The sequence below is a fragment of the Mesorhizobium sp. WSM4807 genome (assembly GCF_055811615.1).
The window spans coordinates 1-57,671 of sequence record NZ_JBVVQY010000027.1 but is presented as its reverse complement, the minus strand read 5'-3'; the positions used below and the strand labels follow the sequence as shown (position 1 = coordinate 57,671).

Genomic DNA, 57,671 nt, shown 5'->3' with positions numbered 1-57,671 from the left:
GGGAACCGGGACGGACGAGAGCATGCCAGGCGACGACGACACAGTGCTGCAGTTTCCGGTCCTGATCGGCGACATTGGCGGCACCAATGCGCGCTTTTCGATCGTGCTCGACGCGAATTCGGAACCAACCGAACCGCAGATCGTCCAGACCGCCAATTTCAACACGATCGACGCAGCGATCCAAGCGGCGGTGCTCGACCGCTCGTCGGTGCGGCCCAACTCCGCCGTGCTGGCGGTGGCCGGCCCGGTCGACAGCGACGAGATCCCGCTCACCAACTGCCCGTGGATCGTCAAGCCGAAAAAAATGTTTGCCAGCCTCGGCCTCGGCGACGTCGTGGTGCTCAATGATTTCGAGGCGCAGGCGCTGGCCGTCGTGGCGCTCGGCGAAGAGCATATGGAAAAGATCGGCGGCGATGCCCCGGAGCCCAATGCCGGGCGCGTGGTGCTCGGTCCCGGGACCGGGCTTGGCGTCGCCGGCCTGGTCCACGCGCTGAACCACTGGATACCGGTGCCCGGCGAGGGCGGTCACATGGATATCGGGCCGCGCTCGCCGCGCGATTTCCAGGTGTTTGCGCATATCGAGAAGCTCGAGGGCAGAATCTCCGGCGAACAGATCCTGTCCGGACGCGGCCTGGTCAATGCCTACCGGGCGGTGGCCAAGGCGGACGGCAAGCCGGCGCCGTTCACCACGCCGGCCGAGGTCACCGCCGCGGCGCTGGCGAAGTCAGATCCGTTGGCCGAGGAAGCACTGTCGCTGTTCGTCACCTGCCTCGGGCGCACCGCCGGCGACCTCGCGCTGGTGTTCATGAGCCGCGGCGGCGTCTTCCTGACCGGCGGCATCGCGCAGAAAATCCTGCCGGCGCTGAAGACGGGCAATTTCCGCGCCGCCTTCGAGGACAAGGCGCCGCACAGCGAGCTGATGCGCGCCATGCCCGTCTATGTGATCACCCATCCGCTGGCAGCGCTTTCCGGCCTTGCCGCCTATGCCAGAAACCCGTCGCTGTTCGGCGTCCAGACCGCGGGGCGGCGCTGGCGGGCCTAGATGACGACCGAAGCCGCGGCGAAGTTTTGCCGGCCTCTGCCATAGGCAAGCCGCCGCCGGGGCGCTAAGAGGATTGCCGAATTGGCCCGGCCGCGGAGCCGAACCGACATCACGGAACGATCCCGACTTGAACCAGTCGCCAAACCACCAAGCCAAAGCCCGGCCCGGCGAGATCGTGGCGGTGATCCGCCGCATCATCGCCGAGAATAGCCGCGACTACCGCTGGTATTATGTTCTGGCGGTCCTGTGCCTGGTGACGGTTGCGGCCACGACTGCCTTCACCGCCTGGATCATGAAGGATGTCGTCGACCGGATCTTCTATGAGCAGCGCGGCGATCTCATCGCGCTGATCTGTCTATCGATCCTGGGCGCCTTCATGCTGCGCGGGCTGGCCACCTACGGCCAGGCGGTGACGCTGGCCAGGATCGGCAACAATCTGGTGGCCCGATACCAACGCCGCATCTTCGCTCACCTGATGAAGCTCGGCATCGGTTTCTTCAACGACACGCGCTCGGGACGGCTGGCCGCCCAGATCAACGAGAACGTCAACGGTATCCGCGACCTGCTGTCGATGACGCTGACATCAGTGGCACGCGACGCCGTATCGCTCATCGCGCTGATCGGCGTCATGATCTGGCAGGATCCGATGCTCTCCTTGATGTCGCTGCTGATCGGGCCGCCGCTGATCTACACCGTCGTCTACCTCACCCGCAGAATAAGGCGCGCCACGCGCGAAGCCGTGCAGATAAACTCGCGGCTGATCGGCGCCATGCAGGAAGCAACGCAAGGCATCGCCATCGTCAAGGCGTTTACGCTGGAGGACGAGCTGTCGCGCCGCGTCAGCGGCCTTGTCGACGGTGCCGAGCAACGGGCAAACCGCATCGCCCGCGTCTCGGAACGATTGACGCCGATCTCCGAAATGCTGGCCGGCTTCGCCGTCGCCGGCGTCATCGCCTATTCAGGCTATCGGGCGGCCGTCGGCGGCCAGCCGCCTGGCGCCGTCTTTGCCTTCATCACCGCATTGCTGCTCGCCTACGACCCGGCCCGGCGGCTGGCGCGCATGCAGGTCGGCATGGAACGGGCGCTGGTCAATGCACGCATGATCTACGAACTGCTCGACCTCGAGCCGCAGCAAGGCGACGCGGCCGGAGCGGCCGAAGCGAAGATCACCAGGGGCGAGGTGCGTTTCAACAATGTGTCGTTCGGCTATGTCGCCGACGCTCCGGTCCTGCAGGATTTGAGCTTCGTCGCCGCCGCCGGCAAGATGACGGCCATCGTCGGCGCCTCGGGCGCCGGCAAGTCGACGCTGGTGGCGCTTCTGCAGCGTTTCCACGATGTCGAGGCGGGCAGCATCGAGGTCGACGGCCAGGACATTTTAGAGGTGACCAAGCAGTCGCTGCGCCGCTCTATCGCCTATGTCTCGCAGCAGCCCCATCTGTTCGAAGGCACCATTCGTGACAATATCCGCTACGGGCGGCTGAGCGCCAGCGACGCCGAGATCGAACTGGCCGCACAACAGGCCGAGGCCGATGGCTTCATCCGCCAGCAGCCGCTAGGCTATGACACCCCTGTCGGTGAAGGCGGCCTGACGCTGTCGGGCGGCCAGCGCCAGCGCCTGTCGATCGCCCGCGCCATCGTGCGGCAGGCGCCGATCCTGCTGCTCGACGAGGCGACCTCGGCGCTCGACAACGAGGCCGAAGCGCGCGTCCAGCAGGCGCTGACCCAGGTTATGAAAGGGCGCACGACCATCGTCATCGCGCACCGGCTGTCGACGGTGGTCAATGCCGACCACATCATCGTGCTGGAACAGGGCCGGCTGGTCGAACAAGGCACGCATGCCTCGCTGATGGCCGACCCGCACAGCGTATATGCCCGGTTCCACGGGGTGCAGGGCAACAAGGGGCTGGGGCTTGTCGACGACGGCAAGCCAATCCAAACTCCGCTGCGGCGCGCGAAAAAAGCGATTGGGAGAAATTTATGAGCGGTACGGCCACAAACGACCCCCCCGTCAATGAAATGGGCCTGGTGGTGGTCGGCGCAGCCGGCCGCATGGGCCAGGCGCTGATCCGCGCCATCCACACAATACCGGGGGCACGCGTCGTCGGCGCGATCGAGCGGCCCGGCTCGCCACATCTCGGCAAGGATGCCGGCGAGCTTGCCGGCATCGGCACTATCGGCGTGGCGATCGGCGACGACCCGCTGCCGGCCTTCGCCAAGGCCGACGGCGTGCTCGATTTCACAGGCCCGGCGGCGACTGTCGAATTCGCCGGCTATGCGGCGCAGGCGCGCATCGCCCACGTCATCGGCACCACCGGCTGCTCGGCGGACGACAATGCCAAGATCGCCGCGGCGGCGCGCCATGCTACGATCGTGAAGTCAGGCAATATGAGCCTCGGCGTCAATCTGCTGGCGGTGCTGGTGGAGCAGGCGGCGCGCTCGCTCGATGCCGACGATTTCGACATCGAAATCCTCGAAATGCATCACCGGCACAAGGTCGATGCGCCCTCGGGAACGGCGCTGCTACTCGGTGAAGCCGCCGCCACTGGGCGTGGCATCGATCTTGACGGGAACAGCGTGCGGTCGCGTGACGGCCACACCGGCGTGCGAAAGGCGGGCTCGATCGGCTTCGCCACGCTGCGGGGCGGCTCGGTGGTCGGCGACCATTCCGTGGTGCTGGCCGGCACCGGCGAGCGCATCACGCTCGCCCATCATGCCGAGGACCGGGCGATCTTCGCCCGCGGCGCGGTCAAGGCCGCACTGTGGGCACGCGGCAGGAAGCCGGGACTGTATTCGATGCGGGACGTGCTCGGACTCGCCTGAGACGATCTGATCCACAAACTGAAGGAGCAAAAATGTCGGGAACTCTCGTGCTCGTGCGCCATGGCCAGAGCGAATGGAACCTGAAGAACCTTTTCACCGGATGGCGCGATGTCGACCTGACCGAATTGGGCCACGCCGAGGCCAAGGAGGCGGGCGCCAAGCTGAAGGCGCGCGGCATGAAGTTCGATATCGCCTTCACGTCGTCGCTGATCAGGGCGCAGAAGACCTGCCAGCATATTCTCGACGCCGTCGGCCAGAGCGATCTCGAGACGATCCGCGACCAGGCGCTGAACGAGCGCGACTATGGCGACCTCTCCGGCCTCAACAAGGACGACGCGCGCCAGAAATGGGGCGAGGAGCAGGTGCATGTCTGGCGCCGCTCCTACGACGTGCCGCCGCCCGGCGGCGAAAGCCTGAAGGACACCGGCGCGCGCGTCTGGCCCTATTATCTGCACGACCTGCAGCCGCATGTGCTGCGCGGCGGCACCGTGCTGGTGGCGGCGCACGGCAATTCGCTGCGCGCGCTGATCATGGCGCTGGACGGCAAGTCGGGTGAGGAGATCGTCAGACTGGAGCTCGGCACCGGCGTGCCGGTCATCTACAAGCTCAACCCCGATTCGACTGTCGCGTCGAAGGAAGTGCTGGAGGGCGCATGACCCCGAACCGCAGGTTCGGAAAGGATCATGCGCAGATTCAAAACTACACTAGCCGGCGCGCGGGCGTGTTTCTTGATTGAGCAAAAAAGCGCGTTGACACTCACCCTTTGCCCGCCTAAAGAGCCCGCACCAGCCCAGATGGCGGAATTGGTAGACGCGCACGGTTCAGGTCCGTGTTCCGCAAGGAGTGGAGGTTCGAGTCCTCTTCTGGGCACCATCATCTTGTAAGTACCTGATTTCATTCAGGTTCTGATTCGCTTTTCCAGTTCGGCCCAGTTGTAACAGTGACTGTTATAGTCGGGGCCCGAATCGGATGGCGAAACTGCCTGAACGGATGATGACGCGCAGCGGCATTTTTTACTGTCGAATTTGGGCGGGCAATAGCCAAGGGCAGCCTGATCCTTCGCTGGGCGATCTTCGTGCGGGCAATTTTCGGCAGGCCGAGAACCCTGACGCGCCTAGCTTGGGCAGTTCCCAGCCGACGGCACCAACCGCCATGCCGATCTCGCTCGACGAACTTTTTGAGCGCTGGGAGGCGGAAACCGATCCGAGTGCCAGCACACTGTCCAACTGGCGCGGCATCATGCGCGACCTGAAATCATTCGTCGGGGACAGGCGGACGACATTACTCGCATCACCGCCGAGGATATCGTTGGCTGGAAAGACAAGCTCGTCAAAGCCGACGCGGCGGCAACCATCTCGCGATGGCTATCTCGGCTGCGCCCGTGCGCTGTTCAGGTTTGCCGTGGCGAACAGGCTCGCGGCGTCCGATCCCTCCCAGGGCATCAAGGTCGCGCGCAAGACGAAGGCGGGCATGAAGATGCTCGGCTACAGCGGCGAGGAGGTGGCTCGTCTGCTGGATTTGGCGAGCGCCGCTCCGGAACCTTGGAAGAAGTGGCTTCCCTGGTTGGCTGCGGCCACGGGTTCACGGATTGGCGAAGTGGCGCAGCTGCACGTCAGCCATGTGTTTGAGGAAGACGGATATCATGTCGTAAAGATCACGCCGGCAATCGATGCGGGTAGCATCAAGAATGCGGAAAGCGAAAGGACAGTGCCCATTCATCCGGCCCTGCTTGCAGCAGGCTTCCTGGAGTTCGTGCGAACGAAAGGCCAAGGCCCACTCTTCTATGGCCGCTCGTCAGGCGATCCAAAGCGAAAGCATGCCTCGAAAGGCGTTGCCAACCGGCTGGCTACATGGATTCGAGCGAACGGGTTTTCCGATCGACGCAAGGCGCCGAATCATGCGCTCAGGCACTGGTTCAAGACCGAAGCGTCAAGGGTTGGCATTTCTGACAGCGTGGCCGACGCCATTCAGGGCCACACCGACAGCAGTTCCTCGGGTGTCTACAGGCATATCGGCTTGGCCCTGATGGCATCAGCGCTCGAGAAGATCGAACTGCCGCCGCGCCGCGGCGTGTCCTTAGACGCTTAGAGCTACACGTCCGCGCTGGAGCAAGCTCGCAACCTCCTGATTGCGCCAAGAGCGGTTATCGCCGAACCACTACTCTCAGACGTCGCATTTGGGGGCCGACAAACGAACCCGCTGCGCGGGATGGGCGCGCGCGGTGAGGGCTCGCGCTCGCCCGCGAACTGCTCGCGGTCGCGAGCCCACCGCCTGTGGCCCGCGGGTTCCTTCCTCGGGGACTTTCGTACGCCTGCCGGCGCCCGAAACTCTTCACGATAGCGGACCGGCAGCTTTCCGGTGTCCGAAAGGACAATAGTGGACGTTCAGATCGGGAGGACCGAGGTCTCAGACCGGCGCGACCTCACCAACTCCTGGTCTCCTGCACCGATAGCCATGAGATCACGGCGAGAAACACCAAACCGCCTGAAGGCGTGCCTAGCCGTCCTAAAGGGGCTATAAAGTACCGAACCATGCTGGCGCGCCGTTACCCGGTCGCATGCGGGCGATCGTGCCGAAGCAGGAACGCCTGGGCGGCTTAGCCGCCATTATCGACGTCGCCGTCTGTTTCCGTAATGCTGAAAAGGACCGCGTCGATCGCGAGCGTCCCGGATTTTGCTCTCGATACCGACGACCCGACCGCGTCGATCCTCGATCACGACGCCGACCTCGTCCTGATCCTTGGTCCGGTAGTGTGAGAAAGACACCCGTCGCTCTGACCACGATGCGAGCTTCAGGAATTCCGACACCACGAAGCTCTCGAGCAAAGCACCGAACCGCGATCGGTCCTACGTCCTTCATCTACGGCCGGTCACAAGATTGTCAACAATCTTTAAAAGTTTTGTTGACAGGTGATTGATTTGAGCCTTCACTCGCAAAAGTCCGCGTATCGGTCGAGTTCTGTCGCAACAATGCGCGGCCTCCAAGGGGAAGAACAATGATCAACAGACGTTCAATAATCACATTCGCCGCGCTCGGCGCCGTCTCCGCGCTGGCAATCATGGCCGGCGGCACAATCACGGTGCACGCCGCCAACAAGGAACTCAAGATCGGCTTTGTCGGCGTGACGAGTGGCGCGGCCGCTGCGTGGGGCACATCCAACGTCCGCTCGATGCAGACACGCGCCGCTTGGATCAACGAAACCGGCGGTGTGAAGATTGGTGACGAGACCTATGACATCAAAATCGTCACCTTCGACGACCAGAAGGACCCGAAGCGGGCGATCGCCGGCATGGAGAAGATGGCCCAGGAGGGCATCCACTATGTCGTCGGTCCGAATGTCGACGACGGCGCGGCGGCGGTGCGTCCCGTGGCAGAATCCAAGGGCATCATCTATTTTCCCTACGCATTCCCGAAGGAACTCTACACCCCGCCGGCGTCCAACGCCGTGCTCGGCATGATCGCCAACTACCAGTCGGCTCCGGCGATCTACAAATATCTCATGGAAAACAGGGGCGTTAAGAAAGTTGCCTTTGTCGCCGCCAACGAATCCGATCCGCTGAGCCAGCGGGATGGCGGTGTTGCCGCGGCAAAGGCGCTCGGGCTCGAGGTTGTGGCTGCCACGGATGTCTACCAAAACGATACCCGCGATTTCACGCCGGTACTGACGCCGATCGTTTTGCAAAAACCGGACCTGCTGGTGCTTTCGGGTGTCGCGCCCGGCAATGCGCCGCTGCTGATCCGCGCCGCGCGCGAGCTCGGCTACGAAGGTCTGATCTCCACCGAAACGGCGCAGGATGCCAAGGTGCTGGAAGAGGGCGCGGGCGAGTTGGCCAACGGCTTCATCTCAGTCGGCGGCGCATCGACGCCCGAAATCGCGTCCGACACGATGAAGGAGTTCGTCGACCGCTATACGAAAATGTTCGGCGAATACAATGACGAGTCCAACACCAAGGTCTACGCGCTCGAATACATCGTCGAGACGCTGAAGGCGAACCCGGCCGCGATCGACAATGTCGAGGAGTTCAAGAAGACAATCGACACTTTCTCGGCACCCAATCCCTACCTGAAGGACGATGCCAAGCTGACCTATGTCGGAATGACGTCGTTCGGCCAGAAGCGCCAGCTTTCGGTCCCGATGGTGGTCACGGAATACCGCGACGGCAAGTTCGAGACGCTCTTCGTCGCTGAAGTCGATTGACGCAACTGCACCGAAGCGGATTGCCGCGGAGGCTCGAGCATTCGTCTTCAGCCTCTGAACGGCCGGAACCATCCTGATGGAACAAGTCATCGCCAACGGGCTCTATCTTGGCGCGCAATACGCCTTGATCGCGCTCGGTCTGACCCTGATCTTCGCGCTGATGAACGTGCTGAACTTTGCCCATGGGCAGATGTACGTTCTCGGCGGCTTCGTCACCTACACCGTCTATGGCCAGCTCGGCATGCCTTTCGTCGTCGCGCTCGTCGCGTCCGGGATCACGCTGCTGGTCATTGGAGCGCTGGTCGAGAAATTCCTTTTCAGAACGGTGATCAAGCGAAGCGTGCGGGAGGAAAGTACGATGCTTCTCGCGGCGGCGGTCGCATTCTTCCTCGACGCCGTAATCCTCCTCCTGTTCGGTGAAAAGCAGCGCGGCGTGCCGAAGATCGTCAACGGCGTCTTCGTCTCCGACAGCCTCATAATGCCTTACGACCGGCTGCTGGTCGGCGCTCTCGCCATACTGTTCATCGCATCCTTCGTGCTTTTCATGCAGTACAGCAAGCCGGGACGCGCCATGCGGGCGCTGGCGCAGGACCGGGTCGCGGCGCAGCTTATGGGCGTCGAGGTCGACCGCTATTCGATGATCGGCTTTGCGCTTGGCGCCATGCTTGCCGGCATAGTCGGCGGGCTGCTGGTCGCCATCACCGGCGTCAATTCGGGCATCGGCGGGCCGATCTCGATCAAGGCGTTCTTGATGGTGATGATCGGCGGGGCCGGCGTGGTCAGCGGAGCGATCGCCGGCGGCTTCATCCTCGGCATGATGGAATCGGTCGGCCTGACGGTGCTACGCCAATATGGCGACGTCACCTATCTCGTCATCTTCGCCGCGCTGATGGTGTTCCTGAGCATCCGCCCGAACGGGCTCATGGGCAAGCCGTGGGGGTGATGGACATGAAGCGTACACGCAACATCCTCGCCGTCGCTGTCTTCCTGCTGGTCGTACTCATCGGCGTGCCCTGGCTGATCGAGGCGACCGGTCGGCTCGACCTCTACTACACGCTGACCTCGGTCGCGCTGCTCAGCATCGCCAGCGCCGGGGTGTGGGTGACTTTCTACATCGGCCGCATCAATATCGGCCAGGGCGCCTTCGCGCTTATGGGCGGCTATGTTTCGGCCATTCTTGTCGTCCAGTACGGTGTGTCGTTCTGGCTGACACTGCCGCTGGCTGGGCTATTCTGCGCCGCTGCAAGCGTGCTGATCGGACTGCCCATCCTCAGGCTTCGCGGCGTCTATTTCGCCATGGTCACGCTGGTTTTGACCGAAGTGGCGCGGCTGCTCGCGCTGGCACTGCCGATCACCAACGGCGCCAAGGGCATGGTCAGCATTCCGCTCCCCGGCGGCATCTCGATCTTCGGGCTGACCATCCTTCCCGATTTCGCGACGCTCGCCAATCCGCGTCCCGCCTTCTATCTGGTGTCGGTTGTGATGATGGTGCTGTGCTTTGCGGCGCTCTACCGCCTAGTCCATTCGCGCATCGGCAAACTCTGCCAGTCGTTGCAGCAGAACGAGGAACTGGCCTCCTCGATCGGCGTCAACATCGCCTATCTGCGCGTTATCGCCTACGCCATCTCCTCATTCCTCGGCGGTATCGGCGGTGCGATGTTCGTCGCCATCTCGCAGTCGATCTATCCGTCGAGCTTTACCGTCACCGACTCGGTGAACTTCATGCTGAACTGCTTCCTCGGCGGGCTCGGCCACGTCTTCGGGCCGATGATCGGCACCTTCGTGCTCTATTTCGGCTGGGATTTCCTGTTCGAGACCGGCGAGTTCCAGTTGCTGATCTTCTCTTCGGTGCTGATCGCGCTGATGCTGTTCCTTCCCAACGGCCTGCTCAGCCTCAGGCTGTTCGGCAAGAAGCAGGGCTAGGACCATGACTGAGCTTCTCCAGATCAAGGCAGTGACCAAACGCTTCGGCGGGCTGGTCGCGGTCAACAATGTTTCCTTCGCGGTCCGCGAACGCGAAATCCTCTCCGTCATCGGCCCCAACGGCGCCGGCAAGTCGACGCTGTTCAAGCTGATTTCCTCTTTCCTCAATCCGACCTCGGGCGAAGTGCTGTTCCGGGGAGAGCGGATTTCAGGCCTGGCGCCGCATATCGTCGCCCGGAAGGGCGTGGTGCGCACGTTCCAGGAGACGACGATCTTCAAGGGCATGACGGTGCGCGACAATGTCATCATCGCGCATCACCTGCGTTCCAATGCCAGCCTTGCCGGCTTCTATCTCGGCACGAATACCGCACGGCGCGACGAGGATGAATTCGGCCGCTCGGCCGACGAGATCATCGACTTCCTCAATCTCGGCGCGCAACGGCATGAGATCGCCAGCACGCTGCCTCACGGCCATCTGCGCGCGCTCGGTATTGCCATCGGGCTCGCCACGAACCCGACCGTGCTTCTGCTCGACGAGCCCTTCGCCGGCATGAACCATGACGAAACCGTGCGCGCGGTGGAGATGGTGCGCGGCGTGCGGAAGCGCGGCGTGACTGTCCTGCTGGTCGAGCACGATATGCCCGCCGTCATGAACATTTCCGACCGCATCGTCGTCCTGAACTTCGGTGTGAAAATCGCCGAGGGAACGCCGAAGGAAATCCAGGAGAACGAAAAGGTCATCGAGGCCTATCTCGGCGCCGAAGATGAGACGATCGGATTTTAGCCATGGGCGAACTGCTGAAAGTCTCCGACGTCGAACTCTACTACGACCATGTCTATGCACTGAAGGGCGTGTCGCTCAACGTCAACGAGGGCGAGACCGTCGCGCTGATCGGCGCGAACGGCGCGGGCAAATCCTCGATCCTGCGCGCCATCACCGGCCTGAAGAAGGTCCGCAGCGGCGAGATTCATTTCCACGGCCACCGCATCGACGGAACGCGCCCGGACGAGCTGGTCAGGATGGGCATCGCCATGGTGCCGGAGGGTCGGCGCGTCTTTTCCTACATGACGGTGCGCGACAATCTGATGATGGGTGCCTTCACCCGCACCGACAAGGCCGAAATCGCCAGGACGCTGGACATGGTGCTCGGGCGATTTCCGCGCCTGAAGGAACGCTATTCCCAGACGGCGGGCACGATGAGCGGCGGCGAACAGCAGATGCTGGTGATCGGGCGGGCGCTGATGGCCAAACCGAAGCTTCTGCTGCTCGATGAACCCTCGCTCGGCGTCGCGCCGAAGCTCGTCCAGGACATCGCCCGCTCCATCGTGGCGATCAATCGCGACGAAAAGGTCAGCGTTCTCTTGGTCGAGCAGAATTCGCGCATGGCGCTGCGCATCTCGCAGCGCGCCTACGCACTGACGACCGGAAAGATCGCGCTGGCCGGACATTCGGCTGAGCTGCTTGGCGACGACCGAGTCAAGAAACTCTATCTCGGCGGCGAAATATGAAAGCGCAAATGGACATACTCGTCGTCAATCCCAACACCACCGCGTCCATGACCGAAAAGATCGGCGAGGCGGCGCGCGGCGCGGCTTCGGCCGGCACCAGGATCATCGCCGTCAATCCGAAGGACGGGCCGCCGAGCGTCGAAGGCTATTTCGACGAGGTCTTCGCCATCCCGGGAATGATCGGCGAGATCCAGAGACATCCGGCGGCGAGCGCCTGCGTCATCGCCTGCTTCGACGACACCGGCCTCGACGCAGTACGCTGCGTTGGCGAGATGCCGGTGGTCGGCATCGGCGAAGCGGCGTTTCACATGGCGAGCCTGATTGCCGGCAAGTTCAGCGTGGTGACGACGCTGTCGCGTTCGGTGCCGGCGATTGAGCACAATCTGGTGCGCTACGGCCTCGCCAGCCGCTGCGCCAGGGTGCGGGCAAGCGACGTTCCCGTTCTGGATCTCGAAGTGCCCGACTCCAACGCCCGCCATCGAATTTCGGAGGAGATCGAGCGCGCCATCCGCGACGACCGGGCCGAAGCGATTGTGCTGGGATGCGCCGGAATGGCCGACCTCGCCGCCGCGCTCAGCCGCGAACATGGCCTTCCCGTGCTCGACGGCGTCGCCTGCGCGGTAAAACTCTGCGAGAGCCTCGTCGGCCTTGGCCTGTCGACCTCGAAGCGCGGCGGCTACCAGGTTCCACTCGAAAAATCCTTCGCCGGAATCTTTGCCCCCTTTTCGCCCTCCGGCCGTGTATCCTGATGCGTGCAAAATTGTTGACATTCCCACACAGGATGTTCGATGTCCGGCCGGAAACGCGGTGTTCGCGCCGCTATGCGATCCGGCCGCCGGGACAATGAGACGATGGACCTGCTTGGACCAAAGACACGGGATGGCGACAAGCCGACGATGCGCTGGTTTCCGGTCTATGCCGGCCTGCGCGACGCCATCGTCAGCCACCGCCTCGCACCGGGCACAAAGCTGCCCGAGGACGAACTCGCCTCGATTTATTCGGTGAGCCGCGCGGTGATACGCGCGGCGCTGCAGGCGCTGTCGCATGACCGCTTGGCTCGGCTCGAGCCGAACCGCGGCGCGTTCGTCGCCCAGCCGACCAAGCAGGAAGCGCGCGAGGTGTTCGAAGCGCGGGCGCTGATCGAGCCCAAGGTCGCGGCGCTTGCCGCCGAAGTGGCAAAGCCGGCCGAGATCGCGCAACTGCGGCTTCATCTCGAAAAAGAGCACGAGGCTCTGCATGCCGGCCGCGACAGCGACGCCATAATGCTGTCGGCAAAATTCCATGTCGGCATCGCCGAAATCGCCGGCCATTCGATCCTGACCGGCTTCGTCAAAGACCTGTTGTCGCGGTCGTCGCTGATCATCGCGCTCTACTGGCGCCGCCGCGACACCACCTGCGAAAGCCACGCCCATCACGCCCTCGTCGATGCCATCGAAAAGCACGACGCAAAAAACGCGTCCGACCTGATGCGAAGTCATCTCATCGACCTTCTGTCGGGCCTTGATCTGTCGCTTGGCGAGAAGAAGCCCGAGAGCCTGTCGGATATCTTGCGCTGATCTCCGCCGTCAAACTCTTCGCCGGAGTTCGCCTATGTCCGCACCATGCTGGGCGTGCATAGCATGCATCGGCCCATGAGGACTGCTTCTTCGTTCCTGCTGTCATAACAGTAGCGCTCGTTGAGTCCGCGGCGCTGCCCTCCAGCTGCAGCTACTCCTGCTGGGCCGTAGAGTCCCTCCCGCACAACGGTCGGGCAACGCGCCCGATCAGAGCTTGACGCAGCGCAGTCGCAGCAAGGATTGGGCAAACTGCCGGTTTTTCTTATGGCCTTTAGATACGACTTGATGCGATCGGTCGATGGCCCTCGCGAGAGGCCAGTTCCACACTGCAATCTTATGCAACTTTGCGCGAACAAACGTCGAACAACGTCATACCGACTTCGCTCACATGCTGCGGATCCGCTGTTCGTGATGGGCTCAGTTGCGCCAAGAGCGACCTTCCGAGCCGAGAACCAAAACTGTCGCATTTGGCGCCGAGAGAGGACCGGCAGCCTCAGGTTTCATAACGAAGATATCAGACGTTCAACCTGCTGGGGCCAGGGTCGCGAACTGACCCTAAGCTGCCGTTTCACGGAACCACCTTGGAACTCCGGCTCGGCGGGAAAGCGGACGTTCAGCCATATCCACGTCAGACCTTACACAGGGAAAATGACAAAAGCCCCGGAAGCGGTCGATCCGGGGTCGACCATGTCCTTGTCTGATCAGGGATTATGATGACATCGCTGCGTCGGCCGCCTCGGCGGCGCGCCGTCTCAGCAGGTCATGTTCCCGCCTGTTGCCCGCCAGCGTCGCGGCCGCTTCGAACGCGGCGCGCGCCTCCTCGTAACGGCCGAGCTTGTGGAGTAGGTCGCCGCGAACGCTCGGCAGCAGGTGATAGCCTTTGAGCGCCGGCTCGCGCGCAAGGCGGTCCACGATCACCAGCGCCACTTCTGGGCCCTCGGCCATGCCGACGGCAACCGCGCGGTTGAGGTCGATGATTGGCGAGCGCACGACAGCCGCCAGCTCCGCATAAAGTCCGGCGATGCGCGACCAGTCGGTATCGCCCGCCGTCCTCGCCTGGGCGTGGCAGGCGATAATCGTCGCCTGGAGGACGTAAATGCCGCCGGCTCCGCCTAATTCGCGTGCTCGCCCGAGCGCCTGCATCCCGCGCCGGATCTGGAGCTGGTCCCAGAGTGCGCGGTTCTGGTCCAGCATGAGGATTGGCTCGCCCCCTGCATCAGTACGCGCCGCCGTGCGCGAGGCGTTCAGCTCCATCAGAGCGAGCAGTCCATGGGCTTCGGGCTCGTGCGGCACGATGGAGGTGAGCACGCGGCCCATGCGAAGCGCTTCATTGCAGAGCTGGGGGCGCAGCCAGTCCTCGCCGCTCGCCGCGGTGTAGCCTTCGTTGAAGATGAGGTAGACGACCTCCAGCACCGAGGAGAGCCGCTTTGAGAGCTCCTCGCCGCTTGGGGTCTCGTAGGCCAGCCCCGATTCCGAAAGAGTCCGCTTCGCGCGCACGATGCGCTGGGCGATCGTCGCCTCCGGCAGCAGGAAGGCCCTGGCGATCTCCTGGGTTGTCAGGCCGCAGATCATCCGCAGTGCCAGCGCCGCGCGCGCCTCGCGCGAAAGGTGCGGGTGACAGGCGGTGAAGATGAGCCGAAGCAGTTCATCGCCTATGCCGTCGTCCAGGGCCGAGTCGAGGTCGGGCATGGCCAGCTGCTCCTCCTCCATGTCCCAGGCGATAATGTCGTGCTTGCGCTCAAGCATCCGGCTGCGGCGCAGATGATCCAGGGCCCGGCGCTTGGCGGTCGCCATCAGCCAGGCGCCGGGTTTTTCCGGAACGCCTGTGGCGGGCCACCGCTCAAGGGCGGCCAGCAGGGCTTCCTGCGTCAAATCCTCGGCCAGGGGCACATCGCGCAGCATCCTCGCCAGACTGGTGATCAGCCGAGGCTGCTCGATCCGCCACACGGCGAGGATCGTGCGATGGGCGTCGGCGACCGTCATGGCCGCCGACCGCGTCTGCAGGAACGTCGCCTCAAGGGACGGCAAACGCGCGGACCTCGCACGTACCCTCCCAATCCGGCATGAAATCCTTGTGGAGCTGCATGAACTCGACCGCCGATGCCACAGCCTCTTCCTTGTTCCGGAACTCCATGATCGCGTAGCCGCCGATGACCTCCTTCGCCTCGACGAACGGGCCATCGATGACGCTGAGCTTCCCATCGGCGATGCGCACCTGCGCGCCCATCGCGACCGGCGTGAGCCCGCCCATGTCGACCATGCGGCCGGCCTTGATTTCCCGGTCGGCGAGCTTGTTCATCGCCTCGATGAGTTCCGCCGTTGGCGGTCCGGCGTGGGCGGAAGTGACGAACGACATGAAGCGCATTTGAGAACTCCTCCTGAGGCGAGCCGCGGACGTGATGGCCGCTGAACAGTCTCGCTAATAAGTCGACGAACCAGCCCCCGGCGGATCGACATGCGCTTTGAATAAAATCACGCCCGGGCTCTAAAGACGATGGGCGAGTGAACAGGTCCGATTGACCAACCCCATCTAACCCCGACAACTCGTCCAGCGTCGTGAGTTGCGTTGCCGTGTCAATTTTGGCGGCTAGGAGGCTGCTTGAAACTGGCCGGCGTGATGGAATGAAACGCGAGACGGCCGAGCTAGCTCGCAGGGCGAGTGTCCGGCCAAGTCCTGGGTGAGTTCTCGGATTGTCGTGAAATGAGCGTGGGAAAGGCGCACTGGCCGGCAGTGGCGGCAAACGCGGCGGAAGCCGGCCGCAGCGATTCGGCGATACGCATGGTTGTCGATAGCGCGTCCCCGGCGGGTCATTGCGCACCGCCAGGGATCAGCGGCGACACGGCGACAGCCGCGCCGCCGGTCTGTAGCGGGCTAATTGAGCCCCGCCTTGTCCAGGCCATACATTGCATCGGCGGAACCCGGCACGGTCTTGAAGCCGACGTTGAGGCGGTTCCACGAGTTGACCACCATGACAGCGAAGCTAAGATCGGAGATCTCCTTTTCCGACAGCTGCGTGCGGACGCGCTCATAGATCTCATCGGAAACGCCCTGGTCCGGCAGCTTGGTCAGGACTTCCGTCCATGCGTGTGCGGCGCGCTCGCGTGGGGCGAACAGGGTCGAATCCCTCCACGCGGCCAAGTGGTAGAGGCGCAGTTCGCGCTCGCCGTGCATCTTTGCCTGCTTGACGTGCATATCGAGGCAGAAGGAGCAGCCGTTGAGCTGCGAAGCACGAATACTGACAAGATTGAGGATGGACTCCTCGATCGAGCTTGCACGGAGAGCCGTTACAACCCCGGTGAACTTCTTCACGAGTTCCGGAGATTGATCGGCCCAGTTAACACGGGGCCCACGCTTGGTCCCGGCCTCCGCCGTCGGTTTGGTGGTGATATTCATGAATGTCTCCTTGAAGGCGGTTTATCGCCTGCAAATCATGCCGGGACGCGCCGGGCCGAGCCATCATGCGAGAGGCCATGTCGCCACTCGGCTGGTCTAGGCAGTGTCATCCTGAGGGCTAGGCCAAGTACGCTTCGGCCACGCCTCATGGATTTCCATGAGGTGCAGCCGGGGGGGCGCCGAATTAGAGTGGGCCATGAGTTCGCCAGCCGAGATCATGAGATCGCCAGCCCAGATATCGCGGAGACGTGCTACACGCAGCGTTGACAATCCCCAGCCATTCTTTGCCCGGCAGGAGAAACCGATGATGTCCGTCTGGTCGCGCCCGCAATTCCTTCATCTGGGGCTATTTTTTGCGGCATATGTCTTGGGCTGCGGGTTCGCCCAGGCGCTCGCAATCGTCCCCGGAATAACGGTTTCCATTTGGCCTCCGGGCGGCGTTTTCATCGCGACGCTCATCCTCACCTCGCCTTACAGTTGGCCGTGGTGGATACTGGCGGGTTGCCTGGCGGAGATGTTCGCGCAGTTCGTGTGGTTCCACAGTCCGCTGCCTGCGGGCTTTCTGATCTATGTCGGCAACGCCCTCGGCGCGGCTGTCGGCGCAACGCTGGTGAACCGGACATGCGGGCGCCCGGTTCGGCTCGAAACCTTGCAGGAAGTTCTCGCATTCGTCGTTCTGGGTGCTGGAGTTGCGCCCCTCGTAAGCGCGACGGTGGGAAGCGCGACGCTTGCGTGGTTTGGGGTAGAATCGCAAACCTTCACGGCGGTATGGCCGCTGTTTTGGATTGGAGACGCCACCGGAATCCTGCTCGTAGCGCCACCGGCGTTGGTCGTGATCCAGTATTGGCGCAGCAAGACCCAATTCTCTCCCGCGCAGCGGGCGGAAGCCGGCGTCCTAGGTCTGATCTTCCTAGGGGTCGCCGCACTTTCCTTGAGCGACGTCTATCTGCCCACCCCCTACATCATCATGCCGCCCCTTCTTTGGGCCGCGGCGCGCTTCGAGTTCAGAGGTGCTGCCGTCGCCTTGACGCTCCTCGCCCTGATCACGATGGCGCTGACGATATCCGGTGACAGCCAGTTTGTCGGCGATCCCGAGTCCCAGAGGGAAAGGCAGGTCATGCTGCAGCTTTTCCTGGCAATCTCGGCATTTTCGGCGCTCATCGTGGCGGCCATATCCCGGCAATATCAGCTGGCGCTGGCCACATCGCGAGACCGGGAACGGGAGCTCTCGCAGCTCGTCGATATGGTTCCGAGCCACGTCTGGCGTCTAACGCCTGACGGCGAGCCGATTTTTTTCAATAAGCGCATGGTCGATTTTCTCGGCCTGGACGTGGCGGATACGGTCAAGCCGGGCATGAGCCGCTTGACCGCGATGATAGAGGCCGGCGTCCATCCGGACGATGCGGCGGCGTTCGGGGACACGCTCCGCGATCGCCTCGCCACCGGCGAGGTCTTTGCGATGCGGTACCGCTTGCGCCGCCTCGACGGGACCTACCGCTGGATGTCGAGCCGCGCCGAGCCGATGAGGGATCAGGAGGGGCGCATCGTCCAATGGTACGGCCTCTGTCACGACATCGACGACCAGATGCACGCCGAAGAGGCGTTACGGCGCAGCGAGCGGCAGTTGCGGGAGACGATCGACGCCGTGCCGGTCCGCATCTGGAGCGCAAAGCCTACGGGCGGGCCGGTCTACTTCAACAAGCGTTACCAGGACCATTTCCGCTCCGTCATCGCGAATTTCGAAGCTATCGAGGAGCCGCGCATCGAGAAGCTGCTTCAAGAGCTGATCCATCCCGAAGATGCTCCGAAGGTGCAGAACACTCTACGGAATTGCTTCGAAACCGGCGGCGTGTCCACGATGCGATTTCGTTGGCGCGAAGAGGACGGCGCGTATCGCTGGGCCGAGTGCAGGGTGGAGCCTCGGCGTAACGAAGACGGTGAGGTCGCGGAATGGTACGGCGTTTCCCTCGACATCGACGATGAGGTGCGTGCGCAGGAAGCCTTGCGCGATAGGCAGCGCGAGCTCTCGCAGCTCGTGAACATGGTTCCCGTCCATATCAGACGTCTGACGCCGGAAGGCGAGCCGACCTTCTTCAACAAGCGCTTGCTAGACTTCTTCGGCTTGAACGACCTGGCGCAACTGGACAAGCCTGACATGAGCCGGCTGGCGGCAGCCATACAGGCCCTCGTCCATCCCGACGATGCACCTCTCCTGCTCGACACGGTTCGCCACTCCCTCGCCACCGGGGAGCCCTACTTTATGAAGTATCGTATGCGTCATGCGGATGGCGCGTATCGCTGGGTCGACGGCCGCGGGGAGCCGGTGCGGGACCAAAGCGGCGCGATCGTGCAATGGTACGCAATTTCCATCGACATCGATGGGGAAGTTCGGGCGCAGGAAGAGCTGCGTCTGGCGCAAGCAAGTCTAGCGCGTGCGAGCCAGGCAGCCAGCCTTGCCGAGCTCTCGGCATCTATCGCGCATGAGGTGAACCAACCACTCGCCGCGATCGTCGCCAACTCCAGTGCATGCCACCGCTGGCTTTCGGCCGAACCCCCAAACCTCGAGCGCGCGAAGATCACCGCCGAGCGCATCATCCGGGACGCCAACTCGGCAGCGGAAGTTGTCAGCCGAATCCGCGCCTTGTTCAGGCAATCCGTGGAGCCAAGGAATCGCACGATGCTCGGTAGCATCATAGCCGAGGCGCGCGATCTTATGGCCGAGGAGGCGGCGCGGCGGCGCGTCCGCCTGGATGTCGATGTCGGAAGCAGCTTGCCGCTTCTCGCCCTCGACCGCGTACATATCCAGCAGGTCCTGGTGAACCTCATTCGAAACGGCATGGATGCGATGGACTCCATTGCGGGTGACCGGGTTCTTGGGGTGAGGGTCCGCCGCGTGGGCGATGTGGTCCAAACGGAGATCAGTGATCGCGGCGCGGGGGTCGCGTTTCCCGACAAGATATTCGAGCCGTTCTTCACGACGAAGGGGAACGGAATGGGCATGGGGCTCGCGATCAGCCGTTCGATCGTCGAATCGCATGGCGGACGCCTGTGGGCGGAGAAGAACGAACCGCAGGGAGCGACGTTCGTCTTCACCTTGCCTATTGAAACGAAAGCGGCGCCATGACCACGGATGACCATATCGTCTTCATCGTGGACGACGATGCGCGCCTACGGGAAGCGCTGAGCGAGTTGCTCGATTCGCACGGCATTCGCGCCGCCGCGTTCGGATCGGCCGGCGAATACATCAGTGCGGACAAACCGGACGCCCCGGCATGCCTCATCCTCGATGTCGAGCTGCCCGACATAAACGGCCTCGATCTGCAGAGGCAGATTGCGAAGGGAGATCATCCGCCGATCGTGTTCATAACAGGGCACGGCGACATTCCTTCATCCGTCCAGGCGATCAAGCATGGCGCCGTGGACTTTCTCACCAAGCCCTTCAGCGATGCCGATCTTATGTCTGCAATCCATGCGGCGATAGCCGAGGATCGGGAAAGGAGATCGGCGCGCGCTGAACTAAGCGTGCTGAGGCGACGCTATCTCGAGCTGACGCCACGCGAACGCGAGGTGCTGCCGTTGGTAGTGAGTGGTCTGCTCAACAAGCAGGCCGCCGCCGAGCTGGGGATCAGCGAAGTCACGCTGGAAATCCATAGAAGGAACGTGATGCAGAAAATGGCGGCGGCGTCGCTCGCTGATCTCGTGAGGACCGCGGAGCGATTGGAGATACCAGTCACCCACTCGCGCCGAGCGGGGGGGAGCCGGGCGTGACCAAGGGAAGACCCGTTGTTGCGGTTGTCGACGACGATCCAAGGGTGGTCGAGTCGCTGGAGGATCTGCTGGAGTCCGCAGGCTATGCGGCACGCAGCTTCTCGTCAGCACGATCATTGCTCATCAGCGGGCTGGCCGGCCTGGACGTTCTCATCACCGACATTGGGATGCCCGGCATGGACGGCTTCGAGCTTTGTGACCTGGTAAAGAAGGTGCGCCCGGATCTGCCGATATTCCTGATCACTGGGCGCGACGAGATTACCGATGCGGACAGAGTCCAGGGCGTCAGCAGATGCTTCCGCAAGCCGTTCGATGCGCAGGTCATGCTGGCAGCCATCGGCAATGCCTTACGCAAATCGAAAAATGGAGGTGAGCATGAGAGTTGAGCAGCCACACTTACGGGGATCGGCTCCGTTGTCAGCGCAGAGGAGGAGCGAAGCGGAGCAGCCACTCGTCATCATTGTGGATGACGATGCGTCTGTTCAGGAGGCGCTGTCCGAATTGATACTTTCCGCTGGATTCCAGCCTGTTTGTTTCAGCTCGACGCGCGAATTGCTCAATGCCGACGTACTGGACAGCTCCGGTTGCCTGATCCTCGATGTGCGAATGCCGGGGTCGAGCGGCCTCGACTTGCAGCGCCATCTGGCCCAAACCGGCAACCCCAAGCCGGTCATCTTCCTGACCGGGCACGGCGACATTCCAATGACCGTGCAGGCGATGAAGGCCGGTGCGGTGGACTTTCTGACGAAGCCGGTGCGGGATCAGACGCTGCTTGACGCCGTACTTGCGGGCATCGCGACGGATGCCACGCGGCGAGCGGAAGCTGCGGTCGTCAAGCGCAACCTCGACCGCCTCGAGACGCTGACGCCACGCGAGCGCGAGGTTCTGCATCAGGTCGCCCGTGGACGCCTCAACAAGCAGATCGCCTTCGATCTCGGCATTAGTGAGGTGACGGTGAAGCTGCACCGCGGCAATGTCATGCGCAAGATGGAGGCCGCATCCATCGGCGAGCTGATCCGCGCATGGGAGACGCTGCCGGCGGCGATGCGCGACGCCGGCGCGAACTAGACTTTGGCACAAGGCGATGGATGCTTCCGTCCGAAAGGATCGGCTAGCGCAGGGATATCCCTCCTCGTGAAGCACGAGGAGGTCAGCTTGAAGGCAGCGGACTTGTCGGGTCAAGGCAATTCAAGGCGTACAGCAATGTACGACCTCCGATGTCGCCTTCTAAGCGCGGAACTGCCGGATAATTTGGCCCTTAAACGTGTTCACTCTTCGAAAGGCGCGTTCGACACGAGATCGACGGATGAAGGAGTTCGGTATCCAGGTACATAGCGTTCACCGAAATCCCGGACGAAATTGTCGTAGGTCGTTTCCGGTCTGGCCTCGGCGATGTGAGAGAAGCACCCGGTCATGCGCCGCTTCATGTCGAGCCGCGGGAATTCCTCAACGATCCTCGCTATCTCTGCTGCGGGGATAAGCTCGTATTGCAGGCCGACCACATCCAAGCAGATTCCGGCGGTACAGAGCGCTACCTCCGCCTCCTTGTAGAGGCCGATGGATGGTGTCGAGTTGAGGGCGACGCTGTCCCAGATCAGCTGGGCTCGGCGCTGGTCGACACCGCGTTGCCGGGCGAATATCCGGGCCAGATCGGCGCCTTCGACTTCGAAACGGCGTGGACCGTCAAAGCGCTCGTTCAGCGTGATGTCGTGCAACAGCGTCCCCAAGGCGACGACTTCCGCGTCGTGGTCGATGTTCCGAAGCTGCCCGATCCGTGCCGCAAACAACCAGGAACGGACGACATGATTGAACAGATAGGGCTCGCTTTCCCGACGGGCATAAACGAGGGCCTGTTCCACGAGCGGCGTATCGGGAACCGAAATCCCTGACAGGATTCGACCGCTGGTTCGGTTCATGTCCATAGTCACCTCAGCGATTTTCGACCGGCAGTTCGCCGGCACGTGCGTCATGTGAGGCCCAAGCCCCCATCCACGGCGATTACCTGTCCGGTCACCCACTCGGATCCCGGATCGGCGAGATGCACGATCCACCTGGCTACGTCGTCCGGACTGCCACGTCGTTTGAGCGGTATCTGCTCGCGCTCAGCTTCCTCGATAACTGCTGCATGTTCCGGAGAGAGCCCCATCATGCCTGTCAGCGCTCCCGATTCGGTCGGGCCGGCAGCAACGGCGTTGACGCGCACGCCCAGAGGCGCGAGCTCCAGCGCCCAGCAGCGAGTGAGATGCTCCAGCGCCGCCTTGCTGGCGGCGTAGTGCGAGAGACCAGCCCCGGGCTTGTGACCGAACGTGCTCGATATGTTGATGATCGCTCCCGTCACCGCCGCCAGATGCGGAATCGCCGCCCCCGCCAGCAGGCTTGGGCCAACGACATTCACCGCAAAGATGTTGTTGATCCGCTCAGCGGTCGCGTCCCCCAGAGACAAGAGAGCGCCAGCGCCGGCATTGTTCACCAGCACGTCCAAGCGGCCCCATGTGTCGACTGCCTTCGCGATTGTGCGTTGGGCGTCTTCGGCCTTCGCAACGTCGGCGACAAGGCCGGCGATGTTCGGGTGCGCGGCGACTGTTTCCTCCAGCGGCCCCGAGCGGCGTCCTGTGATGAGGACCTTCGCACCTTGCCTGGCAAAGCTCAGGGCTGCGGCGCGGCCGATGCCGGAGCTTCCGCCGGTGACGATGACGACCTTGTTATCAAGCGTCGACATGATCTCGCCCCTCAGGAACCCGAGACGCTGGTTCATTGTTCATCAACGAGATCAGTCCCTCTTGCCGCATGGCGGCTTGCACCGCAGGACGGCTCACTATGCGGTGACGCAGCGCTACGAATGATGCGGGGATGCGCACATCGAAACGATCGGCCCACAGCAGCATCACCAACAGGTAGAAATCCGCGACGCTGGGCGTTTCGCCGAACAGATAGCCGCCGACCTGGGTATCAGCCAGATTGTAGAGCAGTCCTGAAATCTTTGCCCTGGCCTGCGCCTTTTCGGCTTCGGCACCGCCGTGCCACATTGGCTTGAAGCTGCGGTGCACCTCGGTCGAGATGAAAGCCAGCGCTTCCAGAACGCGCGTGCGGCCTAGATCGCCCGGAACGCCGAGCGCCGGATATTGCATGGCGAGCCAATCGAGAATGGCGATGTTCTCGGTAAGGATTTCCCCGCTGTCCAGCACTAGTGCCGGCACGTAGCCCTTGCTGATAATATCGTTGAAATCGGCTCCCGCGGCCGTCCGCTTCGTTTTCAGGTCTACGCTCTCCCGCTCGAACGGCACTGCGGCCTCGAGCAAGGCGATGTGATCGGCCAGGCTGCAGGCGAGTGGGCTGTAATATAATTTCATCTTTACGATCCTTCTGGCGGGGATTTTCTTCTTAAGGGCGTGGTGGCGTCGCTGCGGGGTGGGGCTAGCGGTAACCGACCCCGCTTACGTAATTGAAGAGCATCCGCTCCTGCATTTCTTCCTGCTCGAACAGAGCTTTCATCGCGTCGCGTATGTCCAATATGCCGAGAGGCCTGGCGGCATCGTCGATCACGGGAATATTTTGAAGGTTTCGCGCAGCCATAGTTTGCCACACCGCGTGGACATCGTCCTGCAGGCTACACGAGACGATAGACCTGCTCATCAGGGCCGACACCGGCGGCGCCGACATCGAACCTGCGAGATGGCGGACGAGATCGGATTTGCTCAGGACACCTTCCGCGTTTCCGCTGCCGTTGCACACCACGACGAGACCGACTCCAGGCCGGGAAAGCCAATGGGCGGCAGTTTGCACGGTGGCATTAAAGTCGATCACGGCGAGACGTGGCGACGTCAAAGCATGCAGTTTGTCGATGATCATTGCAGCCGTCCTTGGTTGCGTGGCCGCGCCGCGAATGCTTCAGGTGCTCGGCGGCGCGGCGCTCTTCCCCTTGAGACAGGGCGATGAAATCCCGACCTCATTCTTCGTAGGGGAGCACAAGTTCGGTCTCGTCGGTGTCGACGATGAAGACGGCCAGCAGCCGGGCGGGGTCAGTCGCGCTGGCATTCTGGCTGACGCGGTGACGATCGCCGGGATATTCGGACCAGCTCTCGCCGGCGCGATAGGTGACCACCGGGCCATCATTGACCTGACTCTTGATCGCCCCTTCGAGAACCGTGGCGTAGATGAAGGCAGATTTGGGATGGAGATGCGCGGGCGAGTTGCCGCCTGGCTCATATTCGACAAGCACACCTCTCATGCTCTTGCCGGACACGTTCGGAAGCGGTTGATCATAAACGAGCTTCACGTTTTTGAAAGCGCTAGCCGTATTGTCGGCCAGCGCGGCGGTGGCGATGAACGCCGCGAGAGCGGCGGTGCTGTAGAGTATGCTCCTGATCATTTGTCTGGCTCCAGTTTGCGGTTGAGATTGCGGGTGATCGCCGGCCGAGGGACGGCCGGCGATCGGGCTCTCGCCTGAGGGCATGGCGGGTGCCTAGGACCTGATGAAGGTGAGCAAGTCGGCGTTCACCACATCGGCATGCGTGGTACACATCCCGTGCGGAAAGCCCTCATAGATCTTGAGCGTGCCGTTCTTCAGAAGCTTTGCCGATAATGGCGCGGAATCGGCAATGGGCACGATCTGATCGTCCGTACCGTGCATGACGAGTGTCGGCACGTCGATGATCTTGAGGTCGTCGGTGAAATCGGTTTCCGAGAAGGCCTTGATGCCGTCGTAGTGCGCCTTGGCGCTGCCCATCATGCCTTGCCGCCACCAGTTTTGGATGACGCCCTGGATCGCTTCCGCGCCCGGCCGGTTGAAGCTGTAGAAAGGGCCCGACGGGAAATCGATGTAGAACTGCGCGCGGTTGTCGGCGAGCGACTTGCGCAATCCGTCGAACACTTTGATCGGAAGTCCACCGGGGTTGGCCGGCGTCTTCACCATGATCGGCGGCACCGCGCCAATGAGAACAAGCTTCGTGGCGCGCTCCTTGCCGTAGCGGGCAACATAGTGCGCCGCTTCACCGCCGCCGGTGGAGTGACCGATATGGATAGTGTCCTTGAGGTCGAGATGCTCGACCACGGCGGCGATATCGGCGGCATAGTGGTCCATATCGTGACCGTCGCTCACCTGCGCGGAACGGCCGTGCCCGCGCCGGTCATGGGCGATAGTGCGATATCCATGCCCGACGAAGAAAAGCATCTGCGTGTCCCAGTCGTCGGCGCTAAGCGGCCAGCCGTGGTGGAAGACGATCGGTTGGGCGTCCTTCGGGCCCCAGTCCTTGTAGTAGATCTCGGTGGCGTCCTTGGTAGTGACAGTGCTCATATCTTTCGATCCTTTTTGAGCGATGGATTAGTTCGACTCCTGGCCGGCTGTCCCTTGCGCGAGCGCATATTTGGGCAGGCCGGTTGCAGTGCCGGCGACCGCCGCGCCGAGGAGGAGATCCCGGCGACTTGCCTGAGGCGCAAAGGGCAGCTTGTGGTCATCGTCGTTTCCTTGCGATTTCTCTTCAGATGACGCCGTTACGCCGCAACACCGCTTCGCCGAGGCGGGGCGTGGTCGAACCAGTCTTCGAACGACGTCGAACCGATGCGGGCGCCCGCGCCCGGGACAAGCGAGCGGTCGTCTAGCTCGGTCCCGAAATAGAGCGCATGAGGATCGCCGATCACCTTCCTGGGGTCGTTGGCGAGCTGCAGAAAACGTGCGACCAGCTCGTTCATGCGGAAAGGCTTGGGGCCGCCGATCTCCATCACGCCGTTAATCGGCTGGGAGAGGGCCACGTCAGCCATGACATCCGCGACGTCGTCGGAGGCGATGGGCTGGAAGTAGGCCGACGATACCGTGACCGTGTCGCCGACGGTTGCCGACTGCGCAATGCCGCCAAGGAACTCGAAGAATTGGGTCGAGTGAACGATCGTGTAGGGAATTCCCGACTCCCTGATCAGCTTCTCCTGAGCCATCTTGGCGCGCAGGTAGCCGCTGCGGGGCAGGCGCTCCGCCCCGACGATCGAGAGCGCAATGTGATGTTTCACGCCGGCAACCTTTTCCGCTGCGAGCAGGTTCTTTCCGGCTGTTTCGAAGAACTCGAGAACGGCCTTGTCCTCGAACGACGGCGAATTCGCGAGGTCGATGACAACCTCCGCCCCGGCAAGAGCCTTGTCCAATCCCTCACCGGTGAAGGTGTTGACGCCGCCACTTGGCGACGCCGCCAACACGTCGTGGCCCTTCACGCTCAGCCTTGCGACGGTCTTGGAGCCGATAAGTCCGGTGCCGCCGATGATTACGATTTTCATGTCATTCTCCTGTTCTGACTTCGAAATGATCTGCTTGGAATGCCCCGACGCCTCGGTCGCACGCTGGACCGTCAAGGCGGGACACGCCTCATCCAATGCGGTTTTCGCAGCCCCGCTGGCCATGGACTTCACGACCGACGATTCGAGGTTGGAAGCGGCCGAACCACAGATTCTCTCGAGGCTTGCACTTGTCGAATGCAGCCGGCGCGAGGCGGCCGGTTTCGTCACTGCGCCGATGCGGCTTCCTTTATGAGCAAGGCGATCGCTTCTGGATGCGAGACCATCAGAGCGTGCGATCCGCCCTCGACGACGATGGTCTTTACCGAATGCGCGCGCTCGGCCATGAACTTCATGAGCGCCGGCGGTATATTCCGATCCGCCGAGCCGTAGATCGCGTAGGACGGAATTGTCTTCCAAGAGGGCGCGTCGGAGGGCTCTGCCAGGGCGGCGTCAGCCACCGGGCGTTGGGTCGCAGCCATCAGGCTGGCCTGCGCTGCCGGCACATCGGCTGCGAACTGCTCGTGAAACTTTTCCGGCTGGATGTAGAGGTCCTGTCCTCCATCCGGCCGCGCCACCGGCAGGAGCGCCTCGCCAAGCGTGCTGCCTGGGAACTTTCCCGAAAGCGTGAGACTGGACTCGCCCTTGTCGGGGGCGAATCCGGCCACATAGACCAGCGCTTTCACATTGTCCTTCCCGTTAGCTGCCTCGGTGATGACCGGACCGCCATAAGAATGGCCTACCAGGACGACCGGTCCGCCGATGGATCCGATGACGGCCGATACGGTGGCCGCATCGCTTGCAACGCCGCGAAGTGGGTTGGCCGCAGCGATGGTCCGGAAACCGTCGCTGTTGAGCTCGGCGATGACGCCGTTCCAGCTCGACGATTCAGCAAAGGCCCCGTGCACCAGCACGATCGTCGGTTTTGCCTGATGGTCTGCGGCCTGCGCCGTCGCGCTGTCCGACACGCAACATGCGTAAACAAGGGCCAGAGCTCTGATGATCTTGTGCACGTGTCTTCTCCTGTGCGGCGGGTCGTCCGATACCGAGAAGAATGCGCCCACTTGGCGCGCGAAAATATTCGACGGACGGCTCGGTCAGGCGATCCGAAAGTCTAGGACGATACACCCGGGGAGTGGCAGCTGTAGCCGGTGGTCGGCGCACGGGTAGGTTCCCGGCATCGATCGAACGCATCGCCGGGGTAAGGTCTCGACGGCTCCAGCTCTCGACTCCGTAATCGCCAGCGCCAGGACCGCCTTGCAGCAAGCCGCCGCACTCGTCAGGGAGACGGTCGGCCGAGCCGCGGCAAGTCATCGAGCGCCCGAACATGCAAGCGTGGGCGCCTGCTTGGCCGAGGTCGAAAACCTTGTCCGAAGCGCATGGGAGACGAACGTTCGTCTCGAAGTTCGCGTTGGGCGCGATCTACCCGCTGTGAAAGATCGTCTGCATGGCTTTGAGCAGCGCGAATTTCGAATCCGTGTGCTCTTGTCCGGTGCGGCTACCGCCGAGGGACATCCTGGCTGAGAGGATCGCCGCAAGATCTTCGGCCATTTCGGGCCGGTCGAGCAGCAGGGGCGCGAAGCTTTGCTGGTCAATCTCGTAGACCACGACGTGGCTCATTGCGCGCAAGGTCGAGGTCTCGCCAATGCCCGCGAGCAGACCCGTCTCTCCGAAAAAGTCGCCGGGAGCGAGGTGGCCGATCTCCTGCGGATGGGCGTCATCTTCGCCGCGCTCTCGGACAATGATGCCCGTCCGAACAATCATGAGGGAGGGCAGCATCTCTCCCTGTCGTGCTATGATGTCGCCCTTGCGATAGGTGCGCACCGTAACCGTTGCCGCGAGGGCTTCTTTTTCGTTGTCCGTCAACGCCGAGAATACTGGTATGGCATTTATAAGCTTGATCGGCGTGACTTCCGCGAGATTTGCCGTCTCTTCGTTCGGCAAGTCATTCATGAGAATCGAAGAGGAGGGTGGCGTTGCCAGCCGCAAACCCGCGGACTTGGAATGACGGTAGACAAGATCGAAGATTTCGTTCGTCGCTGGAATTCGCTGGCCAACATTTGCGACGCGAAAAAACAAGTCGACCTCGATCGCCGTCGCATCCAGAGCTTTGATAGCGACCACTGGTGGCGGCTCCCTCAGTATTGTGTTGCTGCTTTGTAAGGCCGCGTTCATGACGTCCGCGACGATCGCCGGCATCTTGGTCGGCGCCAATCTTATCGTGACGGACAGCCCATGGCTCTCCTCAGGGCTGCTGACATTGGTCAGCCCGAGCTTCGCGAGGAAGCTGTTCGGCAGCGCCACCACGTTGTGCGCCAAAGTGAGCAGGTGGGTCGATCGCCAGTTGGTCTCCACAACGCGCCCTTCGGTTCCGTCGCTCAGGACGATCCAGTCCCCAAGCACATAAGGTCGGCCGAGGTTGAGCGCGATGCCCGAAAAGACGTCGCTCAGCGTATTCTGGAGCGCCAGTCCGAGTACGATGGCAAAGACGCCCGAGGTGGCGATCAGCGTTCCGACCGGCGCACCGAAGACGAAAGCCAGGATGGACAGCAGCATCCCAACATAGACGGCGCCGACGACGAGGTCCTGCAGAAGGCGCGCCTCGCGCGGCTTTCGCTCGAACACGAGATAGATGCGGACAAATCCGATCAGCGCCCAGGCGAGGTGAACCCACCACAGCAACTTGGCGGTCCCGACGAGGATTGCTCCCGCGGTTGTCTCTTTGCCCCATGCCGGCTCGTAGGGGACCACAGCTCCGTCAAGAAGCAGGACCGACATAGCGAGGAAGAATGCGATCTGGACAATCAGCCTGGTTGTGGAGAGCCGCCGCGGAATGACGTGCCACACGACTATGCCGGCAAGACCGACCAGCACCATGTAGAGAGGGGGAGCAGCATTCCACCAGTTCATGACCGGACCCGGATCCTCAAAAATCCTCACACAATCCTCGCCTCGGGGCATGGCGACCGGGCAGGTGATCCTTCGGTGTTATTCCTTGCCTCTCTCCAGGATCGCTTCGGTTATCGAGTTCGGCAGCCGGCGCGGCGTCTCGATCGCGCCCAGTAGCGGCATGACGACAAGAAAGAACGCGAAGTAGTAAATGGTCGACACCTGCATGGCGGGGATATACCAGCCTTCCGCCGGCTTGGATCCCAACCAGCCAAGGAAGAGGGCGTTGATGACAAAGAGCCAGAAAAACCGCCTGTACCAGGGCCGGTAGACGGCCGAGCGCACCTTCGACGTATCCAGCCAGGGCACGAAGAACAACACGGCGATGGCGCCGAACATGGCGAGCACGCCGCCGAGCTTCGAGTCGACCGGCCCGATGTTGAAGGTGACGGCGCGCAGGATCGCGTAGAAGGGCAGGAAGTACCACTCGGGCACGATATGCGCCGGCGTCTTCAGCGGGTCGGCGGCGGTGTAGTTGTCTGGATGCCCGAGATAATTCGGCAAGTAGAAGACGAAGTACGCAAAGGCGAGCAGGAACACCACGGCCCCGAGCACATCTTTCATCGTGGCATGGGGCGTGAAGTCCACGACGTCGGTTTCCGACTTCACGTCTATACCCGCCGGATTGGTCTGGCCGGCTACGTGAAGCGCCCAGATGTGCAGGATGACGACGCCCGTCAGCATGAACGGTAGCAGGTAATGCAGCGCAAAGAAGCGGTTTAGAGTCGGATTGTCCACCGCAAAGCCGCCGAGCAGCAACTGCTGCACCCAGTCGCCGACCAGCGGGATGGCGCTGAAGAAGCCGGTGATGACGGTCGCGCCCCAGAACGACATTTGTCCCCAGGGGAGCACGTAACCCATGAACGCCGTAGCCATCATCAACAGAAGGTTGGTCCAGCCGAGGACCCACAGCAGTTCGCGCGGCGCCTTGTAGGAGCCGTAATAGAGGCCACGGGAGACATGGACGTAGACCGCGATGAAGAAGAACGACGCGCCGTTGGAGTGCAGGTAGCGCAACAGCCAGCCGGAATTCACGTCGCGCATGATCTTGTCTACGGAATTGAAGGCCAGTGTCGTGTCGGCCGCGTAGTGCATGGCCAGCACGACGCCGGTAACGATCTGCGCGGCCAGCATCATCGACAGGATGCCCCCGAACGAATAAGCGTAGTTCAGGTTGCGCGGAACCGGATAGACGATGAACTGATCATGCACCAGGCGCGGCACCGGCAGGCGGGCGTCGAACCAGCGTCCGATCCTAGTCTTGGCAACATAGGCTGAATCTCCACCGCTCATCGCGTTGCCCCTAGTCTCGAATTGCCGGTATCGACATCGGCCGGCGCTATCTGGCCGGCCGCCCTTCACCACGGATGGGCGGTTCACTTGCGGTCACGAATCTTCCTCGGCGAGGCGGCCACTCTGATGCCGTTGCGTGAGTAGATCGGCCGGACCGTCGCGCGAGCGAACCCGTTGCCGCCGCGCCTTACCGGCTGCGCCGCCGTGTCGACGTCCCATAGCATCTGGAAGATCTGCAACATCTTCGAAAGAACGAATCGCAGTGTCATTTCCGATGCTCCTTGGTCGGGTTGAGGAGGACCCAAGCATGCCAGCTTTTCCAGTGTGCGAACTATCATGCCGAGGATGCGTGCGTCCGATACGTTGGTCTATGGTCTCCTGATTGAAAGGCTGCGCCGGACCGGGCAGAGGCGGCCGAGTCAGGGTTACGAGGACTGCGCGCGACCGTTGCAGGATGCCGCACGGGCGCTGGCGAGCGCCTCGTCAATGATGCGGCGGATAGTACGCGCGCAACGGCCACACTGGGCGCTACAGCCGAGACAGCCATAGACCTGGCGGATCGAGCACGTCCGCTCCGCCTTGACGGCGGAGCGGACATCCTGATCGCTCAACACATTGCACGAGCACACGATCATGGCGCGATAAGTCTCGACGGCGATCTGGTACGGCTCTGACCCGACAAGCGGGTCAGTAGTCCCAGACAACCGGCACGCAACGAAAGACATCGCCGTCCACCGCCACATGGCAGATAGACGGGAACGGCAGGTGAGTGGCCACCAGCGGCTCGCGGGTTGCCGCCAGCTCCCGCAAAAGATTGATGCGGACGCGGGCCGCCTCCTCGGGGTCGTGTTCGAAGCCGTTGTGCCAGTCGGGTTGGTCGAACCCGACCTGGAACACGGCGTCGCCGGCGAAGGTCAGCCGGTCGCCGCCGGACGCCAGGCGGACCACGCTGTGCCCGGGGGTGTGGCCGCCAGTGAGCGTGACGACCACCCCCGGCGCCACCTCGTGCTCGGTCTCAAACGGCCGCAACTGGTTGCGGTATTCGTTCACGAACCGCTTGGCCGCCCGCCGAAGCGCATCCGGGAACCCCGTTGGCATGGAGGCGCGGGAGAAATCGGGCGACTCCCAGAACTTGAGCTCGGCGGCCGCCACGTGAATCCGCAGATCCGGACGCAGCCGGTCCTTGACCCCGTCGATGAGTAGCCCGCCGATATGGTCCATGTGCATATGGGTCAGCACCACGTCGGTGACGGATGCGAGATCGATGCCGGCGGCCTCCAGTCGCGAGACCAACCGCCCGGCCCTCGGCAAGTGCAAGTCCGGGTCCATCCCCAGCCCGGCGTCCACGAGTATGGTCCGGCCGCCGCTGCGTACGACGACCACGTTCAGCGGCCACTCGAGCACGTCCGGCGGCAGGAACATGTCGTCCAGCCAGGCCGCCCGGACGGCCGGGTCGACGTTGTATGCCATGACCGGGGCTGGTATCGGCAGCACTCCATCGCTGACCACCAGCACGTCGATGTCGCCGACCTGCAGCGCGTAGCGCGACGGAACCAATTCGGGCGCCGGTCTACCGTTGCTGTGCTTGGCGTTCAGGCTGTCGGCGCAGTGCTGGATCGAGGGGTGTGAAATGTTGTCCAGGGTCATGTTTGTCTCCTGCTGACCACGGCCGTATCGGCCACCTCCGCCGCTGGCGCCCGTGGATTTGGCATGAGCCTCCATGGACCGCCACCTGGCGTCTACCGAGGAAGTTGCGCCGCCTCGGCCTGCGCCACCATCGGACGGAAGCACCGGTCAGGCGATGCGAAAGTCTATGGCAGACCCGTTGCGAGCATGGGTGATATCCCGCGAAAGTCGGAAGACGCCGCTTTGAGCAGCGAGCAACGGCTGTGCCTCTCGCCTGTTGGCAGTACACCCAGCGCGTAGGATCAGGATCAATCCTATACCGCGGTCTCAGTCGCCCACAGCCTTGATGCAGTCGACTGTACGCGCGCCCTCAACATCGCGTTCTCCCCATGTCTCTGGTCTGCTCGCTGGTCGACCGAGCAAATGAGGAACACGGGCATGTCGCGCACCGACAGACAGTCCAGCACGACTAGTGATGGCGCAACGCAATGGACGCCTTCCCACCGCCGGCGGGCAGGGTACCTGCATGTCCGATTGCGGCGGCGAAGCACGCGCAAGTGGCAAGCTCCGATCGACTGAGCGACACAATCCACGACCAGATCGACTGGAAAGGAGAAGCATCCCATGAGACGGACAGCTATGCTTGTTGCAATGAGCATTCTCGCCAGTCATGCAGCAACAATCGAGAGGCACAACGTATCGCAAATGTCGCGCGAGGCGGTCGGTAGAGTCCGTCAATCGAAGCACCGATGCATCCTTCGATACCACTCAGCGCGTAGATAAATTGATGCTCTACGACATATACGTGCGTGATCATCGGACTTGCAAATCCGGCGAGGCGGCCGTGCCGACGCGCGTTCAGGCTAAGGACGGTCTATACAGAGTCCTCCGATGACCCAGGACAGACCTTTGGCGGTCGGTGGTCGACTGCACCTCTGCGGACATTCGAGACCATGATGTTGCTTGAGATGCAATGCGCTCCAGGATCGGCACTGCCAAGCGGCAAATCAGGCCGGGAGCCGCCACATTCGCACACGACCTGTACCACGCAGTTCCGTTTCCGCGAGTGGGTCGCAAGCAAAATTTGGTCCAAGCAGTTTGCGAGTTGCATCCGAAATACGGATTTCATCGGGCTCCGCTGACGTTTGGATACGTGCGGCGAGATTAACGGTCTCGCCCCACAGGTCATAGGCAAACCGCCTTTTGCCTATGACGCCCGCGACGATTGGTCCTGAGTGAATTCCAATTCTGAGTCTTATCGGTTCTCCTGCGAAGCGTTCGCGCTTAACCGCCTTCCGCAGTTCAAGTGCATAGTGCGCAAGGGCTTCTGCATGATCGGATCGCGCGGCGGGCAGGCCAGCGACCACCATCACACAATCGCCGATTGTCTTGATCTTTTCGCAGCCGTATCGTTCCGAGAGCAGATCCGCCGCCTTGAAGAAGTAATTTAAAATAGCGAGCGTTGTCTCGGCTCCGACGCTCCGCGCTCTTTCCGTAAAGCCGACGATGTCGGCAAAAAGCACACTCACCTCAGCGTGGTTGTCTGCAATTTGTTCGTCCGCTTTTAACCGCTCCGCGATCGACGCCGGAAGAATGTTGAGGAGCAGGCTTTCGGCGCGCTGGTATTCACGCGACAATCCCTCTTGGCTCTGCCTCAACGCCTCGTTCGTCAATTGTAATTTTTCGTTGAGTTGACGCTCCCTCTCTTGCAGGAGTGTCATTTCATAAGCCTTCTGTTGAAGCCGCTGCCTATTGTCGCGTTCGGCGGTGGCGTCAAGAAAGAGCAGCCACACGCAGGCATTGTCAGCAAAAAGATGAAGGTCCGCGACACGCCCGCTGGGCAGTTCGACCATGGCCATATGATATGGAAGCTCCGGGCAAGGCAGCAAACCTTCCATGAATTCAAGCTGCTCGGCAACAGGCTTGCCAATGCGAAGTGATGATAGGCCGTAATGTTCAACACTACCGCCCTTCGCAGCGATGCAATGCTGGGCGTCAATTTTCAGATATGCGACAGAGTGCTCGTTGTAGAAGAAATTGTAAATCCAGCTTCTGACTTCTCTTGGCAATCCATGCATGGTCTATTTGGTGACCATCGAAGCAAGCTGACGAAACGCATCGTCAACATGTTCACCCGAAAGCGCACTTGTTAGATAGATTTGCCATCCAAGTTGCCTCAGTTCGTTAATCTCACTATCCGATATTGCCCACCGATCGGCCAGATCGGATTTGTTGAACAGCAATACGAACGGCATAGCGCCGAATTCGGCCTCGGCCCGCTCGCGCAGCGTGAGCGCCACGGCAAGAGTAGCGGCGCGGGTTCCATCGACGACAAGCACGAGCCCGCTCGCGCCTCGCACATAGCTGACGCGGAACGAGCCGATATCGTCTTCGCCGGCCAAATCCCACAAAATCAGATCCACGGTTTTATCCGGCAATACAACACTCTTCTTGTCGATTTTCACTCCCACCGTGGTCAAGTAGGTTTCTGAAAAGATGCTTTGCACAAACCTGCGAACCAGACTCGTCTTTCCGACAGCGAACCCGCCCAACATGCAGATCTTCTTTTGCAATATCCTGGGCTCCGCCCTAGTGGAAGTTTACCGTAACCGAAACTCTGCGATTGGCGGAGCTCCCGGTTCGGCTATTTTCAGTCTCCGCTGGCTCAAAGGTGCCCGCGCCGCGAACCAAGAGCAATTCCGGATCGACGCCGCGCTGCTTGAGAAGCGCACGAACTGTCTCCGCGCGGGCGGCGCTGATCGACAACTTGGCCGTTTCACGGCCCGTCGTGTCCGAATGGCCGGTCAACATGAACTGTGCTGTTACGCCTGCCTTGCGGGCGTCCTTGGCCAATTCCTTCAACTGATTCGCCAATTTGTCGAGAACCGGCAGTTGCTCTGGTCCCGGTACAGCCTTGCCAGAATCGAAGAAAATGTCGACCGCTTGAATAGCCTCCCTCAAATGAGTGAGTTCCTGAGGGGTCAACTCACGCAGCTCGGAGATTTCTAGAGTGAGTCCGTCCGCGGACAGCTGTTGGGCGGCGACCCGCGCCCGGTTTATCCAGGCGGCAGGAGCTTCACCCAGGACAACGATGCGATCCTTGATGATCATAAGCCGAACCGATTTCGGCGGAGCCAGCGACGCCGTTAGCCGCTTCAGCACGAACTCCGGCTCAAGGCTCTGATAGAATTGCCACTGTGAATGAACGCGGGCGGGATCGACCTGCGTTCCGGACAACAGCGACTGCGGGTCGGCGGCCTGTGGGTCTCTCAGGCCGGAAATATAGAAGTGTCCGCCCCTCGCCGTTTGTTGGGCGACGATGATTCCCGGTTGGGCCTCAAGTCGCGACACATAAGTCTGCCAGTGCTCCGCCGCGCGTGCTTCGGGGCTCACATCACGAACCTTGGAGATGTCGAATACCGGTCCGCCTGCCGAAAGCTGTCGGGCCGCTACGCGTGCCCGATCTATCCAGGTGTCAGGAGCCTCACCCTCGGCAACGATGCGATCCTCGACGATCGAAAGCCGAACCGATTTCGGCGGAGCCAGCGACGCCGTTAGCCGCTTCAGCACGAACTCCGGCTCAAGGCTCTGATAGAATTGCCACTGTGAATGAACGCGGGCGGGATCGACCTGCGTTCCGGACAACAGCGACTGCGGGTCGGCGGCAAGCGGGTCTCTCAGGCCGGCAATATAGAATTGTCCGCCCCTCGCCGTTTGTTGGGCGACGATGATTCCCGGTTGGGTCTCCAGTCGCGACACATAGGCCTGCCAGCGCTGCCCGGATTGCCAGGAAAGAAGGAGCCAACCGCCTGCCGGAATCAAAACCAGCAGGACAGCAGCCACCACCAGCCACGGAAATCCCTGGTTTGAGTCCTCCTGCTTCAGTTCAACGCAGGTCTGCAACTGCGTCTCTATGCCGGCCAACTGCGAACTGTCGCCGTCAAACTGCTCTAAAGCCTGTGAGCATTCATCATGGATGCGAAGCAACACATCGCGAACGATTTCATGTAATTCCTCTGGCGGATTTCCCCGGATCACCGCGACCAAGGTCGCAAACGGTCCAACTTCCGACCAGAGACGAAGCTCCCCGAAACGGATAGTGTCCAGGCCGCTCTGTTCTTTCTCGTTAAATGAGTCTTTCACAAAATCTTGAATTGCACTAAGCATCGAAGAAATGAGTTGAGGATCTTCGCTCGTTGCATTATCGGCAGTTACATGCGCTATCAAAAGCCCGGAATTGCGGTTAATCAGAAAGACATGCTCTACACGATAGACAAGCGAATGCTTAAGAACAACTTCTGAGAAGCTTGCACCCGTTCTCCAAGCTTCAAATCTCCACTTGAGCCCATGCCAGGTAAATATATGTCTTAAAGTTTCATTCAGCGACTGAAAGGTCTGATCGATCTTTTCCCCGATCGACTTGCGAATTGCCGGCAGAAACACCGGGTATAATATATCCGTAAGCGTACGCGGGCTCTTCTGGATGGACCGTTGCACGGCCCTCTCGACAGCTGGCGCAAGTGCCTCGCCGAGTTGCGCATGAGGCGCACGTGCGGCTGCACTGGGGAGAACACCCCCCACTGCAGCCGCAAGCTGCTCAGGTTCGTCGAGCAGGTGCGTAACTCGTGAAAGCTCCGAAATTTCGCGGCCGACCAGCAACTGGCGCAGCGTTTCCATGCGAGGATCGGCGGTTGGAACTCCGTGGAAACGCGCACGATAGTCCGGATCGACGTTCCGGGCAATTTCGACCAAAAGACTAGCCAGAGCCTCGCGATCAATCTCTGTATCGTTCGAAGCTGCTCTTTGAGGAAGGCTGATTGGGTCGACGGTCGACGTCAAGTTCCGATCAACTCACTTTCCAACTACGTTCCGAGTTGCTCTTGCTGCCGGCGGGATCCTGATTTAGACATTTTGCAACCTCGACAAACAGTCCAGCCAAAAGATTTCGGTCGGTCTTTACGTTGCTGAGATCGGAAAACATTTTTTCCATTAGCATCTGCATGCTTTCATTCTTTTGCTTGATTTCCTCACGCAGCAATTGATCGCTTCGATTTATCCGGTCCGCAACTTCGCGCTCAAGCTCGCTCAATTGATCCGACAACGCGCGCACCTGCTTTTCAAGCGCCTGATTTTGCTCGCGAAGGTTCCGGTCAATCTCCTTGTCGGCCTCGGCTCGTGCATCCTTTTCGTTGCGCAATTGCGCCGCGAGCGATTCGACCTGCTTCTTTGCATTTGACTCGTACATTTCAAGATTGCGCTTGGCCTCGGATTCGACATCCTTGAAGCGCTGCAAGAACCGTTCTTCAAGCTTGGAAAAACGGCGGTCATAGTCCTGCATCTGGTTGCCGAACAGCAGATCACGTATCTTGTCGACACCTACAGCGTCGCCGGAGACCCCGCTCTCGCGAGCCTGGACCCCCATGAAGGCCAGCCCGTTTCCGTCTGCATTACTTATCAGATTTTCGTCCGCTTTATTTGCTGAAGAAGCGGTACTCGAAGATTCCTTAGCCATCCTTATGCCCCTTCATTTGAACACCTGCCACAGTGCAAAACTCAAAAACACCCAAGCATGTCAGCAAAATACCCGGCTCGCAAGCCGGAATCTTCTTGACTTAAGCCAATTCGTGCGTCCCTTTTACATCTCTTCGACTAGCAGCAAATGCACGAGTTCCGATTGGTGTCGCTCTCGCATCTCTTTGTGATAGCAGCCATAACCGTCTAATCTAATCGACCATTGGACGCAATCTACTATCGAAATGAGTAATACAATGTCCGGCTATAGCTACTGGAGCGCAATTAAGTAGCGCAGACTCATTAGAAGTATCTAAATTAGCTGATCTGGCGGTGCACATACTTTCTCGCACCCGACTGTATACTGCGACGATCCGCTTCCGATGCGGGCCCAACGATAGAAGGAAGGTCTTCTTTCGCACGGAGAATGGCTGTTCGAGAATGCACCTCGGAATCGAGGCGTTTCGGTCGACAGGAGGGGAGCAATAGTCCCAATAACTGCAGTCATTCACACCAAAGCTTCAGTGGGCTTGCATTTATTGCGCCCCCGATTGCAAAAGACGTCAGTTTGCCGTAGCTGTTGCGCTCATACGGTGCCAGGGACCGCAGCTTGTGGTCATGGCGCCGACTCCGGGGATCGAGATGAATATGCGGCATGCTTGGCTTTGACGGGCATCTGCGACAGCTGGCGCCCAAGCTCGGCGGCACGGATGCGACTGCTGCGCCAGGCTTCCAACATCGGTAGCACGACAGGAGCAAGCTCGCTCTGCAGCCAAATGGCGTCGCGGCGGCTCGGAAGAGTTCGCAGGAGACTGGTTGGACGCAGCGTCCCTGAGGACCGTTCCCTTTGGCAGGAAATCGCTGGCTATGTTTCGGGACTCTTGTTCTACCTTCGAACCAGGCGCGGGTAAGGCGGCGTGGCGCATAATCCCTTGGTTTCAATCGTGGTTCCTGCGCACAACGCGGAGGCAACGCTGGCGCGCGCACTCGATTGCCTTCTCGATCAGGAAATAATAGACTGGGAGGCGATCGTCGTCGACGACGCCTCCACGGACGCCACCGCCGCGATTGTTGCCGGTTATGTGGAGCACGATGCCCGGTTTCGGACGTTGAGCTCTTGCGCGTATAGCGCCGCCGGCGCGCGCAATAGCGGGATTTCGACAGCGCGCGGACGCTGGCTCATGTTCCTGGATGCGGACGATTGGGTGGACGCCGGCTTCCTTGCGAAAATGCTGGCCGCACTTGAAGTCGCGCCCGATGCCGTCGCCGCCTATTGCGGTTCCCGGCGCGTGATGCCCGATGGCGAACTCACTCCGTCGAGCTTCCCGACGGAGGTTGCGATCCAGCCCTTCGAAACATTCGCGCGCCGGTGCGCCATCCGCACTCACGCGCTGCTCGTCGACCGGAAGACAATTGTCGAGTTGGGCGGCTTCGATGTTTCGCTGCGCACCTGCGAGGACTGGGATCTGTGGCAGCGCCTGGCACGTCTAGGCAAACGTTGGGTGATGGTCGACGAGCCGCTCGCTTTCTATCGGACAAGCCCCAACTCGCTCACCCGCAATTCGACGCAGATGCTGGCCGATGCGGAAATCGTGATCGCCCGCGGCTTTTCTCCTGATCCTAGGGTCAAACAGCCAGCATCGGCTCACGCCAATGGTGCGATCGAGGCGACCGGCCGCACCGCTTCCGAAGCACTCGCGTGGTTCGCGTTGTGGAACGCCGCGTCGGATTGCGGCTGCGGCCGCCGCTCGATCAGCCCGCAGACCCTGCGCGCGCTCCCGGCAGGACGTAAGTGGGCGCGTGAGATCGCCAAGGTGGCCTTCGATGGCCTTTTGGTAGGAAGCCTATCGGTGCCAGCGCAATTGGCTGCCAGGTGGGACAGGTTCGGCGGCTCCCTCACCGAGTTGATCACCGAACTCGGCAAGGTCTGGGACGATCCCGTCGCGGGCCGCCGCGTCCAGTATCACCTTGAGGAAATGCTTCTCGACTTCGACGATCTTGCCGCGCCGCGCAGGCTGGCGCGGACGCTTGGAATTCGCGTCGATATTCGAAATCCGACCTCGATCGAACTTCCGGAAGGAATCGATCAAATTTATGCCTATCTGATGATGGATGGCCAGATCGAGGCTGTCGTGCAGTTCGGCGTACTCGGGAAAGTGACAAGGCGCCATTGGATTGAATTGACCCGGGATTTCGTGCCCCCTGAGCGGCTTATAGACAGTGTCGCGCGGCTTGCGAGGCGATCGCCTGTACATGCCCCACAACAGGGCGCCGGTGCTGACAAGTCAAACATGTTTGCAGCCGAGGCATTGTTGTCCATAGCGGGACGCCGGTCTGATCGGGACAGCCACTTCGGCAAACTCGCGCGGTTGGCCGCGGAAGCGCGGGGGCTGGTTCGGTCGAGCGCCGAAGCTACAGAGCCGCTTGCAGCGCCGCGCCGTGCATCGGCCGCGGATGGGCACGACAATGATCGCACGTCGTTCTGGAATCGCCGTTTCGCGACCGAGGATCCCTGGAACTACGGTTCGTCCTATGAGCAGGAAAAATATGAGCGGCAGCTCGAAATTCTGCCTGCCGGTCCGATCGGACGGGCGCTTGAGCTGGCCTGCGCGGAGGGGCACTTCACGCGGCAGCTGGCGCCGCGAGTGGGCCATTTGACCGCAACTGACATCTCCGCCGTAGCCATCGGGCGAGCGCGCGCGCGATGCAGCGATCAGCCGAATGTTGAGTTCGGCGTACTGGATTTCTGCGCGGACACGCTGCCGGGTGAGATGGACCTGATCGTCTGTTCGGAAGTGCTCTACTATCTGGATGATCTCGCCGAGTTGCAGCGCATCGCCAAAAAAATCGTTGAGGCATTGGCGCCTGGCGGCAGTTTCATCAACGCACACGCATTCGTGTTACGTGACAATGTTGAAAGGACCGGCTTCGACTGGAACACATTCGGTGCACAAGCGATCTCAGAGACGCTGGCAGGGACCGAAGGCCTCGTCCTCGATCAATCGATCCAGACCGAGCTCTATCGCATAGACCGCTTCCGCCGCCTATCACCGGACGACGTGGCGACGGAACCGATGATTGATCAAGTGCCAATCCGCGCGCCCCTCGAAATCGGGGTCGCGCGAAATATCGTCTGGGGCGGGGCGCGGGCCTTGCGCCGCGACGTTGCGCGTAGCGAGCGGCGGCAGCGTATCCCTGTCCTCATGTATCACAGCGTCTCCGATGAAGGTCCGGCCGCGCTCGCCCGTTTTCGGCTCACGCCCGCCGCATTCCACAGCCAGATGGCATGGCTGCGCGCCAATGGCTTTCACGCGATTAGGTCCGAGCAGCTGGAATGGTTCATCGCCAACCGTCAACCTTTCGTTGGCCGCCCAGTGCTCATCACCTTTGACGACGGCTTCCAGAACTTTGCCGACCATGCCTGGCCGATCTTGCGCGCGAACGACCTGACCGCGGAAGTGTTCCTGGTGACGGACCTGGTGGGTGAAAGTGCACTGTGGGACGCCGACAGCGGTCCGCCGACACAGCTTATGGACGCCGGGACGGTGCGACGCCTCGCCGCCGAAGGTGCGTTCTTCGGAAGCCATCTGGCGACGCATCCCGCGATCGATGGTCTGTCGAGCTCTGACTTGGCCGCCGAGCTCCTGCGCTCTCGTATGTTCATCGAACGGTGGACCGGTCGGCCAACCACGGCGTTCGCGGCACCCTTTTCTGTCACCGACCGACGGCTTGGCAGGCTGGCCAAGGAGTGCGGCTATCGAATCGGCTTCGGCGGCAGACACGGGCCGGCGGACCTCGATTGCGATCCCATCGACCTTCCGCGCATCGAGATTCGCGGGGATCGCTCGCTCGATGACTTTGTTGCCAGGGTCGAGGCCGTGCTCGAATGAACGGTGAACTTGTCAGTGTCCCGCCCGTTTACCTCGTTCGCAAGTCTATTGGGCGACTTGGGACACCGCTGACATCAGCTCCTGCGGGTTTGGCGCCCCAAACATGTATCGCCCACCCTCTGGAACCTCCGTGAAGCTCCAGCGGACGATCCCCTGCCGGTCCAGCAGGAACTGACCGACCAGTTGTCCGTGTCCCGTTGCCATCATCTGCTCGTCGGCTTCGGTCATTTCGTAATTGTCCTTCTTGTCGAGGATTTCGCCGGCCGCAATAGGATCCATAGGACCGGGCAACTCGCTTGGTATGTCGACCCGCATATCCTTTACCGCTGCCATCGAGACCTTGTACGGCCAGTTCGTCTCGTTTTGGGTGAATTCGAGATTGGGCAGTCCAAAAGCACGATGTGAAGCGCGTTCAGGGTCGGAGGCCGCGAGCAGATTCGGTATCGGGTGGTAGCGGAAATAGAGACGCGCCCGTTCGATCGGCGTGTTGACCACCGTCAGGCTCTCCACGCCCTTTTCGCGCAGCTGCGGATCAAGCCGCGCCTGGGCGGCGATATGGCGCCGGCAAAACGCACAATGCAGACCTCGAAACAGGCCGACCAGCACCGGTTTTTGTCCGCGAAAGTCGTCAAGCGCGATCTTGCCTTCCTGGGTAATGGCGTCGAGTACCACGTTCGGCGCACGGTCGCCCGGTTGAAGGGGTACCAAGTCACTACGCGCGGACATTTCCAACCTCCAACCCAGCTAGTCGAGAAAAGGCAGCACCACAAGCGCTTCCGGGTCGAGCCCGTGCTGGGCGCATATATCCTGCGCCAGGGAAAAGTAGCGTTCGGCCTCGGCCAGATTGTCGAGGTCGAGATTAAGCGTTGCGAGACCATCATAGCACGGAAACAGCAGTTGGGGCTCGCCCGTTTCGCGGGCTACGTCCAGCGCTTCCTGGAACAAGCCAACCGCCAGTTCCGGACGGCCGTTGCACTGGTGGATCTGCCCAAGCACGATCAACGGCACCGGCAGGTGCTCGCGCTGGTCGAGCGCCCGGTCGATCTCGATGGCCTTCTCGGCAGCAGGCACGCCCTCCGTTGGACAGCGATCCGTGAAAGTGCAACAAGCGACCGCCAGGTTGGCGAGGAGGCGCGCCTGGAAACCCAAATCACCAATATGGCACGCCACTTCAAGACCGCGCCGACAGACCTCCATCGCCTGTGCCGGATCGATGGTCGTGTAAAGCACCCCGAGATTGGTGTAGCCGCGGCAGGCCGCGCCCAGTAGACCGGCGGCTTCGGCCAATTCAATGCTACGCTCAACCTGACGCACGGCTTCACGGTTTCGCCCAAGGCGAGCCAGCGCAACAGCCTTGGTATTAAGTGCCTCGGCGGTCACAAGAGTGGCATCACACCCTACCTCGGAGACATGCTCCGTTGTCAGAGAGCGTACGCAATCCAGCGCCGCGTCTGCCCATTTTGCCGCGAGAGCGTGATCTCCGCTACGGAACGCCTGTCGGCCACGTTCTTGCCAGAGATGCGCCTGCTCGATCGGGGCATCCGCTCCATCGAGGAGCGCTGCCGCTTCAGCATAGCGGGATTCTGCTTCGTCCCGCTTGCCGACGTCCCAGAGCAGCCGACCGATCTTACGCAAAACTCGCGCCGACGCGACACGATTGGCTGACTCGCGGTATGCCTGCAACACCGTCTCGTAGTGGTGGTGCGCGATCTCGCGGCGGCCTACCGGGCCGCTCAAATCGGCAATGCGCTCTGCAATTGCCAGTTTGAGCGGTGTTTGCCCGATCGCGCCCAACGCAGTCAGTGCTCGCTCGTAGAAACGAAGGGCGTCGTCGTTGGCGTATATCATGCGAGCGCGATCGCCCGCCGCCTGCAGGTAACGCGCGCCCCTCTCCCGCTCGGCGCTCTGTGCGAAATGATGACCGAGCACGGTCAAATCCTCGAGCCGTTCCGGCTTGTCGCCGCACAGTTGCTCCAAGGCAGCACCGACCCGCCCGTGGATGTCGGTCCGGCGTTGCAGGAGCAGATTCTGGTAGATCACGTCCTGCAGCAATGTTTGCGTAAAGCGGTAGCTTTGCGACGAGACCGAGCCTGATCCGGCAACTTCCTCGATGATTTCCGCATCGCAAAGCAGTTCGCAGCCGGCTTCTAGCCGGCCGGGGTCGGCTGTCACGGTTTTCAGAAGTGTGGCATCGAAGCGCGGGCCGATTACCGCGGCTTCCTGGGCCAACCGGCGCACCTCTTGGGGCAGCCGGTCGACGCGAGCAAGCAACATTGCCTGGATAGTGGCGGGAATGCCGGTTGCGACTTCGCCTGCCACAGTCCGCCATCGCTGGCCCTCGCGCATCAGTACACCGCGATCGATAAGGCCGCGGACGATCTCCTCTACAAAAAGGGGGTTGCCGCCCGCGCGCTCAAGGATCTGGTCGAGAAGCCCTCCTGCGGAGTTAACCCAGCTCTCGCCGAAAAGCGCCGCCAGCAGGCTGCGTCCGTCATCATTGTTGAGCGGCGAAAGCCTGAGCGCTGTGTGACTGACCCGACTTGAGTCGAGCTGGTCGTTGTCCGGCGCCGGACGGTGCGTGACCAGCAACATCAACCGCGTGCGTTCCAACCTGTCCATCACGAAACGCAGTGCCTCGAGCGACACGGCGTCGGCCCAGTGCAGGTCTTCGACGACAATCAACAGCGGCGACAACGCAAGCCGCCGTTCGATGATTGTGCGGACTGCGTAGAGAATTTGCCGCCGCAGCTGTTCGGGCTCGACATGCTGCAAGGTGGCATCGGGGTCGCCAAGGCCAAGCACATGGTAGAGCAAAGGCATCAGCCGCTTCGCCTCATCGCCCTGCAGGCCGAGATCGGTAAGCAAGCCTGCGAGCTTCCCCCGCATTTCGTCCCCATTGTCGTTTTGCATCATCCCGGCAGCGCTGCGCACCACTGCGCCCAAGGCGCCAAATGATCGTTCGCCCAGCGGTGAGCACGTGGCCTGCCGCACGGCGACGTTGCGAAAACGATCCTCGTCGCCGACGCGGGCGACGAACTCCTTCACCAGCCGCGATTTCCCGATACCGGCTTCTCCGACGAGGCGGACAAGTTGGGCCGAGCCGCTGCACGCCTGGTCAAGGCTCGCCAGCATTCTATTGAGCTCCGCACCACGACCTATCATCGGCGCGCTGAGGCCGAGCGCCTCGAGCCCACGCGCTGGACGCGGCGCCGCAAGCGGTGCATCCAGTCGATGGACGAGCACACTGCCAGCCTTGCCGCGAAGCACGACATCACCCAGCGACTCGTAAGAGAAGGCATGCCGGGTCAGCCTGTGAGTGAACTCGCCTACCAGCACCTCACCCGGCGCGGCCAGCGATTGCAGGCGTTGCGCCGTATTCACGGTGTCGCCGGTCACCGAATAGGATTTGGCGGTGCCGATGCCCAATCCGCCAGTAACGACCGGACCAGTGTTTATGCCGATGTGGAGTAACAGAGGCGAGCCGGAGTGGGGGGCGCTTTCGCCGAGCCGCGCCGTCCGGGCGATCATGTCGAGGGCGGCGCGAAGCGCACGTTCCGGATCGTCCTCATGCGCGACCGGCGCACCGAACAAAGCGAGCAGTGCATCGCCGATGAATTTGTCGACGAAACCACCAAAGTTTCGCACGGCCGCCGTCAATTCCTTGAACAGTTCGTTCTGCAGCGCTTGCATGACCTCGGGGTCAAGCTGCTCGCTGAGTGTCGTGAAGCCGCAAAGGTCGGCGAACAGGACCGTTACCGTCCGGCGATCGGCGTCAGAGACGGGATGCAGCCCTTCTTCGCTTTCGATGTTCGGAAGCAGCGACGGAGTTCGAGAAGGCGGCACAATGGTCCGGCTTGGTGTCGGAGCAGGCCGTTCGACGGCTTTTGCGGGCGCACCGAGGCTTGCCCCACATTTCGGACAGAACTCGAAATCAGGTGCGCAGGGGTAGCCGCAACTGACGCATGGCACGGGCTGGCGCCTGCCACACCTCGGACAGAAGGCGTAACCGCCCTCAACCTCGAAACCGCAGCCCGGGCAGTCCATCGAACCAGACCTCACTAGGGGCCGTGACGTGGTGATCTCGCTACGCACTTCACGGCCAGGCTATTCACAAGGATGCACCGATAGCCGTCGACCGGCAAGCGGCAGCGCAAATGGGCATCGAGCGATCCGTGTGGGTCCGGTGGCAGAGCGCTGCCGATTCGGGCGGAAGCCGTCGTCGAAATCCCGAAAGGCATCAGCGTCAAGGAAGCGGCCGGATCAGACGCCAGAGGCTCACCGATAGATCGCCGTCGCTTGCGGTTGCGCACTAGGAAATCAACCTGAAGTAAGGCTCAGCTCGCCTTGATCTCTGCCTGGCCGATCTTGCGCCATCGGGCGTTTTCGCGAACCAGTTTCAGGTCGTCGGTCGTCTCGGCAAATGTCCGCAAACGGTATTGCCGGAGCAGGTCCGGGAAGAGCGCCCCTTCCGGCAGGCCGGCAAGCTGCTCGCGGACCGAGATCTTTTCGTCGATGACCCGCATGCCCCAGGCATTTTCCCGAACCTGCAGCTCCGCAGCCAGATCGCGCTCTTCCGGCGCGTTTTCGTCTAGCGCAGCCAGCAGGATCGAGTGGAAAAGCGCTACATAGCCAATCTGTCTCAGGCCGCCCACAACCCGCACGCGCGGCAATATGGCAAGGACGAGGAACATCAGGAACAAGTTCGGCAGCAGCACGCCGTCCAGCAGCGCCTGCCTGAGATGCGGCCGCTCGAATGGGATGGAAAGACCATGCGGCCTGCCAGGCTCGATCAGGTGCCCGTTCTCGAGGACGAGCTTGCGCACGCGCTCCTCGCGGATGCCCCAGAAATAGGCCGTGGCATTGGGTAGGAATCTGCCAAATGGGCTTGATGCGGCCTCTCGCAGGGCACGTTCGAGACGCTGGCGCCTTGGGGGCTCAACGAGCAGCCTGGAAAGAAGGCTGCCGTCATATTCTAGATGCCGCGCCATGGCAGCCGCGGCGAGCCGATCATCGATGAAAACCGGCAGGGCCATGCCGGAACGATCCCAATCGGCGACCAGACCCTCGTTGAGGGCTGTCAGCGCATCGGCGGCGGTTTCAAACACCTTGTCCTGGCTGGCAAGCAGTGTGCCCAGCCAGCGGCTGGCATCCGTTTCATCGCCCACCGCCTCGAGCGCGCGCTTGTTGAGGGAGACGGGACCGGCCACGCAGGCGCTTTTGCGGCACAGTTTGTGGCGCCCCATGCCAAACAGGTTGACCTTGTCGTCACCGACATCGAGCCATCCCGGCCCCTCCCGGCCAATTGTCTCCATGGTCATCGTCGTTCCCATGAAGCCGAAAAAGGCCGACAGCCCGTTTTCGACCGCGCCGAGCCAGGCAAGCAGGAGGGCATCGAAGGTGATCCGGTCCATCAGAAGCAGGCAATGCAGGCCGGACTGAATCACCGGTCTGTGCTCGAACTCTTCGAGGGCCTTGCCGATCTCTTCAGGCTGCAAGATCACACCAAGGCGCTGATGCAGGACTTCGCGCAGGATCGAGCGGGCAGCGATCGCCGGGCCCGATGCAGGCCTTGCCACCGGCCGCCACAGATGGCGGGCGTAATCGGAAACCGGTGCATTCCAGTTCTGCTCGATGTCACGCACGACTTCCGGGCAGAGCAGCGACAGCACAGCCAGAATTTCCACCGGAGGCGTAGGGGTTGGGTCAAAGACGGCGGTCATTGGTCCCGTCTAGCCGCTTGCGGTGCAAACGCCAAGGGAGACCAGACTTGCTGGATGCGGCCGGCCCACACATAGATTGCTGACCATATCCAACGGAGTTCTTCATGAGCAATCGCCTGTTCGCCGACACGGCACGAATTGTTAGATTGGCTAAACAGTTAAGGCCAAACAGCGGATCTCAGAACCGCAGCCGGGCCATGCTCAGGAGGTCGTGGTATTGGCCGTCGGTAAAACCGGCCTTCACATGCCGGCCTTCGACCTCGAAGCCGTGTCTTGTGTAGAGACGGATGGCCGGTTCGTTGTCGGCATAGACGGTCAATTCGACCCGCTTCAGGGCGCGCCAGTTGTCGGCCACGTCAAGCAGCGCGCCAAGTATGGCAGAGCCGATACCCTTGCCGACAAAGGCATCGTCAAGGCCGATATTGATCTCGCCGATATGCGAACGGCGCGGCGAACCCTGCACGACCAGGCTGCCATGGCCGACGACCTTGCCGTCCAACTCGGCAACGATCCAGGTGGTTTCCTGGCCGGACTTGGCGATACGCCGCTTCACCTGCTCCACCATCTCGAAGGGCATCCTCAGCGTGCCCCAGCGGAAGCCCGGCATGTTGAAGATAGCGCAAAGCGCCTCCGCATCGCTTGGCCGGACGGACCGGAGCTGCGGCTGGATTTTTTCGGAGGGTGGCGAGGTCGTGCTGGTCATGGCGTACCCGGCGAAGGCAATCGGCCTGGCACGATGCACCGGACGTCACCTAAAAATCCAGCCGTCTCCGCAACCTATGCCGATTGTGAACTAAAATACCGGGAGGCGGCGTAGAGTTTGAAGACGCCGCTGATGCCGATCCAGCCAAAAAGGGTGAGCCAGCACAATGTCCCGGTCGCTGTCCAGTCGATCCGGTGCACCGCAGCGTCGGTGATAACGAGGCCAAGGATGGCAAGCAGGCCAACCAGAAACTGCGCCAAGCCGAGCACCAGCAGTTCTTCGCGCGGCGCGCTTCTCCAGACGAGATATATGCCGCCCGCACCGGCGAGGAAGATGGCGCTGTAGACCTGAGCGTGGAAGGCGTCGATCGGCCATGGCCAGATGCTGCCTAATGTCAGGGGAAACAGCAACAGGCCGACGCCATAGAGCCCAACGATCGCCGATTCCACCGGCATGTAGCCGCGCCATGCGGGGGTTAAGGTCACGCCTTTTGCAGAAGGACGGGCCCTGGCCCGCCACAGGAACAGCCCGGATACCGCGACCGAAGCGAGATAGACTAAAAACCAGAGCCAGGGCGCTTTGCGCTCGAAGTTGAAATAGCCGAGATTGATGAACGAAGCCACCGACACGATGACGGTGAAGATGAACGCCATGACGAGCACGAGCCTGCCGGGCGACCAGCGATTCCAGACCAGCAGCGCCGCCATCACGACCATTTCGGCGGTGTAGAAGCCGCCGAGGAAGCGGGCATTGAACGGCGTGACGGCCCAAGGCCAGCGCGGCTTGACCAGCACAGGCGCGAAAAACAGGCCGGCGCCTACTATCAGCACGATGATGACCACCACAGAGAAAAGGCGCAGGGCCGCGGGAAATGGCGGGTTGCTGGATGTCGGCATGGGAGAAAGTCCCAAAGATGAATGCCCCGTGGACCATCATAGTGCCGCTTGCGGCCGGTGAAAATCCGCCGAATGGAAATTGAACTGTCACCAGGCTTATCTATTCGAATGGCCGTACGATCCGTTTCGAAGTAAGATGGAGAACTCGGAGCAAAGACGCCTCGGGGCGCATTTTCCGGAGCCTGCACGATGAACGAAGCTCAGGATCTGTTCTCGCTTCTGCGGCAATCGACCGATGTCGATCCGCAGGCAATCGACGCGATCAAGCGAACCATCGCGGAGGGCAAGGACCGCGAACTTTGCCGCATCAATGCGCCAGCCTTCGCCAGCAAGCATGGCCTCGATGAGGAACGCGCCATAAGCGCCTTTCTCCATGCGGCACGGGTGGGTATCTTCGACATCTCCTGGAATGTTCTGTGCCCCGGCTGTGGCGGCGTGCTCGACACCAACGCCACGCTGAAAACCTTGCAGAAGGACGAATACACCTGCGCGCTGTGCTCCGAGGGCTATTCGCCGACCCTCGACGAGATGGTCGAGGTGACATTCACAGTCAGTCCCCGCGTGCGCAGAATTGCCGCCCACAATCCACACGAACTGCCGTTGATGGAATACTTCCGCCAGATCTACTGGGGGTCCGGCGTCGATCTGCCGGAAGAGGATTTCGCGAAAAAGATAGAAGCGTTCTCGCTGGAGGATATCGAGCTTGCCCCCGGTGAAAAGGCGGTTCTGCCCATACAGCTTCCGTCCGAATTCATCATCGTCTTCGAGCCGGTCACCCATTCAGTGCAGTTCATCGACGGGAAGGGCGAACCAACAAAAGAGCGCCGAAGCCTGTCTTTGGTCTTTGACCGCGACCATGTCCAGAACCAGACGCTGGAGATGCAACCCGGCCCGTTGCGCATTTCGCTGGAAAACAGGACCGACGCCCGCGTGCTGCCGACGGTCTTCATCGCCGGCCAGGAATTGCATGATTTCCTGGGCAAACGCCGGCCCTTCCTGACCGCCAAGCGCCTGCTCACCAACCAGACGTTCCGCGATCTCTATCGCACGGATACACTCGACATCAACCAGCGCCTGAAGATCACCAGCCTGACCTTCCTGTTCACCGACCTGCGCGGATCGACCGAGCTTTACGAGCGGGTGGGCGATCTTTCAGCCTTCGATCTCGTGCGCGTGCATTTCCAGGTTCTGCACGAGATCGTCGCGGCGGAGGCAGGCGCGGTGGTGAAGACGATCGGTGATGCGGTGATGGCGACTTTCGCGACGCCTGATCGTGCAATTGCTGCGGCCCTCAGGATGCGCGATGCCATGCGTGCGCTCAACGACAAGAGCGGGCGCGAGGATCTGCTGCTCAAGATCGGAGTCCATGCCGGCCCCTGCATCGCCGTGTCTATGAACGAGCGACAGGACTATTTCGGCCAGACAGTCAATATTGCTTCGCGGGTCCAGAATCTTGCCAACGCACAGGCGATCTTCGCCACTCGTGCGGTGGTCGACGACAATCTCACCGCCGATCTGTTGCACAGGAACGCGCTGACGCCCGTACCCCACGAGGTCTCGCTGCGCGGCATTGCGCGGGAGATAGCAGTATATACGATCCCCTGAAGATTTGGCCCCTGAAGATTTGAGTCGTCTCGGCTCCTCACACGCGCCTGCAGACAAAATAACGATCGGCGGGCACCGAAGGCGGTGGCGGGAGATATTGCAACAGCGGGTGATCGAGCGGCGTGCCGCTGACCGCGATGCCACCGACGCGAAGCAGGCGCGCGATCAGATCGGGAAGCCAGGTAGAGGTCACTGCATCGCGATCGTCATAGCCGGTGCCGATGTCGGCATGAACAAGAGCCGCGTCGATGCCAATGAACCTGCTCGCCGTCTCGCGTATTTCGCCGAGCACGAGGTTTTCAGCTTCGGGAATTGAGCTGGCGTGTGCGCCAAGTGCGCGGTCGAACACCACGATCCGGCGTCCGGGCAGGCGCTCGCGCAGATGGTGGAACGTCCGGCCATTGCCAAGGCCGAGCTCAAGCACCAGCCCTTCCATCTTCGCCACCTCGGGGCAGACTTGATCGAGAATGTCGCGCTGTGCGGTCATCCTGCTGATGAAATTCTCGAGGCGAGTCATATGCGTTTGTGTGTCTGAACCAGCTCAAGAGATCGGCAATGCCCGCGACCAGAACGGTTCACGGGTGAACCCGAGGGCGACGTGTTAAACCCCCGATCGCGTCTCGCCACATATAGAGGCGAACGATGAACACTGCAATAACCGCACAGGCTGCCGACAAGGATCATACTGGGTGGAGTCGGCGGCCCGGCGCGCGGCGGAATAGCGATCTCACTTGTAGGGGTCTGCGGCGTCCCGCAAGCCGTCGCCGAGGAAGTTGAACGCCAAGATGACGAGAATGACGGGGAGCATCGGCAAAAGCAGCCATGGATAGAACGCGATCACGCTGACGCTGCGCGCCTCGGTGAGCAGGATGCCCCAGCTGGTTATCGGCGCCCTCAGGCCGAGCCCGAGGAAGCTCAGCGCCGTCTCGCCCAGAATCATGCCGGGTACGGAGATCGTCGCCGTCGCGATCAGATGCGACATGAAGCCGGGAATGAGATGCCGCCCGATGATGCGGCTGCTTCTGGCGCCCATCAATTGCGCGGCCAGAACGTAATCCTCCTCGCGCAAGGCTAGAAGCTTTGAACGCACGGCCCGCGCCAGTCCAGTCCAGTCGAGCAGCCCGAGGATGACGGTGATGCCGAAATAGATGAGGATCGGACTCCAGGTTATCGGCATGATCGCTGCCAGAGCCAGCCATAGCGGAATGCTGGGGATCGATTGGAGAACTTCGATTATCCGTTGAACGATCAGGTCGAAGATACCGCCGTGATAGCCGGCCAGTCCGCCGATGACAATGCCGAGCAGGAAGCTGAAACTGATGCCGACGAGACCGATTGTTAGTGAAATGCGTGCGCCATAGATGATGCGCGAGAGCACATCGCGCCCCAGCCTGTCAGTGCCGGCTAGAAAGAGCTGGCCGTTTTCGGCAGGGCAGACAAAATGCCTGTCACCTTCGATCAGGCCCCAGAACTGATAACTGTCGCCCTTGCAGAAGAAACGGATCCGCTGAACATCATCCTGATTCTCGATGTAGTTCCGCTTGAGCGTGTCCATATCAAGCGTCATCTGGCGGCCATAGACGAACGGCCCGACGAGCTGGCCGTTGTGGAACAGGTGCACCCGCTGCGGCGGCGAATAGATGTAGTCCATGTTGCGCGTGTGCAGATTGTATGGCGCCAGGAACTCGCAAATCAGTATCCCGAAATAAAGCGCTGCCAGGAATATGCCGGATATAACGGCAAGCCGGTGCATCCGGAATTTCCACCACATCAGCCGTAACTGCGACGCCTGAAAGACCTTCGACTGCTCCGGCGTCATCGCCTCGACCGACTGCAGGTCAATGGGCGCGGTGGAAACGTAGTGTTGAAGTGGAGCACCCGGAGCGGGCAGCGGCGAATGCGTGTTCATTTGGTGCTGCCGCCCTGCAATCGAATTCGTGGATCAAGCAGCGCCAGCGCCAGGTCGGAAATCAGGACACCGATGACCGTCAGGAAGGCGAGGAACATCAGGAACGACCCTGCCAGATACATGTCCTGGCTTTGCAGCGCCTTGATCAGCATCGGCCCGGTCGTTTCCAAAGACAGCACGATCGCCGTGATTTCGGCGCCGGAGATGATGGCCGGCAGGATAGAGCCGATGTCGGAAATGAAGAAATTGAGCGCCATGCGCAGCGGGTATTTGACCAGCGCCTTGAACGGATGAAGGCCTTTGGCGCGCGCGGTCACGACATATTGCTTGTGTAGCTCATCGAGCAGATTGGCGCGCAGCCGCCGGATCATGCTTGCCGTGCCCCCGGTGCCGATGATCAAGACCGGAATCCAGAGATGGGCGAGGATCGACTTCGCCTTGGCCCAGCTCATCGGCTCGCCGAGATATTGCTGGTCCATGAGATGGCCGATGGATGTGCCGAACCAGATGTTGGCGAAATACATCAGGATCAGCGCCAGCATGAAGTTCGGAATGGCAAGGCCGAGAAGGCCGAAGAAAGTCAGGCCGTAGTCGCCCCAGCTGTATTGATGCGTGGCGGAGTACATGCCGATCGGAAAGGCGATGAGCCAGGTGAAGATGATCGTGACGAAGGAAACCAGCACCGTCAGCCACATTCGGTCCCCGACGACGTCGCGAACCGGCAGATCATATTCGAAGGAATAGCCGAAATCGCCCTGTAGCATCCCGCCGACCCAGTAGAAGTAGCGAATAACCGGTGGCTGGTCGAAACCATAGTCCTTGCGCATCATCTCGATGCGATCAGAATCCACCGCTTCGCCCTGAGCCCGAAGCTCGGCAACATAGCTGTCGAAATAGTCGCCTGGGGGAAGTTCGATGATCGTGAACACCAGCGCCGATATGACCAGCAGCGTTGGAACCATCACGGCGATGCGCCAGACAAAATATCGAAACACGCTCAGGACTCTCCAAGCCAGAATGTATCCGGCATGTAGACACCGAAATAGGCGGTCGGGTCGTAGCCGTAGAGCGCCTTGTCAGGCAGATTGCGCAGCCGCGATGACGCCAGAACCGGCTGATGCGTTCCGTTCACGGTGCCGATCGAAAACACCTGATCAGTGTAGATCGACAGCATTGAATTCCAGATTTCGGCGCGCTCCGTGGCTTCGGTCGATGCCTTCCAGCGCTTGAGTAAAGCCATCAACTCGACGACAGGCGGAAGATCGGGCGCCTCACCGACCTTGCCATGAGACAAGTAGTGAGCACCCCAGAGCGGCCATTGCAGCTGGTCGTCGATGGTGGGGGCCAGCTGGTACGGGTTCATGTCGGCGGTCGGCACGCCATTGTCGATGCCCGACCACATCGACATCATGATCTGGCCGCCAAGCGCGCGGCTGCGGAAGATATCGCGCTGCGAAGTCCGGATGAACAGGGCGATCCCGATCTTGCGCCAGTGATCGGTGATGAGTTCGAGCGCGTCGGTTTCCAGCGTGCTTTCGCCGGCCGTTTCCACTATGACCTGCGCAGGGCGTCCATCGGGAAGTATCCGCAGGCCGTCATCGTCACGCGTCTGAAGCCCGGCCTCGTCGAGCAGCGCATTGGCCTGGTCGGGATCATGGGCGACCCAGGCTTTCGCGAATTCCGGCCGGTAGAGCGGGCTCTCCGGCAGGACCGTATCGGCACTTTCCTGCGCCAATCCGTAGAACACGGCCAAATTGATCTCGCGCCTGTCCACAGCGAGCGAAAGGGCGCGGCGCACGCGCACGTCACGAAGAAGGCCACGCCACACCTGGTCGGCACAATTCAGATTGGGCAGCAGCGCCAGCCGCGAACCCTGTGTGCGTTTCCAGAGATGCATCTTCACCGGGTAGCGCTTCTCCGCATCCTTCAGGAAGGAGTAGTCCGTGAAGTCAATTCCCATGCTTTGCAGGTCGCTCTCGCCCGCACCGGTCTTGGCGGAAATGATCGCCGGCGAGCTGACATTCATGACAATCCGGTCAACATAGGGCAGTTGCCGGCCATTCTCGTCTATTCGATGAAAGAACGGGTTGCGCTCGAAGACGAACTGCTCAGCCGGCGGCTTGGTCCGGTTCTGCCAGGGATCGAGCGTCGGCAGTTCCGGGTTCTCCGGGCGATACTGCCGCGACATGCGGATATGCAGGAGCGTCCATTTCCGGGCCCGGTTCTCCTTCATTAGGCCGGTGAGTCGGGATGGATCCTGGTATTTCTTGTGGAACTGCTTGAGATAGGCGGCCGGCAGAACAAGCGATAGCGGCGAAGCAGCAGCAAGCTTGGGCAGGAAGTCGGGATTGGGCGCATCCCAACTATAGCGGACCGTCGACGGATCGACGATCTCGAAACGTGGCGGCTTGCCGTCCGCCAGCAGGGCCGGGGCAAGCCCGCCTTGCGAAAGCTCATCGTTCAGCCAGACATCTTCCCAGCAATAGCGAAAATCCTCCGGCGTCAGCAGGCTACCGTCAGACCATTTATGCCCTTCCCGAATCTTGAAAGTGAAGACGCGATCATCCGCTACGTCGAAACTTTCGAGAATGTCGGGTTGCAAGTTAAGCTTTTCGTCATAGCCGACCAGGCGAGCATACCCGTAGATCGTCATCATTCGGATATCTTTCTGGCTGCCGATGATCGTGCGCAGCGTGCCGCCATACTGGCCGGGCTGCCGGCCCATCGCGGCGAGGTTCAACGCGCGCGGGCTCTTGGGCAAGCGTTCGGCGAGTGCCGGCAGCGCCCTGGCCTTCAGCTGCGGCTGAAGAAATTCCGGCTCCAGATCGCCGGCGCGCGACGTGCCCGGCAGAAATGCCGAAGCCATAAGTCCAAGGACGGTGCGCCGGCTGATCAATGGCGTAACTCGCTGACATCGGCCGTACGCCGGGCCAGCACGAGGTGGCCGCCGCCAAGGTCGAGCGGCGACAGCATATCCTCGTCGCCCTCGTCGCGGAATTGCGATCCCCATGCGCTGGTGTCGGAAGCGCCGCTGAGCTTCAGCGTCTTGAAATCCATCGGCCTGTCGAGATCGGCGAAAGGTACTGCGGCGACCAGTGAGCGCGTGTAGGGGTGGACCGGTTTCCTAAGCAGAATTTCGCGCGGCGCAAGCTCGACGATACGCCCGCCGCACATCACCGCGATGCGGTCTGCCATGTAGTCCACCACCGCCAGGTTGTGGGATATGAACAGGTAGGTCAGGCCCAATTCCTTCTGCAGGTCCTTCAGAAGGTTCAGGATCTGCGCCTGGACAGAGACATCGAGCGCCGAAACCGGCTCGTCGCAGATCAGGAGCTCAGGCCCCAGAGCCAACGCGCGCGCGATGCCGATACGCTGACGCTGCCCGCCGGAGAAACTGTGCGGATAACGCTTGATGAAGCGCGGATCGAGCCCGATTGCCTGCATCAGGCTCTTGACCGTGGCGAGTCGGGACGCGGCATTGCCACGCTGATGGATTTCCAGCGGCTCGCTCAAGATATTCTCCACCGTCATGCGAGGTGAAAGCGACGAAACCGGATCCTGGAAGACCATCTGGATTTTCGCGCGCAGCATGCGCAGGGCGTCACCCTCGGCTTCCAAGACGTCGATCGGTCCATCGCGGCCGTTGAAGATCAAAGAGCCGCCGCTAGGGGTGACAGCCCGCATGAGGATCTTGCTGACGGTGGTTTTGCCGGAGCCGCTTTCGCCGACCAGACCCAGGCACTCACCCCGCCTGATATCGAAGCTCACGCTGTCCACGGCGCGAACAGAGGTTTGATGATCCCCGCCGAACCATCCGGACTTGCGGGTGGTGAAGGTCTTTTTCAGATCCCTGACCGACAGCAGGATGTCGTCCGGCCCCTTCGATGCCGGCGCCGTCTGCTCGCCGAGCAGGTTCTCGACATTCACCGGCACCTCGCGGAGCGCCTTTAGCCTTTCGCCAGGCTTCAGGTCGAAATGCGGAACGGCTGCCATCAGGCCCTTCAGGTAAGGGTGACCTGGCCGGCGGAATATCGCCTCGACAGGTCCCGCTTCCATGATCTCGCCTTGGTAGATGACCACCACCTCGTCGGCGACATTGGCGACCACGCCAAGGTCGTGCGTGATCAGCAGCATCGCCATGTTCAGCTTGGTCTGAAGCTCGCGCAGCAATTGCAGGATTTGCGCCTGGATGGTGACGTCCAACGCCGTCGTCGGCTCGTCGGCGATCAACAAGGCGGGCCGGCAGATAAGCGCCATGGCGATCATGGCGCGTTGACGCAATCCTCCCGAAAGTTCAAAGGGATACATGTCGTAGGCGCGCTCGGGATTGGGAAAGCCGACAAGGCCGAGCATTTCCTCGGTCCGCGCCTTGCGCTCTGCCCGAGCCATGGGCTTATGAATCTGCAGGGATTCGCTGACCTGGTTGCCGATCGTGTGCAGCGGCGACAGCGATGTCATCGGCTCTTGAAAGATCTTGCCGATGCGGCTGCCTCTCAACGCCCGGATATCGGGTCCGTCACGCGGCATCTGCAGGATATCCTGCGTCGTGCCGGGCTTTTCAGGATCGGAAAACAGAATACGGCCGCGAACATGGGCTGTCTTCGGCAAAATGCCCATCACTGCCTGGCTTATAACCGATTTTCCGGAACCGGACTCGCCCACAAGCGCGGTAACCTTGCCGGGCAGGACGCGAAGGTTTGCACGCCTGACGGCATGCAACGGTCCCCCGATAATGGCAAAAGAGATGCCAACATCCTCGATCCGCAGCAGATCAACACCCGAATTCATTCTCACACCAGCCCCACTCTGGCAGCCTGCCGGGCGGCAGACCCAGAAAGCGAGACTAGCGCATTGCCAGCCTAGAGCAACTTGGATTCGAATCGGTCGCCAGTTCCCTGACGGAGTTGTGTGCGTCAAGTTCTGCAAAAATGGCGTGGCATTCAGCGGTGACGTTGGCGTGTTCGCCGCGCAGCCCCCGTGTTTAGCGGAGCGGCGGACATGGCGGCCGCGTCTCAGGCGGCCAATGCCCTCAGGTTCTCCTTCTTGTGCTCGCGCAGATGATCCATGTTGAGGTAGCGGGTCGCCTCGAGCCAGTTCTCGT

Annotated in this window: 49 protein-coding genes, 1 tRNA gene and 1 pseudogene; 19 read left to right on the top strand and 32 right to left on the bottom strand. The window is 61.5% G+C overall.

Going from position 1 to position 57,671, the window contains the following annotated elements; all coding sequences use genetic code 11:
- Window positions 1–22 precede the first annotated feature (22 nt).
- From AC0L3N_RS26865 to AC0L3N_RS26840, 6 genes are all read left to right on the top strand, one after another.
- Window positions 23–1,042: a glucokinase gene (locus AC0L3N_RS26865; protein ID WP_123145983.1), complete on the top strand. Its 1,020-nt coding sequence runs from the start codon at window positions 23–25 to the stop codon at window positions 1,040–1,042.
- A gap of 127 nt (window positions 1,043–1,169) precedes the next feature.
- Window positions 1,170–3,023, top strand: coding sequence for an ABC transporter ATP-binding protein (locus AC0L3N_RS26860; RefSeq protein WP_473550499.1), 1,854 nt, complete (start codon window positions 1,170–1,172; stop codon window positions 3,021–3,023).
- Window positions 3,020–3,862, top strand: a complete 843-nt coding sequence (gene dapB, locus AC0L3N_RS26855; protein WP_123145981.1) for a 4-hydroxy-tetrahydrodipicolinate reductase — start codon at window positions 3,020–3,022, stop codon at window positions 3,860–3,862. The genes AC0L3N_RS26860 and dapB overlap by 4 nt, the downstream gene beginning before the upstream one ends.
- A gap of 32 nt (window positions 3,863–3,894) precedes the next feature.
- The gene (locus AC0L3N_RS26850) at window positions 3,895–4,518 is read left to right on the top strand and encodes a 2,3-bisphosphoglycerate-dependent phosphoglycerate mutase (protein WP_473550497.1); all 624 of its coding nucleotides are present in this window, start codon (window positions 3,895–3,897) and stop codon (window positions 4,516–4,518) included.
- Window positions 4,519–4,650: 132 nt separating this feature from the next.
- Window positions 4,651–4,735 (top strand) — tRNA-Leu (locus AC0L3N_RS26845).
- Window positions 4,736–4,831: 96 nt separating this feature from the next.
- A complete protein-coding gene (locus tag AC0L3N_RS26840) occupies window positions 4,832–5,950 on the top strand; it encodes a site-specific integrase (RefSeq protein ID WP_473550495.1) in 1,119 nt (372 codons plus the stop codon).
- A gap of 518 nt (window positions 5,951–6,468) precedes the next feature.
- Here AC0L3N_RS26840 and AC0L3N_RS26835 read toward each other — a convergent pair.
- Entirely contained in the window at window positions 6,469–6,669 is a 201-nt protein-coding gene (locus AC0L3N_RS26835; RefSeq protein WP_244602686.1) for a DUF4143 domain-containing protein, read from the bottom strand.
- 188 nt (window positions 6,670–6,857) lie between these two features.
- Between AC0L3N_RS26835 and AC0L3N_RS26830 the strand changes: the two genes are divergently transcribed.
- The 7 genes from AC0L3N_RS26830 (at window position 6,858) to AC0L3N_RS26800 (ending at window position 13,048) form a co-directional block, all read left to right on the top strand.
- Window positions 6,858–8,060 (top strand): ABC transporter substrate-binding protein, encoded by a 1,203-nt coding sequence (locus tag AC0L3N_RS26830; RefSeq protein ID WP_473550493.1) that lies wholly within the window; start codon window positions 6,858–6,860, stop codon window positions 8,058–8,060.
- A gap of 76 nt (window positions 8,061–8,136) precedes the next feature.
- Window positions 8,137–9,003, top strand: coding sequence for a branched-chain amino acid ABC transporter permease (locus tag AC0L3N_RS26825; protein WP_123145977.1), 867 nt, complete (start codon window positions 8,137–8,139; stop codon window positions 9,001–9,003).
- Between the two features lie 5 nt (window positions 9,004–9,008).
- Entirely contained in the window at window positions 9,009–9,983 is a 975-nt protein-coding gene (locus tag AC0L3N_RS26820) for a branched-chain amino acid ABC transporter permease (protein ID WP_123147305.1), read from the top strand.
- Window positions 9,984–9,987: 4 nt separating this feature from the next.
- The gene (locus tag AC0L3N_RS26815) at window positions 9,988–10,767 is read left to right on the top strand and encodes an ABC transporter ATP-binding protein (RefSeq protein ID WP_473550492.1); all 780 of its coding nucleotides are present in this window, start codon (window positions 9,988–9,990) and stop codon (window positions 10,765–10,767) included.
- Between the two features lie 2 nt (window positions 10,768–10,769).
- Entirely contained in the window at window positions 10,770–11,492 is a 723-nt protein-coding gene (locus tag AC0L3N_RS26810; protein WP_473550490.1) for an ABC transporter ATP-binding protein, read from the top strand.
- 8 nt (window positions 11,493–11,500) lie between these two features.
- Window positions 11,501–12,241: an aspartate/glutamate racemase family protein gene (locus tag AC0L3N_RS26805; protein ID WP_473550489.1), complete on the top strand. Its 741-nt coding sequence runs from the start codon at window positions 11,501–11,503 to the stop codon at window positions 12,239–12,241.
- A 102-nt stretch (window positions 12,242–12,343) separates the two neighbouring features.
- Complete coding sequence (locus AC0L3N_RS26800) at window positions 12,344–13,048, top strand: GntR family transcriptional regulator (RefSeq protein ID WP_123147303.1); 705 nt, start codon at window positions 12,344–12,346, stop codon at window positions 13,046–13,048.
- 708 nt (window positions 13,049–13,756) lie between these two features.
- On the opposite strand, the gene AC0L3N_RS26795 is transcribed toward AC0L3N_RS26800, so the two are convergent.
- From AC0L3N_RS26795 to AC0L3N_RS26785, 3 genes are all read right to left on the bottom strand, one after another.
- Window positions 13,757–15,031 carry an RNA polymerase sigma factor gene (locus tag AC0L3N_RS26795; RefSeq protein WP_473550487.1) on the bottom strand — a complete coding sequence of 425 codons (1,275 nt, stop codon included), beginning with the start codon at window positions 15,029–15,031 and terminating at the stop codon, window positions 13,757–13,759.
- 31 nt (window positions 15,032–15,062) lie between these two features.
- A complete protein-coding gene (locus tag AC0L3N_RS26790) occupies window positions 15,063–15,413 on the bottom strand; it encodes a YciI family protein (protein WP_473550485.1) in 351 nt (116 codons plus the stop codon).
- 507 nt (window positions 15,414–15,920) lie between these two features.
- The gene (locus AC0L3N_RS26785; protein WP_473550484.1) at window positions 15,921–16,442 is read right to left on the bottom strand and encodes a carboxymuconolactone decarboxylase family protein; all 522 of its coding nucleotides are present in this window, start codon (window positions 16,440–16,442) and stop codon (window positions 15,921–15,923) included.
- Window positions 16,443–16,746: 304 nt separating this feature from the next.
- On the opposite strand from AC0L3N_RS26785, the gene AC0L3N_RS26780 reads away from it, so the two are divergent.
- The 4 genes from AC0L3N_RS26780 to AC0L3N_RS26765 are packed head-to-tail and all read left to right on the top strand — an operon-like array spanning window position 16,747 to window position 21,278.
- The gene (locus AC0L3N_RS26780) at window positions 16,747–19,566 is read left to right on the top strand and encodes an MASE1 domain-containing protein (RefSeq protein ID WP_473550482.1); all 2,820 of its coding nucleotides are present in this window, start codon (window positions 16,747–16,749) and stop codon (window positions 19,564–19,566) included.
- Window positions 19,563–20,210, top strand: coding sequence for a response regulator transcription factor (locus AC0L3N_RS26775; RefSeq protein WP_473550481.1), 648 nt, complete (start codon window positions 19,563–19,565; stop codon window positions 20,208–20,210). The genes AC0L3N_RS26780 and AC0L3N_RS26775 overlap by 4 nt, the downstream gene beginning before the upstream one ends.
- The gene (locus tag AC0L3N_RS26770; RefSeq protein WP_473550479.1) at window positions 20,207–20,596 is read left to right on the top strand and encodes a response regulator; all 390 of its coding nucleotides are present in this window, start codon (window positions 20,207–20,209) and stop codon (window positions 20,594–20,596) included. Before AC0L3N_RS26775 ends, AC0L3N_RS26770 begins: the two co-directional genes overlap by 4 nt.
- Window positions 20,586–21,278 (top strand): response regulator transcription factor, encoded by a 693-nt coding sequence (locus AC0L3N_RS26765; RefSeq protein WP_123145970.1) that lies wholly within the window; start codon window positions 20,586–20,588, stop codon window positions 21,276–21,278. Before AC0L3N_RS26770 ends, AC0L3N_RS26765 begins: the two co-directional genes overlap by 11 nt.
- A gap of 200 nt (window positions 21,279–21,478) precedes the next feature.
- Here AC0L3N_RS26765 and AC0L3N_RS26760 read toward each other — a convergent pair whose 3' ends face one another.
- The 18 genes and pseudogenes from AC0L3N_RS26760 to AC0L3N_RS26675 all read right to left on the bottom strand — a co-directional run.
- The gene (locus tag AC0L3N_RS26760) at window positions 21,479–22,126 is read right to left on the bottom strand and encodes an HD domain-containing protein (protein WP_473550478.1); all 648 of its coding nucleotides are present in this window, start codon (window positions 22,124–22,126) and stop codon (window positions 21,479–21,481) included.
- Between the two features lie 50 nt (window positions 22,127–22,176).
- Window positions 22,177–22,929: an SDR family NAD(P)-dependent oxidoreductase gene (locus AC0L3N_RS26755; RefSeq protein ID WP_123147299.1), complete on the bottom strand. Its 753-nt coding sequence runs from the start codon at window positions 22,927–22,929 to the stop codon at window positions 22,177–22,179.
- Complete coding sequence (locus AC0L3N_RS26750) at window positions 22,916–23,560, bottom strand: glutathione S-transferase N-terminal domain-containing protein (protein WP_473550476.1); 645 nt, start codon at window positions 23,558–23,560, stop codon at window positions 22,916–22,918. The genes AC0L3N_RS26755 and AC0L3N_RS26750 overlap by 14 nt, the downstream gene beginning before the upstream one ends.
- A 64-nt stretch (window positions 23,561–23,624) precedes the next feature.
- Entirely contained in the window at window positions 23,625–24,059 is a 435-nt protein-coding gene (locus tag AC0L3N_RS26745; protein WP_123145968.1) for a CBS domain-containing protein, read from the bottom strand.
- Between the two features lie 97 nt (window positions 24,060–24,156).
- Window positions 24,157–24,579, bottom strand: coding sequence for a cupin domain-containing protein (locus AC0L3N_RS26740; protein WP_123145967.1), 423 nt, complete (start codon window positions 24,577–24,579; stop codon window positions 24,157–24,159).
- Window positions 24,580–24,672: 93 nt separating this feature from the next.
- Window positions 24,673–25,503, bottom strand: coding sequence for an alpha/beta fold hydrolase (locus AC0L3N_RS26735; protein ID WP_123145966.1), 831 nt, complete (start codon window positions 25,501–25,503; stop codon window positions 24,673–24,675).
- Between the two features lie 197 nt (window positions 25,504–25,700).
- A complete protein-coding gene (locus AC0L3N_RS26730; RefSeq protein WP_473550529.1) occupies window positions 25,701–26,471 on the bottom strand; it encodes an SDR family oxidoreductase in 771 nt (256 codons plus the stop codon).
- Window positions 26,472–26,695: 224 nt separating this feature from the next.
- Window positions 26,696–27,481 carry an alpha/beta fold hydrolase gene (locus AC0L3N_RS26725; RefSeq protein WP_208867589.1) on the bottom strand — a complete coding sequence of 262 codons (786 nt, stop codon included), beginning with the start codon at window positions 27,479–27,481 and terminating at the stop codon, window positions 26,696–26,698.
- A 409-nt stretch (window positions 27,482–27,890) separates the two neighbouring features.
- Complete coding sequence (locus tag AC0L3N_RS26720; protein ID WP_473550527.1) at window positions 27,891–29,378, bottom strand: mechanosensitive ion channel family protein; 1,488 nt, start codon at window positions 29,376–29,378, stop codon at window positions 27,891–27,893.
- A 78-nt stretch (window positions 29,379–29,456) separates the two neighbouring features.
- Window positions 29,457–30,710: a cytochrome b gene (locus AC0L3N_RS26715; RefSeq protein WP_473550474.1), complete on the bottom strand. Its 1,254-nt coding sequence runs from the start codon at window positions 30,708–30,710 to the stop codon at window positions 29,457–29,459.
- 83 nt (window positions 30,711–30,793) lie between these two features.
- Window positions 30,794–30,979, bottom strand: a complete 186-nt coding sequence (locus AC0L3N_RS26710) for a hypothetical protein (RefSeq protein ID WP_123145963.1) — start codon at window positions 30,977–30,979, stop codon at window positions 30,794–30,796.
- 156 nt (window positions 30,980–31,135) lie between these two features.
- On the bottom strand, window positions 31,136–31,345 hold the full coding sequence (locus AC0L3N_RS26705; protein WP_473550526.1) for a (2Fe-2S)-binding protein: 210 nt from the start codon (window positions 31,343–31,345) through the stop codon (window positions 31,136–31,138).
- Window positions 31,346–31,397: 52 nt separating this feature from the next.
- Complete coding sequence (locus AC0L3N_RS26700) at window positions 31,398–32,357, bottom strand: MBL fold metallo-hydrolase (RefSeq protein ID WP_165848392.1); 960 nt, start codon at window positions 32,355–32,357, stop codon at window positions 31,398–31,400.
- Between the two features lie 986 nt (window positions 32,358–33,343).
- Complete coding sequence (locus tag AC0L3N_RS26695; RefSeq protein ID WP_473550473.1) at window positions 33,344–34,414, bottom strand: adenylate/guanylate cyclase domain-containing protein; 1,071 nt, start codon at window positions 34,412–34,414, stop codon at window positions 33,344–33,346.
- A 3-nt stretch (window positions 34,415–34,417) separates the two neighbouring features.
- Window positions 34,418–34,909 (bottom strand): Rab family GTPase, encoded by a 492-nt coding sequence (locus tag AC0L3N_RS26690; protein WP_473550471.1) that lies wholly within the window; start codon window positions 34,907–34,909, stop codon window positions 34,418–34,420.
- Between the two features lie 16 nt (window positions 34,910–34,925).
- A complete protein-coding gene (locus AC0L3N_RS26685; RefSeq protein ID WP_473550470.1) occupies window positions 34,926–37,175 on the bottom strand; it encodes an OmpA family protein in 2,250 nt (749 codons plus the stop codon).
- A gap of 7 nt (window positions 37,176–37,182) precedes the next feature.
- Complete coding sequence (locus AC0L3N_RS26680; protein WP_095495754.1) at window positions 37,183–37,848, bottom strand: coiled-coil domain-containing protein; 666 nt, start codon at window positions 37,846–37,848, stop codon at window positions 37,183–37,185.
- A 607-nt stretch (window positions 37,849–38,455) separates the two neighbouring features.
- Window positions 38,456–38,607, bottom strand: a pseudogene (locus AC0L3N_RS26675) (IS110 family transposase); the annotation flags it as partial.
- Between the two features lie 157 nt (window positions 38,608–38,764).
- Here AC0L3N_RS26675 and AC0L3N_RS26670 point away from each other — a divergent pair.
- Entirely contained in the window at window positions 38,765–41,737 is a 2,973-nt protein-coding gene (locus AC0L3N_RS26670; RefSeq protein ID WP_473550468.1) for a trifunctional glycosyltransferase/class I SAM-dependent methyltransferase/polysaccharide deacetylase, read from the top strand.
- A gap of 45 nt (window positions 41,738–41,782) precedes the next feature.
- On the opposite strand, the gene AC0L3N_RS26665 is transcribed toward AC0L3N_RS26670, so the two are convergent.
- From AC0L3N_RS26665 to AC0L3N_RS26645, 5 genes are all read right to left on the bottom strand, one after another.
- On the bottom strand, window positions 41,783–42,463 hold the full coding sequence (locus AC0L3N_RS26665) for a redoxin domain-containing protein (RefSeq protein WP_473550524.1): 681 nt from the start codon (window positions 42,461–42,463) through the stop codon (window positions 41,783–41,785).
- Window positions 42,464–42,481: 18 nt separating this feature from the next.
- Entirely contained in the window at window positions 42,482–45,781 is a 3,300-nt protein-coding gene (locus AC0L3N_RS26660; protein WP_473550467.1) for an ATP-binding protein, read from the bottom strand.
- A gap of 290 nt (window positions 45,782–46,071) precedes the next feature.
- Window positions 46,072–47,457, bottom strand: coding sequence for a hypothetical protein (locus tag AC0L3N_RS26655; protein WP_473550465.1), 1,386 nt, complete (start codon window positions 47,455–47,457; stop codon window positions 46,072–46,074).
- A gap of 178 nt (window positions 47,458–47,635) precedes the next feature.
- Window positions 47,636–48,160, bottom strand: coding sequence for a GNAT family N-acetyltransferase (locus tag AC0L3N_RS26650; protein ID WP_473550464.1), 525 nt, complete (start codon window positions 48,158–48,160; stop codon window positions 47,636–47,638).
- Window positions 48,161–48,234: 74 nt separating this feature from the next.
- Window positions 48,235–49,056, bottom strand: a complete 822-nt coding sequence (locus tag AC0L3N_RS26645) for a hypothetical protein (RefSeq protein WP_473550462.1) — start codon at window positions 49,054–49,056, stop codon at window positions 48,235–48,237.
- Between the two features lie 189 nt (window positions 49,057–49,245).
- On the opposite strand from AC0L3N_RS26645, the gene AC0L3N_RS26640 reads away from it, so the two are divergent.
- Window positions 49,246–50,661, top strand: a complete 1,416-nt coding sequence (locus tag AC0L3N_RS26640) for a DUF5939 domain-containing protein (RefSeq protein WP_473485760.1) — start codon at window positions 49,246–49,248, stop codon at window positions 50,659–50,661.
- Between the two features lie 37 nt (window positions 50,662–50,698).
- Here the strand turns inward: AC0L3N_RS26640 and AC0L3N_RS26635 are convergent, their stop codons facing one another.
- From AC0L3N_RS26635 to AC0L3N_RS26615, 5 genes are all read right to left on the bottom strand, one after another.
- Window positions 50,699–51,178 (bottom strand): class I SAM-dependent methyltransferase, encoded by a 480-nt coding sequence (locus tag AC0L3N_RS26635; protein WP_473485761.1) that lies wholly within the window; start codon window positions 51,176–51,178, stop codon window positions 50,699–50,701.
- Window positions 51,179–51,388: 210 nt separating this feature from the next.
- A complete protein-coding gene (locus tag AC0L3N_RS26630; protein ID WP_123148668.1) occupies window positions 51,389–52,570 on the bottom strand; it encodes an ABC transporter permease in 1,182 nt (393 codons plus the stop codon).
- Complete coding sequence (locus AC0L3N_RS26625; RefSeq protein WP_473550461.1) at window positions 52,567–53,565, bottom strand: ABC transporter permease; 999 nt, start codon at window positions 53,563–53,565, stop codon at window positions 52,567–52,569. Before AC0L3N_RS26625 ends, AC0L3N_RS26630 begins: the two co-directional genes overlap by 4 nt.
- Before the next feature lie 2 nt (window positions 53,566–53,567).
- Window positions 53,568–55,466, bottom strand: a complete 1,899-nt coding sequence (locus AC0L3N_RS26620) for an ABC transporter substrate-binding protein (RefSeq protein WP_473550458.1) — start codon at window positions 55,464–55,466, stop codon at window positions 53,568–53,570.
- Complete coding sequence (locus AC0L3N_RS26615) at window positions 55,463–57,358, bottom strand: ABC transporter ATP-binding protein (RefSeq protein ID WP_123148670.1); 1,896 nt, start codon at window positions 57,356–57,358, stop codon at window positions 55,463–55,465. Before AC0L3N_RS26615 ends, AC0L3N_RS26620 begins: the two co-directional genes overlap by 4 nt.
- Window positions 57,359–57,671: the final 313 nt, after the last annotated feature.

Coding starts and splice junctions, on each gene's coding strand:
- AC0L3N_RS26865 (WP_123145983.1), top strand. CDS start 23: ATGCCAGGCGACGACGACACAGTGCTGCAGTTTCCGGTCCTGATCGGC.
- dapB (WP_123145981.1), top strand. CDS start 3,020: ATGAGCGGTACGGCCACAAACGACCCCCCCGTCAATGAAATGGGCCTG.
- AC0L3N_RS26850 (WP_473550497.1), top strand. CDS start 3,895: ATGTCGGGAACTCTCGTGCTCGTGCGCCATGGCCAGAGCGAATGGAAC.
- AC0L3N_RS26840 (WP_473550495.1), top strand. CDS start 4,832: ATGGCGAAACTGCCTGAACGGATGATGACGCGCAGCGGCATTTTTTAC.
- AC0L3N_RS26830 (WP_473550493.1), top strand. CDS start 6,858: ATGATCAACAGACGTTCAATAATCACATTCGCCGCGCTCGGCGCCGTC.
- AC0L3N_RS26825 (WP_123145977.1), top strand. CDS start 8,137: ATGGAACAAGTCATCGCCAACGGGCTCTATCTTGGCGCGCAATACGCC.
- AC0L3N_RS26820 (WP_123147305.1), top strand. CDS start 9,009: ATGAAGCGTACACGCAACATCCTCGCCGTCGCTGTCTTCCTGCTGGTC.
- AC0L3N_RS26815 (WP_473550492.1), top strand. CDS start 9,988: ATGACTGAGCTTCTCCAGATCAAGGCAGTGACCAAACGCTTCGGCGGG.
- AC0L3N_RS26810 (WP_473550490.1), top strand. CDS start 10,770: ATGGGCGAACTGCTGAAAGTCTCCGACGTCGAACTCTACTACGACCAT.
- AC0L3N_RS26805 (WP_473550489.1), top strand. CDS start 11,501: ATGGACATACTCGTCGTCAATCCCAACACCACCGCGTCCATGACCGAA.
- AC0L3N_RS26800 (WP_123147303.1), top strand. CDS start 12,344: ATGGACCTGCTTGGACCAAAGACACGGGATGGCGACAAGCCGACGATG.
- AC0L3N_RS26795 (WP_473550487.1), bottom strand. CDS start 15,031: ATGACGGTCGCCGACGCCCATCGCACGATCCTCGCCGTGTGGCGGATC.
- AC0L3N_RS26790 (WP_473550485.1), bottom strand. CDS start 15,413: ATGCGCTTCATGTCGTTCGTCACTTCCGCCCACGCCGGACCGCCAACG.
- AC0L3N_RS26785 (WP_473550484.1), bottom strand. CDS start 16,442: ATGAATATCACCACCAAACCGACGGCGGAGGCCGGGACCAAGCGTGGG.
- AC0L3N_RS26780 (WP_473550482.1), top strand. CDS start 16,747: ATGATGTCCGTCTGGTCGCGCCCGCAATTCCTTCATCTGGGGCTATTT.
- AC0L3N_RS26775 (WP_473550481.1), top strand. CDS start 19,563: ATGACCACGGATGACCATATCGTCTTCATCGTGGACGACGATGCGCGC.
- AC0L3N_RS26765 (WP_123145970.1), top strand. CDS start 20,586: ATGAGAGTTGAGCAGCCACACTTACGGGGATCGGCTCCGTTGTCAGCG.
- AC0L3N_RS26760 (WP_473550478.1), bottom strand. CDS start 22,126: ATGAACCGAACCAGCGGTCGAATCCTGTCAGGGATTTCGGTTCCCGAT.
- AC0L3N_RS26755 (WP_123147299.1), bottom strand. CDS start 22,929: ATGTCGACGCTTGATAACAAGGTCGTCATCGTCACCGGCGGAAGCTCC.
- AC0L3N_RS26750 (WP_473550476.1), bottom strand. CDS start 23,560: ATGAAATTATATTACAGCCCACTCGCCTGCAGCCTGGCCGATCACATC.
- AC0L3N_RS26745 (WP_123145968.1), bottom strand. CDS start 24,059: ATGATCATCGACAAACTGCATGCTTTGACGTCGCCACGTCTCGCCGTG.
- AC0L3N_RS26740 (WP_123145967.1), bottom strand. CDS start 24,579: ATGATCAGGAGCATACTCTACAGCACCGCCGCTCTCGCGGCGTTCATC.
- AC0L3N_RS26735 (WP_123145966.1), bottom strand. CDS start 25,503: ATGAGCACTGTCACTACCAAGGACGCCACCGAGATCTACTACAAGGAC.
- AC0L3N_RS26730 (WP_473550529.1), bottom strand. CDS start 26,471: ATGAAAATCGTAATCATCGGCGGCACCGGACTTATCGGCTCCAAGACC.
- AC0L3N_RS26720 (WP_473550527.1), bottom strand. CDS start 29,378: ATGAACTGGTGGAATGCTGCTCCCCCTCTCTACATGGTGCTGGTCGGT.
- AC0L3N_RS26715 (WP_473550474.1), bottom strand. CDS start 30,710: ATGAGCGGTGGAGATTCAGCCTATGTTGCCAAGACTAGGATCGGACGC.
- AC0L3N_RS26710 (WP_123145963.1), bottom strand. CDS start 30,979: ATGACACTGCGATTCGTTCTTTCGAAGATGTTGCAGATCTTCCAGATG.
- AC0L3N_RS26705 (WP_473550526.1), bottom strand. CDS start 31,345: ATGATCGTGTGCTCGTGCAATGTGTTGAGCGATCAGGATGTCCGCTCC.
- AC0L3N_RS26700 (WP_165848392.1), bottom strand. CDS start 32,357: ATGACCCTGGACAACATTTCACACCCCTCGATCCAGCACTGCGCCGAC.
- AC0L3N_RS26695 (WP_473550473.1), bottom strand. CDS start 34,414: ATGCATGGATTGCCAAGAGAAGTCAGAAGCTGGATTTACAATTTCTTC.
- AC0L3N_RS26680 (WP_095495754.1), bottom strand. CDS start 37,848: ATGGCTAAGGAATCTTCGAGTACCGCTTCTTCAGCAAATAAAGCGGAC.
- AC0L3N_RS26665 (WP_473550524.1), bottom strand. CDS start 42,463: ATGTCCGCGCGTAGTGACTTGGTACCCCTTCAACCGGGCGACCGTGCG.
- AC0L3N_RS26660 (WP_473550467.1), bottom strand. CDS start 45,781: ATGGACTGCCCGGGCTGCGGTTTCGAGGTTGAGGGCGGTTACGCCTTC.
- AC0L3N_RS26655 (WP_473550465.1), bottom strand. CDS start 47,457: ATGACCGCCGTCTTTGACCCAACCCCTACGCCTCCGGTGGAAATTCTG.
- AC0L3N_RS26650 (WP_473550464.1), bottom strand. CDS start 48,160: ATGACCAGCACGACCTCGCCACCCTCCGAAAAAATCCAGCCGCAGCTC.
- AC0L3N_RS26645 (WP_473550462.1), bottom strand. CDS start 49,056: ATGCCGACATCCAGCAACCCGCCATTTCCCGCGGCCCTGCGCCTTTTC.
- AC0L3N_RS26640 (WP_473485760.1), top strand. CDS start 49,246: ATGAACGAAGCTCAGGATCTGTTCTCGCTTCTGCGGCAATCGACCGAT.
- AC0L3N_RS26635 (WP_473485761.1), bottom strand. CDS start 51,178: ATGACTCGCCTCGAGAATTTCATCAGCAGGATGACCGCACAGCGCGAC.
- AC0L3N_RS26630 (WP_123148668.1), bottom strand. CDS start 52,570: ATGAACACGCATTCGCCGCTGCCCGCTCCGGGTGCTCCACTTCAACAC.
- AC0L3N_RS26615 (WP_123148670.1), bottom strand. CDS start 57,358: ATGAATTCGGGTGTTGATCTGCTGCGGATCGAGGATGTTGGCATCTCT.